Source organism: Mediterraneibacter sp. 210702-DFI.5.30 (assembly GCF_020560115.1).
Taxonomy (GTDB): Bacteria; Bacillota; Clostridia; order Lachnospirales; family Lachnospiraceae; genus Mediterraneibacter; species Mediterraneibacter faecis.
The window spans coordinates 1-57671 of the sequence record NZ_JAJCME010000009.1 but is presented as its reverse complement, the minus strand read 5'-3'; the positions used below and the strand labels follow the sequence as shown (position 1 = coordinate 57671).

Annotated in this window: 51 protein-coding genes (1 of these 51 running past the window's edge); 50 read left to right on the top strand and 1 reads right to left on the bottom strand. The window is 43.0% G+C overall.

The annotated features are described in order from the left end of the window. The 47 genes from gpr to LI126_RS10275 form a co-directional block, all read left to right on the top strand. Positions 1-408, top strand: partial view of a GPR endopeptidase gene (gene gpr, locus LI126_RS10505; protein WP_055145685.1) — the final stretch only. 585 nt of this gene lie to the left of the window's left edge; 408 of the gene's 993 nt are visible here — the last part of the coding sequence; its start codon lies beyond the left edge, outside the window; the stop codon is at positions 406-408. 30 nt (positions 409-438) lie between these two features. Beyond that, positions 439-1641 carry a stage II sporulation protein P gene (locus tag LI126_RS10500; protein ID WP_227165331.1) on the top strand — a complete coding sequence of 401 codons (1203 nt, stop codon included), beginning with the start codon at positions 439-441 and terminating at the stop codon, positions 1639-1641. A gap of 155 nt (positions 1642-1796) precedes the next feature. Beyond that, complete coding sequence (locus LI126_RS10495; RefSeq protein ID WP_117824927.1) at positions 1797-3719, top strand: DNA gyrase/topoisomerase IV subunit B; 1923 nt, start codon at positions 1797-1799, stop codon at positions 3717-3719. 11 nt (positions 3720-3730) lie between these two features. Further along, the gene (locus LI126_RS10490; protein ID WP_227165330.1) at positions 3731-5971 is read left to right on the top strand and encodes a DNA gyrase/topoisomerase IV subunit A; all 2241 of its coding nucleotides are present in this window, start codon (positions 3731-3733) and stop codon (positions 5969-5971) included. A 237-nt stretch (positions 5972-6208) separates the two neighbouring features. Beyond that, positions 6209-6676, top strand: coding sequence for a ribosome maturation factor RimP (gene rimP / locus LI126_RS10485; protein ID WP_020436252.1), 468 nt, complete (start codon positions 6209-6211; stop codon positions 6674-6676). A gap of 17 nt (positions 6677-6693) precedes the next feature. After that, positions 6694-7890 carry a transcription termination factor NusA gene (nusA, locus tag LI126_RS10480; protein ID WP_020436253.1) on the top strand — a complete coding sequence of 399 codons (1197 nt, stop codon included), beginning with the start codon at positions 6694-6696 and terminating at the stop codon, positions 7888-7890. A gap of 20 nt (positions 7891-7910) precedes the next feature. After that, positions 7911-8183, top strand: coding sequence for an RNase P modulator RnpM (gene rnpM / locus LI126_RS10475; RefSeq protein ID WP_020436254.1), 273 nt, complete (start codon positions 7911-7913; stop codon positions 8181-8183). After that, positions 8170-8487, top strand: coding sequence for a L7Ae/L30e/S12e/Gadd45 family ribosomal protein (locus LI126_RS10470; RefSeq protein WP_081016834.1), 318 nt, complete (start codon positions 8170-8172; stop codon positions 8485-8487). The genes rnpM and LI126_RS10470 overlap by 14 nt, the downstream gene beginning before the upstream one ends. Positions 8488-8544: 57 nt before the next feature. Then, positions 8545-11199 (top strand): translation initiation factor IF-2, encoded by a 2655-nt coding sequence (gene infB / locus LI126_RS10465; protein ID WP_227165329.1) that lies wholly within the window; start codon positions 8545-8547, stop codon positions 11197-11199. Between the two features lie 119 nt (positions 11200-11318). Beyond that, a complete protein-coding gene (rbfA, locus tag LI126_RS10460; RefSeq protein WP_015529083.1) occupies positions 11319-11693 on the top strand; it encodes a 30S ribosome-binding factor RbfA in 375 nt (124 codons plus the stop codon). Then, a complete protein-coding gene (locus LI126_RS10455; RefSeq protein WP_226901245.1) occupies positions 11694-12671 on the top strand; it encodes a DHH family phosphoesterase in 978 nt (325 codons plus the stop codon). Continuing rightward, a complete protein-coding gene (gene truB / locus LI126_RS10450; protein WP_227165328.1) occupies positions 12668-13594 on the top strand; it encodes a tRNA pseudouridine(55) synthase TruB in 927 nt (308 codons plus the stop codon). Before LI126_RS10455 ends, truB begins: the two co-directional genes overlap by 4 nt. A gap of 18 nt (positions 13595-13612) precedes the next feature. Further along, positions 13613-14524 carry a bifunctional riboflavin kinase/FAD synthetase gene (locus LI126_RS10445; protein WP_227165327.1) on the top strand — a complete coding sequence of 304 codons (912 nt, stop codon included), beginning with the start codon at positions 13613-13615 and terminating at the stop codon, positions 14522-14524. Positions 14525-14670: 146 nt separating this feature from the next. Beyond that, complete coding sequence (rpsO, locus tag LI126_RS10440; RefSeq protein WP_015529087.1) at positions 14671-14937, top strand: 30S ribosomal protein S15; 267 nt, start codon at positions 14671-14673, stop codon at positions 14935-14937. 311 nt (positions 14938-15248) lie between these two features. Beyond that, the gene (locus LI126_RS10435) at positions 15249-17336 is read left to right on the top strand and encodes a polyribonucleotide nucleotidyltransferase (protein WP_020436259.1); all 2088 of its coding nucleotides are present in this window, start codon (positions 15249-15251) and stop codon (positions 17334-17336) included. Between the two features lie 155 nt (positions 17337-17491). After that, the gene (gene spoIIIAA / locus LI126_RS10430; RefSeq protein ID WP_055145887.1) at positions 17492-18430 is read left to right on the top strand and encodes a stage III sporulation protein AA; all 939 of its coding nucleotides are present in this window, start codon (positions 17492-17494) and stop codon (positions 18428-18430) included. Then, positions 18418-18936 carry a stage III sporulation protein AB gene (locus LI126_RS10425; RefSeq protein WP_226866292.1) on the top strand — a complete coding sequence of 173 codons (519 nt, stop codon included), beginning with the start codon at positions 18418-18420 and terminating at the stop codon, positions 18934-18936. The genes spoIIIAA and LI126_RS10425 overlap by 13 nt, the downstream gene beginning before the upstream one ends. 33 nt (positions 18937-18969) lie before the next feature. Beyond that, positions 18970-19164: a stage III sporulation protein AC gene (spoIIIAC, locus tag LI126_RS10420; RefSeq protein WP_015529090.1), complete on the top strand. Its 195-nt coding sequence runs from the start codon at positions 18970-18972 to the stop codon at positions 19162-19164. 16 nt (positions 19165-19180) lie between these two features. Next, entirely contained in the window at positions 19181-19567 is a 387-nt protein-coding gene (locus tag LI126_RS10415; RefSeq protein WP_155203700.1) for a SpoIIIAC/SpoIIIAD family protein, read from the top strand. Next, entirely contained in the window at positions 19564-20769 is a 1206-nt protein-coding gene (locus LI126_RS10410; RefSeq protein WP_117497609.1) for a stage III sporulation protein AE, read from the top strand. The genes LI126_RS10415 and LI126_RS10410 overlap by 4 nt, the downstream gene beginning before the upstream one ends. Positions 20770-20800: 31 nt before the next feature. Continuing rightward, a complete protein-coding gene (locus tag LI126_RS10405) occupies positions 20801-21067 on the top strand; it encodes a stage III sporulation protein AF (RefSeq protein ID WP_015529092.1) in 267 nt (88 codons plus the stop codon). Beyond that, positions 21057-21686: a stage III sporulation protein AG gene (locus LI126_RS10400; protein WP_227165326.1), complete on the top strand. Its 630-nt coding sequence runs from the start codon at positions 21057-21059 to the stop codon at positions 21684-21686. Before LI126_RS10405 ends, LI126_RS10400 begins: the two co-directional genes overlap by 11 nt. Before the next feature lie 16 nt (positions 21687-21702). Beyond that, complete coding sequence (locus tag LI126_RS10395; RefSeq protein ID WP_015529093.1) at positions 21703-22314, top strand: SpoIIIAH-like family protein; 612 nt, start codon at positions 21703-21705, stop codon at positions 22312-22314. Between the two features lie 144 nt (positions 22315-22458). Continuing rightward, entirely contained in the window at positions 22459-24051 is a 1593-nt protein-coding gene (locus LI126_RS10390) for a peptide chain release factor 3 (RefSeq protein ID WP_020436265.1), read from the top strand. A 69-nt stretch (positions 24052-24120) separates the two neighbouring features. After that, positions 24121-24504 carry an Asp23/Gls24 family envelope stress response protein gene (locus LI126_RS10385; RefSeq protein ID WP_015529095.1) on the top strand — a complete coding sequence of 128 codons (384 nt, stop codon included), beginning with the start codon at positions 24121-24123 and terminating at the stop codon, positions 24502-24504. Between the two features lie 27 nt (positions 24505-24531). Continuing rightward, the gene (gene nusB / locus LI126_RS10380) at positions 24532-24951 is read left to right on the top strand and encodes a transcription antitermination factor NusB (RefSeq protein WP_020436266.1); all 420 of its coding nucleotides are present in this window, start codon (positions 24532-24534) and stop codon (positions 24949-24951) included. Further along, complete coding sequence (gene xseA / locus LI126_RS10375) at positions 24948-26180, top strand: exodeoxyribonuclease VII large subunit (RefSeq protein ID WP_055165687.1); 1233 nt, start codon at positions 24948-24950, stop codon at positions 26178-26180. Before nusB ends, xseA begins: the two co-directional genes overlap by 4 nt. Before the next feature lie 10 nt (positions 26181-26190). Beyond that, positions 26191-26418: an exodeoxyribonuclease VII small subunit gene (gene xseB, locus LI126_RS10370; protein WP_330611672.1), complete on the top strand. Its 228-nt coding sequence runs from the start codon at positions 26191-26193 to the stop codon at positions 26416-26418. Further along, positions 26408-27298 carry a polyprenyl synthetase family protein gene (locus LI126_RS10365; RefSeq protein WP_227165325.1) on the top strand — a complete coding sequence of 297 codons (891 nt, stop codon included), beginning with the start codon at positions 26408-26410 and terminating at the stop codon, positions 27296-27298. The genes xseB and LI126_RS10365 overlap by 11 nt, the downstream gene beginning before the upstream one ends. A 22-nt stretch (positions 27299-27320) precedes the next feature. After that, positions 27321-29198 (top strand): 1-deoxy-D-xylulose-5-phosphate synthase, encoded by a 1878-nt coding sequence (gene dxs, locus LI126_RS10360; protein WP_227165324.1) that lies wholly within the window; start codon positions 27321-27323, stop codon positions 29196-29198. 1 nt (position 29199) lies between these two features. Beyond that, a complete protein-coding gene (locus LI126_RS10355) occupies positions 29200-30006 on the top strand; it encodes a TlyA family RNA methyltransferase (RefSeq protein ID WP_055165675.1) in 807 nt (268 codons plus the stop codon). 12 nt (positions 30007-30018) lie between these two features. Beyond that, positions 30019-30852 (top strand): NAD(+)/NADH kinase, encoded by an 834-nt coding sequence (locus tag LI126_RS10350; protein ID WP_055145645.1) that lies wholly within the window; start codon positions 30019-30021, stop codon positions 30850-30852. Between the two features lie 4 nt (positions 30853-30856). Next, the gene (argR, locus tag LI126_RS10345; protein WP_015529104.1) at positions 30857-31315 is read left to right on the top strand and encodes an arginine repressor; all 459 of its coding nucleotides are present in this window, start codon (positions 30857-30859) and stop codon (positions 31313-31315) included. Positions 31316-31322: 7 nt separating this feature from the next. Continuing rightward, positions 31323-32999 carry a DNA repair protein RecN gene (gene recN, locus LI126_RS10340; RefSeq protein ID WP_227165323.1) on the top strand — a complete coding sequence of 559 codons (1677 nt, stop codon included), beginning with the start codon at positions 31323-31325 and terminating at the stop codon, positions 32997-32999. A gap of 90 nt (positions 33000-33089) precedes the next feature. Next, a complete protein-coding gene (gene spoIVB, locus LI126_RS10335; RefSeq protein ID WP_227165322.1) occupies positions 33090-34178 on the top strand; it encodes a SpoIVB peptidase in 1089 nt (362 codons plus the stop codon). 122 nt (positions 34179-34300) lie between these two features. After that, a complete protein-coding gene (gene spo0A, locus LI126_RS10330; RefSeq protein ID WP_020436272.1) occupies positions 34301-35086 on the top strand; it encodes a sporulation transcription factor Spo0A in 786 nt (261 codons plus the stop codon). A gap of 104 nt (positions 35087-35190) precedes the next feature. Then, positions 35191-36639, top strand: a complete 1449-nt coding sequence (gene glgA, locus LI126_RS10325; protein ID WP_117914469.1) for a glycogen synthase GlgA — start codon at positions 35191-35193, stop codon at positions 36637-36639. Between the two features lie 64 nt (positions 36640-36703). Beyond that, entirely contained in the window at positions 36704-37573 is an 870-nt protein-coding gene (gene metF / locus LI126_RS10320; protein WP_227165321.1) for a methylenetetrahydrofolate reductase [NAD(P)H], read from the top strand. Between the two features lie 16 nt (positions 37574-37589). Then, on the top strand, positions 37590-38240 hold the full coding sequence (locus LI126_RS10315; RefSeq protein WP_227165320.1) for a vitamin B12 dependent-methionine synthase activation domain-containing protein: 651 nt from the start codon (positions 37590-37592) through the stop codon (positions 38238-38240). A 35-nt stretch (positions 38241-38275) separates the two neighbouring features. Next, a complete protein-coding gene (locus tag LI126_RS10310; protein ID WP_015529111.1) occupies positions 38276-40672 on the top strand; it encodes a homocysteine S-methyltransferase family protein in 2397 nt (798 codons plus the stop codon). Between the two features lie 13 nt (positions 40673-40685). Next, a complete protein-coding gene (locus LI126_RS10305) occupies positions 40686-42197 on the top strand; it encodes a 4Fe-4S dicluster domain-containing protein (protein WP_144366691.1) in 1512 nt (503 codons plus the stop codon). A 100-nt stretch (positions 42198-42297) separates the two neighbouring features. After that, complete coding sequence (gene alaS / locus LI126_RS10300) at positions 42298-44937, top strand: alanine--tRNA ligase (RefSeq protein WP_227165319.1); 2640 nt, start codon at positions 42298-42300, stop codon at positions 44935-44937. A 201-nt stretch (positions 44938-45138) separates the two neighbouring features. After that, positions 45139-45315 (top strand): 30S ribosomal protein S21, encoded by a 177-nt coding sequence (gene rpsU / locus LI126_RS10295; RefSeq protein ID WP_004054229.1) that lies wholly within the window; start codon positions 45139-45141, stop codon positions 45313-45315. A gap of 433 nt (positions 45316-45748) precedes the next feature. Beyond that, positions 45749-47083, top strand: coding sequence for an NADP-specific glutamate dehydrogenase (gene gdhA / locus LI126_RS10290; protein WP_055172668.1), 1335 nt, complete (start codon positions 45749-45751; stop codon positions 47081-47083). A 440-nt stretch (positions 47084-47523) separates the two neighbouring features. Beyond that, complete coding sequence (locus LI126_RS10285; protein ID WP_227165318.1) at positions 47524-50136, top strand: cation-translocating P-type ATPase; 2613 nt, start codon at positions 47524-47526, stop codon at positions 50134-50136. 13 nt (positions 50137-50149) lie between these two features. After that, positions 50150-52006 (top strand): ATP-dependent zinc metalloprotease FtsH, encoded by a 1857-nt coding sequence (gene ftsH / locus LI126_RS10280; RefSeq protein WP_227156810.1) that lies wholly within the window; start codon positions 50150-50152, stop codon positions 52004-52006. A 3-nt stretch (positions 52007-52009) separates the two neighbouring features. Continuing rightward, complete coding sequence (locus LI126_RS10275; RefSeq protein ID WP_227165317.1) at positions 52010-54451, top strand: cation-translocating P-type ATPase; 2442 nt, start codon at positions 52010-52012, stop codon at positions 54449-54451. A 112-nt stretch (positions 54452-54563) separates the two neighbouring features. Here LI126_RS10275 and LI126_RS10270 read toward each other — a convergent pair whose 3' ends face one another. Further along, positions 54564-55766, bottom strand: coding sequence for an aspartate kinase (locus LI126_RS10270; protein WP_015529118.1), 1203 nt, complete (start codon positions 55764-55766; stop codon positions 54564-54566). A gap of 244 nt (positions 55767-56010) precedes the next feature. Between LI126_RS10270 and LI126_RS10265 the strand changes: the two genes are divergently transcribed. Genes LI126_RS10265 through LI126_RS10255 form a run of 3 tightly spaced genes read left to right on the top strand, consistent with a single transcriptional unit; the run spans position 56011 to position 57619 of the window. Then, complete coding sequence (locus LI126_RS10265) at positions 56011-56712, top strand: DNA alkylation repair protein (RefSeq protein WP_227165316.1); 702 nt, start codon at positions 56011-56013, stop codon at positions 56710-56712. A 20-nt stretch (positions 56713-56732) separates the two neighbouring features. Then, entirely contained in the window at positions 56733-57362 is a 630-nt protein-coding gene (locus LI126_RS10260) for a flavodoxin family protein (protein ID WP_015529120.1), read from the top strand. A gap of 17 nt (positions 57363-57379) precedes the next feature. Beyond that, the gene (locus tag LI126_RS10255) at positions 57380-57619 is read left to right on the top strand and encodes an RDAC family protein (RefSeq protein WP_015529121.1); all 240 of its coding nucleotides are present in this window, start codon (positions 57380-57382) and stop codon (positions 57617-57619) included. Positions 57620-57671 lie beyond the last annotated feature (52 nt).

The following is a 57671-nucleotide window of genomic DNA, read 5'->3' as shown; positions in this document are numbered from 1 at the left end:
AACAGCAGACGATTGAACCGGACGATCCAGATTGCCGATACAGGAATTCATCCGGGTTCCGGTGTTGGAAATTACAGGAATGCAATGACGGAAGAATCCCTGGGGGTTCCTGTGATTGGAATCGGAGTGCCTACGGTTGTTGATGCGGCAACGATCGTCAATGATACGATGGAAAATTTCATCACTGCACTGGAACAGTCGCAGGCATTAAGGAGTACAGGAGAGATTTTACGCTCTTATAGTGCGGCGGAAAAATATGAGTTTGTAAAAGAATTGATCTCCCCACATTTAAATGGAATGTTTGTGACACCAAAGGATGTGGATGAAATGGTCCATCAGATCAGTCATACGATAGCAGCGTCCTTGAATCTTCTTTTTTCTGATATAAATGCAGGAGAAAGTGAATAGAATGATAGAAATGAGCGGAAGGACTCTGCAATGCGTGTGTATAAGAAAAAAACAATCCGACGTATGAAATGGTATGGGGTGATTCTGGTTCTGTCAGGTATTCCGTTAGGAATTGGGATGGGCCGGTCATTGGAAGAGGGGAGAACATTTTTATTAGAAGAAAGTCAGATTTATGCGCAGAAATTGTACCTTCCGCTTTTTTCTTATCAGAAAGAACAGGGAACAGAAAGGGAAGAGATCTTCTGGCTCCCACTTCATGTGTGGATGCCGTTGGCAGGATATCTGGAAGATCAGACAGAAAAAAGGGGAAAGGAAGAACCGACGGAAGTATTGGAAGATGAGGAAACGATCGCATGGATTCTTCAGTGTCAGGCAAATGATGAACATGCGGTAGATGAAGAGGGGAAACTGGTCGGAGCAGAGCCGGCAACTCAGGAAAGTGCTGTAGAACAGCCGGTTCCTGGAATGGATCTTTCTATTGAGCGGCTGCGTGATTTTGAATATCTGACAAGCAATCTTTATACAATAGACAGTTCTACAATGATCGGACCGGAGCAGCTTAATGTGGATGATCTTTTAAACCGGAGTATGAAGATAGATCAAAGTACAGGAGGTCCGAAAATTTTGATCTTTCATACGCATTCACAGGAAGAATTTGCCGACTCCATACCGGGTGATCCATCTACAAGCATCGTTGGGATTGGGGAATATCTGACGCAGTTATTAAATGCGGATGGGATTGAGACACTTCATGACAGCGGAGTGTATGATATTATTAATGGGAAACTTGACCGCAGCAGGGCATATGAGAATGCAGAAAGTGCAGTACGGCCGGTTCTGGAAGCGAATCCGACGATTGAAGTTGCAATCGATCTTCACAGAGACGGTGTAAATGCGGACACACATCTGGTAACGGAAGTGAATGGAAAACCGACTGCGAAGATCATGTATTTTAATGGATTGAGCAGGACACGGACAAATGGCGATATTGCTTATCTGTATAATCCATATATCCAGGATAATCTGGCGTTCTCCTTGCAGATGCAGATTGCATCGGAACAGTATTACCCGGGATTTGCAAGGCATATTTATCTGAAAGCTTACCGTTATAATCTTCATCTGCTGCCAAAGTCTCTGTTGATCGAAGCAGGGGCGCAGACAAATACGGTGGAAGAGATGAAGAATGCAATGGAGGTGCTGGAACGGACATTAAAGCGGGTAGTTACAGAATAAACGGTTGTCGGACAGTTACAGTCATCTCCTGTCAGAAGAAGGTTGACAGAACATATGAGCGAAAAAGAAGTTGAAAATCAAATGGTTAAATGATATCATATTTGTTGATTGACTGTATAGAACAGTTTGAGTTCGAGAAAGAAGGAGAAAGAGTAATGGCGGGAAATAATACATACGATGCAGGGAGTATCGCGGTATTGGAAGGTCTTGAGGCAGTACGGAAACGCCCGGGAATGTACATAGGAAGTGTTTCTACAAAAGGACTGAATCATCTGATCTATGAGATCGTGGACAATGCAGTAGATGAGCACCTGGCAGGATTCTGCAGTGAGATCCAGGTGACATTGGAAAAAGACGGATCTGCAACCGTTTCAGATAACGGTCGTGGAGTTCCGGTTGATATGCATCAGAAGGGTGTATCTGCGGCTCGTCTGGTTTATACGACACTCCATGCAGGTGGTAAGTTTGATGATTCTGCATATAAGACAAGTGGTGGACTTCACGGAGTAGGTTCCTCTGTTGTAAATGCTCTTTCTACTTATATGGATGTGAAGATCAGCAGGGATGGATTTGTTCATCATGACCGGTACGAGAGAGGAATCCCGGTGATCGAACTGGAAGATGGACTTCTTCCTAAGATCGGAAAGACGAGAAAGACGGGAACAACGGTAAATTTTCTGCCGGATGATACGATCTTTGAGAAGACGAAGTTCAAAGCGGAAGAGGTTAAGAGCCGTCTGCATGAGACTGCGTATCTGAATCCAAATCTGACGATCGTGTTTGATGATAAGAGAGATGGAAGTGTTGAGCACATCGTTTATCACGAACCGGAAGGAATCATTGGATTTATCCAGGATCTGAACCGTAAGAAAGAAGTACTTCATGACCCGGTTTATTTTAAAGGGGAAGCAGACGGGATTGAAGTAGAGGTAACCTTGCAGTATGTGAATGAGTTTCATGAGAATGTACTTGGATTTTGTAATAATATTTATAATGCAGAGGGCGGAACACATCTGACAGGATTTAAGACAACCTTTACAACTGTCATGAACCAGTATGCGAGAGAGATAGGAATCCTGAAAGAAAAGGATGCGAATTTTACCGGTGCAGATATCCGTAACGGAATGACTGCAATTGTATCCATTAAGCACCCGGATCCGAGATTTGAGGGGCAGACGAAGACAAAGTTGGATAACCCGGATGCGGCGAAAGCAGTCAGCAAGGTGACAGGAGAAGAGATTGTTCGTTTCTTCGATCGAAATCTGGATACACTTAAGACAGTTCTTTCCAGTGCGGAGAAAGCTGCGAAGATCCGCAAGACAGAAGAGAAGGCAAAGACCAATCTCCTGACAAAGCAGAAGTATTCTTTTGACAGTAACGGAAAGCTGGCAAACTGTGAGAGCAGAGATCCGAAGAAGTGTGAGATCTTTATCGTCGAGGGAGATTCCGCCGGCGGTTCTGCGAAGACAGCGAGAAACAGAAATTATCAGGCAATTCTTCCGATTCGTGGTAAGATCTTAAATGTTGAGAAAGCAAGTATTGATAAGGTGCTTGCCAATGCAGAGATCAAGACGATGATCAATGCATTTGGCTGCGGATTTTCTGAAGGATACGGAAATGACTTTGATATTACAAAGTTGAGATATGATAAGATCATCATCATGGCCGATGCCGATGTCGATGGTGCACATATTTCTACCTTATTGCTCACCTTGTTCTATCGCTTTATGCCGGAGCTTATTTTTGAAGGACATGTATATATTGCGATGCCGCCACTTTATAAGGCAATGCCAAAGAGTGGAGAAGAAGAGTATCTGTATGATGATAAGGCATTGGAACGTTATAGAAAGACACATACAGGTCCGTTCACACTTCAGCGTTACAAAGGTCTTGGAGAGATGGATGCGGAGCAGCTCTGGGAGACAACACTGGATCCGGAGAGACGTATGTTGAAACGAGTAGAGATTGAGGATGCCCGAATGGCTTCGAGTGTAACGGAGATGCTGATGGGAACTGAAGTACCGCCGCGTCGTAATTTTATCTATGAAAATGCGACAGAGGCAGAACTGGATATCTAAGGAGAAGAAGAATGAGTAATGAATCACAGATCATAAGGACAGAATATTCTGATCTTATGAAGAAATCTTATATTGATTATGCGATGAGTGTTATTATCGCCAGAGCACTTCCGGATGTCCGTGATGGTCTCAAGCCGGTTCAGCGTCGTACACTTTATGATATGTACGAGCTTGGTATCCGTTATGATAAGCCTTATCGTAAGAGTGCACGTATCGTCGGAGATACGATGGGTAAATATCATCCGCATGGAGACAGTTCCATCTACGATTCTCTTGTAGTAATGGCGCAGGACTTCAAGAAGGGACAGGTTCTTGTTGACGGGCACGGTAACTTTGGATCCATTGAGGGAGACGGAGCTGCTGCGATGCGTTATACAGAGGCGCGCCTTACGAAGTTCACGCAGGAAGTATGTCTGGCCGATCTGGATAAGAATGTTATTGATTTTGGTCCGAACTTTGATGAGACGGAGAAGGAACCGCTTGTGCTTCCGATGCGTGTGCCGAACCTTCTGATCAATGGTGCGGAAGGAATTGCAGTCGGTATGGCGACAAGTATCCCGACACATAATCTCTGCGAAGTGGTCGATGCGGTCAAGGCATATATGAAGAATGACAAGATCACTACAAAGCAGCTGATGAAATATATCAAAGGACCGGATTTCCCGACCGGAGGAATTGTGGTCAATAAGGATGATCTTCCGGCAATCTATGAGAGCGGACAGGGGAAGATCAAGCTGCGTGGAAAAGTGGAAGTGGAAGAGCTCAAAGGCGGCAAGAAGCAGCTTGTGATCACAGAGATCCCATACACGATGATCGGAGCCGGAATCGGAAAGTTCTTAAACGATGTCTGCAATCTTGTGGAATCCAAGAAGACGACAGATATCGTTGATATTTCAAACCAGTCTTCAAAAGAAGGAATCCGTATCGTGATCGAATTGAAGCGTGGTGCGGATGTTGAGAACCTGAAGAACATGCTTTATAAGAAGACACGTCTGGAAGATACATTTGGCGTAAATATGCTGGCGGTTGCGAATGGCAGACCGGAGACTTTAAGTCTGAAACAGATCATAGAACATCATGTGGATTTCCAGTTTGAGCTTGCAACGAGGAAATATACAACTTTGCTTAGCAAAGAGCGGGAGAAGAGTGAAGTTCAGGAAGGTCTGATCAAAGCATGTGATGTGATCGACCTGATCATTGAGATTTTACGAGGAAGTAAATCTGTAAAAGATGCGCGTGCCTGTCTGGTAAACGGTGAGACGGAAAACATTAAGTTCAAGTCTGCGATTTCCAAAAAGATGGCGGCAATGCTCCGTTTTACAGAACGTCAGGCAACGGCAATTCTGGAGATGCGTCTTTATCGTCTGATCGGTCTGGAGATTGAAGCACTTCAGAAAGAGCATGAGAAGACATTAGAAAATATTGCCCGTTATGAAGATATTTTAAATAACTATGATTCCATGGCAGGCGTGATCATGGAAGAGCTTGACAGTTATAAAAAAGAATTCGGAAGAAAGCGTCGTACCGTTGTGGAGAATGCAGAAGAAGCTGTTTTTGAAGAGAAGAAGATTGAAGAGCAGCAGGTCGTCTTTCTGATGGATCGCTTTGGTTACGCGAAGACAGTGGATACCGGAGTCTATGAGAGGAATAAAGAAGCTGCAGACAAAGAGAATAAATACATTGTGCATTGTATGAACATTGGAAAACTCTGTCTGTTTACAGATGAAGGCAAGATGCATCAGGTGAAGGTGCTTGATCTTCCACATGGAAAGTTCAGAGACAAAGGGATTCCGATTGATAATGTAAGTAATTATTCAAGCAGTGAAGAACAGATTGTTATGATCTGTGAAGAAGAGCAGATGCGTTATTCAAAATTATTGTTTGCAACAGCACAGGGAATGATCAAGCGTGTGGATGGAAGTGAGTTCCAGGTATCCAAGCGCACGATCGCGGCAACAAAGCTGCAGGAAGAAGACAGGCTTGTCGCAGTGAAGGTTGTGACGGAACAGCAGAATGTTGTTCTTCAGACGAAGAACGGATATTTCCTGAGGTTTTTATCTGCGGATGTTCCGGAGAAGAAAAAAGCAGCTGTCGGTGTCAGAGGAATTAAGCTTCAGAAGAAGGATGAATTAGAAGAAGTTTATCTTTTTGAAGAAGGAACAGAGACGAAGATTACTTATGGAGAAAAGACAGTTTCACTGAACCGACTGAAACTGGCGAAACGGGATGGAACAGGAACCAAAAGCCGCTAGAAGTCTTGCCGGAAGCGGAGACGGTGAAGAAAGAGAAAGTTAAGGGGATTTCTAAGGTATTGTAAGAAAATGTGCAAAAACCCTTGATTTCCTCAAAGAAAAGTGCTAGAGTAAATATAGTTACATAAGGAATTGGCAGAAGAGTGGACGAAAGTTCACTCTTCTTTGGTGATATGGAAAATTCTTTATGAATCAGATCACAAACTATATTATAGAAGAAAAGGAGTTTGACGCAGCGTGTCCAGAAGAGAAGATTATGAACAGCAGACAGAAGCACTTCTCGAGCCCATCGTAGAGGAACTCGGGTTTGAGCTGGTAGATGTAGAATATGTGAAAGAAGGAGGTACCTGGTACCTTCGCGCGTATATTGACAAACCAGGTGGAATTGCCGTGGATGACTGTGAGGCAGTCAGCAGGAGATTCTCCGATATCCTTGATGAGAAGGATTATATTGAAGACTCCTATATCTTTGAAGTAAGTTCTCCGGGACTTGGAAGACCACTTAAGAAAGAGAAGGATTTTAAGAGAAATCTTGGAGAAGAAGTAGAGATCCGCACATACCGTGCAATCGACCGACAGAAAGAGTTCGTCGGAATTTTAAAGAGTTATGATGAGAATACAGTGACCATCACATACGAAGATGAGACAGAGCAGACATTTGACAGAAAAGAAATCGCTTTGATCCGTCAGGCTTTGGATTTTTAATTTAGGAGGAAAGAAAAATGAACACAGAATTACTCGAAGCATTGGATATTCTTGAAAAAGAGAAAAACATCAGCAAGGATGTCATGTTGGAGGCCATTGAAAATTCACTTTTAAGTGCATGTAAGAACCATTTCGGAACATCCGATAATATTAAGATCGTTATGGACCGCAACACATGTGACTACTCTGTATACGCAGAGAGAGAAGTTGTTGAAGAAGTATTTGATCCTGCAATTGAGATCAGTCTTGAGGATGCAGAGAAGATCAATCCGGCACTTCATATCGGAGATATCGCACAGGTTGAGCTTCATTCCAAGGAATTCGGACGTATTGCAACACAGAATGCAAAGAACCTGATTCTTCAGAAGATCAGAGAAGAAGAGCGCAAGGCAGTATTTGATCAGTATTTCGAGAAAGAGAAGGATATCGTAACAGGTATCGTACAGCGTTATATTGGCAAGAATATCAGTGTGAATCTTGGAAAAGCAGATGCAATCCTTACAGAGAACGAACAGGTGAAAGGAGAGCATTTCGAGCCGACAGAGCGTATTAAGCTTTATATCGTAGAAGTTAAGAACACACCAAAGGGACCAAAGATCCTTGTATCCCGTACACATCCGGAACTTGTAAAACGTCTGTTTGAATCAGAGGTTGCAGAGGTAAAGGACGGAACAGTTGAGATCAAGAGCATTGCCCGTGAGGCTGGTTCCCGTACAAAGATGGCTGTATGGTCTAACGATCCGAATGTTGATCCGGTCGGAGCTTGTGTTGGTATGAACGGTGCAAGAGTAAATGCAGTCGTAAAAGAGCTTCGTGGTGAGAAGATTGATATCATTAACTGGGATGAGAATCCGGCACTTCTGATTGAGAATGCACTCAGCCCGGCGAAGGTTATTTCTGTTATGGCTGATCCGGATGAGAAGATTGCAGGAGTTATTGTTCCTGATTATCAGCTTTCACTTGCAATCGGTAAAGAAGGCCAGAATGCAAGACTTGCAGCCCGTCTGACAGGATACAAGATCGATATCAAGAGTGAGACACAGGCAATTGAGTGTGGAGATCTTCCGGAGAACTACATGGAGCAGATGGGTATGGTCGGAGAAGAAGGCTATACAGTCGGAGAAGAGGAAGAAGAGTACGATGATGTTCCGGCAGATGCAGCTGATGAAGACGGAGCAGATGAGATTGAATTCGTTGAGACAGACGAAGAGTAAGATCTGAGGGAGTGAATTGTTTGGCAGTAAAGAAGAAAGTACCTATGCGTAAATGTGTAGGCTGCGGCGAGATGAAACCAAAGAAGGAACTGATTCGGATCCTCAGAACAGAGGAAGAAGAATTTGTCATTGACACAACCGGAAAGAAAAACGGACGTGGAGCGTATCTCTGTCCGCAGAAGGCATGTTTTGAGCAGGCTGTGAAGAACAGAGGACTGGAGCGTTCCTTTAAGCAGGCAATACCGCAGGAAGTATATGAACGGCTGGAAAAGGAGATGGATGAGATTGGCTAGAGATAAAGTACTGTCTCTGATCAGTCTGGCAACGAAAGCGGGGCGCTGCGCAAGCGGTGAATTTATGACAGAAGGACAGACAAAGTCCGGAAGAGCAAGCCTTGTAGTTGTTGCAGAAGACGCTTCAGATAATACAAAGAAAAAATTCCGTGATATGTGTAAATTTTATAAAGTTCCAATGATAGTTTACGGAGATAAAGATACCTTGGGGCATGCGATGGGAAAACAATTCCGTGCATCTCTGGCGATATTAGACGAAGGATTTGCAAAAGGAATATTAAAAGAACTGAAATCCCGTACCTGATGAATGGGAGTAGAAGACAAAGGTTCCCCGTTGATTGCTTGAAGGAGGTAGATTTATATGGCAGATGAGAAGATGCAGAATGAAAATAAAAAGAGTTTAAACACCAGGGAGGATAACGTGGCAGAAGATATTAGAAGAGAAGCAGCTGGCAAAGATGCTGAGATGGCTGCAGATAAAACAACAGAAAAAGAGGGTGCTCCAAAGAAGAAAAATCTTGCATTTGTAGTTCGCCCACAGAATTCAAAGAACAGCAGCAGACTGCAGGGAAAACGTCCGGGACAGGGACGTCAGGGACAGAACCAGGGTCGTCCAAACGGTGATGGAAAACGCCCGGCAGCAGGACAGAGCCGTTCGAATGGTGAAGGAAAACCGGCTCGTACAGAGAAACCGGCAGCAAGAAGCGAAAGACCGGTTCGTGCAGCAGAGGACAGACCGGCACGTCCGGCACAGAACGGAACACGTTCTGAGAGACCGCAGGGACCAAGAACAGAAAGAACAGGCCGTCCGAGTGGTGAGGGAAGACCGGTACGTTCTGACAGACCGGGACAGAAACCATTTGGAGACAGACGTTCTAATGGAGAGAACAGAGGCGAAAACAGAGGACCACGTCAGGACAGAGACGGACGCGGACAGCGTTCTGACAGAGGTGGACGTGACGGATTCCAGGGACGCGACAACCGTGATGGAAGAGACAACCGTGACGGAAGAGACGGACGTGGACAGGGACAGCGCTCTGACAGAAGAAATGACAATCGCAGAAACGACAGAAGTGACGCTGCACCGATCGTAGAACAGCAGAAGACACAGAGAAACAAAGCGAAAGACAAAGAAAGAGACAATAAGAAAAAAGAATACAGAGACGAAGCTTTCGAAGGAAAAGGAAGAAAAGGCAAGAAGCAGAAACCGGCAGTGGAAGTGAAGAAGCCACAGGTGAAGGAAGAGAAGCAGGAAGAGCAGATCAAACAGATCGTGATTCCAGAAGTTCTTACAATTAAAGAGCTTGCTGATAAGATGAAGATCGTTCCTTCTGTTATTGTTAAGAAGCTTTTCATGCAGGGCAAGATCGTAACTGTAAACCAGGAAGTTGATTATGAGACAGCAGAAGAGATCGCGATGGAATTCGATGTTCTCTGTGAGAAAGAAGAAGTTGTAGATGTAATCGAAGAACTTCTGAAAGAGGATGAAGAAGACGAAAGCCTTATGGTAAAACGCCCACCGGTTGTATGTGTTATGGGTCATGTTGACCATGGTAAGACATCTCTTCTGGATGCAATCCGTAACAGTAATGTAACAGGTCGTGAGGCCGGTGGTATCACACAGCACATCGGTGCATCTGTTGTTGAGATTAACGGAGAAAAGATCACATTCCTCGACACACCGGGACATGAGGCATTTACTGCAATGCGTATGCGTGGAGCAAACTCTACAGATATCGCAATCCTTGTAGTTGCTGCGGATGACGGTGTTATGCCACAGACAATTGAGGCGATCAACCATGCGAAAGCAGCAGGAATTGAGATTATTGTTGCGATCAACAAGATCGATAAGCCAAGTGCGAATGTTGAACGTGTAAAACAGGAACTGACAGAATACGAACTGATTCCGGAAGACTGGGGCGGAAGCACAATCTTTGTTCCGGTATCAGCGCATACACATGAAGGAATCCAGGATCTTCTTGAGATGATCCTTCTGACAGCAGAGGTTATGGAACTGAAAGCGAACCCGAACCGTGCCGCACGTGGTCTTGTGATCGAGGCTGAGCTTGATAAAGGTAAGGGATCTGTTGCAACTGTTCTTGTACAGAAAGGTACACTCCACGTAGGAGATGCGATCGCAGCAGGAAGCGCTCATGGTCGTGTAAGAGCGATGATGGATGACAAGGGAAGACGTGTGAAAGAAGCAGGTCCGTCCCAGCCGGTTGAGATCCTTGGTCTGAATGATGTTCCGAATGCGGGAGAAGTATTCGTAGGATGTGAGTCTGATAAAGAAGCAAGAGCGTTTGCAGAGACATTTATTTCCCAGAACAAGGTAAAACTTCTGGAAGAGACGAAGTCCAAGATGTCTCTGGATGATTTGTTCAACCAGATCCAGGAAGGTAACCTGAAAGAACTTGACATTGTTGTTAAGGCTGATGTTCAGGGGTCTGTAGAGGCAATTAAGCAGAGTCTTCTGAAGCTGAGTAACGATGAAGTTGTTGTTAAGATCATCCATGGCGGTGTTGGTGCGATCAATGAATCTGACGTTATCCTTGCATCTGCATCAAATGCGATCATCATTGGATTTAACGTTCGTCCGGATGCAACAGCGAAAGATATCGCTGAGCGCGAGGGTGTTGACTTAAGACTTTACAGAGTTATCTACAATGCCATCGAAGATGTAGAGGCAGCCATGAAGGGTATGCTTGATCCTGTCTTTGAGGAGAAGGTTCTCGGTCATGCGGAAGTACGTCAGACATTCAAGGCATCAGGAGTTGGAACAATTGCCGGTGCATATGTGCTTGACGGTATCTTCGAGAGAAACTGTTCTGTTCGTCTGATCCGTGACGGAATCGTTGTATTCGACGGACCGCTGGCATCTCTGAAGCGTTTCAAAGATGACGTGAAGGAAGTCAGAACAGGATATGAGTGTGGTCTCGTATTCGAGAACTACAATGACATTAAAGAAGGCGATCAGGTTGAAGCCTACAAGATGGTAGAGACAGAACGCAAGTAAGAATAAAAGATGCCGACATTTGCAGAGTGTTGTAATTGTCAGCAGGTGACAGAATTGTTACTCGTGCAGGGGTCATACATTGCAGGAGTAACTTTTCTGTATAAAAAAGGAGTTATAACATGAGAAAGAACAGTATTAAGAATACAAGAGTCAATGCAGAAGTACAGCGTGAGCTGAGTAATATCCTGCGTGGCGGGATCAAAGATCCACGTGTTGCACCGCTGACATCTGTTGTTGCTGTTGAAGTAGCACCGGATCTTAAGACATGCAAGGCATATATCAGTGTTCTCGGAGACAAGAAAGCACAGGAAGATACGATCAAAGGTCTTCAGAGTGCAGAGGGATATATCCGCAGAGAACTTGCACGTACAGTGAATATGCGCAACACACCACAGATTACATTTATCGTAGACCAGTCCATTGAATATGGAGTAAATATCAGCAAGAAAATTGACGAAGTGACAAGAGATTTGAAGGATGGAGCTGAGGAATAGATGATCGTATTAAACGATGTATTAAAAGGGAAACACAGTGTAGCCATTGGCGGACACATTCGTCCGGATGGGGACTGCGTTGGTTCTACAATTGGATTATATCTTTATCTGACCACTTATTATCCGGAGATTGAGACAGATCTGTATCTGGAGGAGATTCCGGAAGCATTTCAGATGATGGGACACCGGGATGTGCCGAAGCATGAGATTGTAGAAGGCAAAGTTTATGACCTTTTCATCAGTCTGGATTGCGGGGACGAAAGACGTCTTGGTTTTTCCGAGCCGGTGTTCCAAAAGGCAAAGGAAACTTTATGTGTGGATCACCACATCAGTAACGAGTCTTTTGCAGACACGAATTATATCGTGCCGGATGCAAGTTCTACTTCGGAACTTGTTTTCCGTCTGCTGGATGAGGAGAAGATTACGGAAGAAATCGCATCTTTCCTTTATATGGGGATTGTGCATGATACCGGAGTGTTCCAGTATTCCTGTACTTCACCGGAGACAATGGAAGTCGGTGCTGCACTTTTAAGAAAAGGGATCAATGGAAGCGCGATCATTGACGGAACATATTTTGAAAAATCCTATGTTCAGAATCAGATGCTTGGGAAGGCACTTCTTGAGAGTATGATGATCCTGAATAAGAAAGCGGTTGTCTCAGTGATACGTTTGAAAGAAATGGAGTTCTTCCAGGCAAAACCGTCTGATCTGGATGGAATTGTCAGCGTATTGCGTCAGACAAGAGGTGTGGAGGTTGCAATCCTTCTTTACGAGCTCGAACCGCAGACATTTAAAGTAAGTCTTAGATCAAAAGAAATCGTTGATGTAAGTGCAGTTGCGAAATATTATGGTGGTGGCGGTCATGTGAGAGCAGCCGGTGTTACAATGAAAGGTTCCCCGTATGATGTGATCAACAATCTGACACTTTTAATTGAAAGACAGCTTAGAGCGGCAGAAGAGAAAAACGAGGAAAAATGATAAACGGAATAGTTAATATTTACAAAGAAAAAGGATACACTTCCCATGATGTGGTTGCGGTTCTTCGAAAAGTTGTCGGACAGAAGAAGATCGGCCATACAGGTACGCTTGATCCGGATGCAACGGGAGTCCTTCCGGTGTGTCTTGGAAGAGCAACAAAGGTTTGTGAGCTTCTGACAGATCATGATAAGACATATGAGGCTCTGCTGCTTTTAGGAAAGACGACAGATACGCAGGACATTTCCGGAGAGGTTCTGGAGGAGAGGGATCCGGGCAATCTGACGGAAGAGGAAGTACGTTCCTGTATCGAATCATTTATCGGAGAATATGATCAGATTCCGCCGATGTATTCTGCGTTGAAAGTGAATGGAAAGAAGCTTTATGAGCTTGCCCGTGAAGGAAAGACCGTGGAGCGTAAGAGCAGAAAAGTCCAGATCCATGGAATTCGCATTCTGGAGATGAATCTTCCGCATGTGTGTATGGAGGTGGACTGTTCTAAAGGAACATATATCCGTACTTTGTGCCATGACATTGGAGAGAAGCTTCAGGTGGGCGGCTGTATGGAAGAACTTGAGCGTACGAAAGTCGGCCGTTTCCTGAAAGAAGATGCGGTAACACTGGATGAAGTGCGACAGAAGATGGAACAGGGAGAAGGTGCAGAACTTTTCACTCCTCTGGATCAGATCTTCGCGGAACTGCCGGCCGTTACTGTGACGGATGCGAAGGCGTGGATGTCTTATAACGGAAATGATCTTCCGGAACGTTTTCTGTTAGAAAAAGAAGCGTGGACAGATGGACAGGAAGTCAGAGTATATGATTCCAGAAAGAATTTTATCGGCCTTTATCAGTATCGTGCACCGAAGAAGCTGTTCCATATTAAGAAAATGTTTCTGGATCCTGAAGCAGAGAAAATTGAGAAATAAAGGACGAATAAGACAGACATGCAATATATAAAAGGATTAGATGCCTTTGACGGAAGAAATCAGACAGCGGTAACGCTTGGAAAGTTTGATGGATTGCACAGAGGACATCAGAAGCTGCTCGACAGAATAATAAAATATGCGCAGAAGGAAGACTGCGACAGTGTCGTTTGTGCCTTTGATATGGACAGAGATTGTCTGATGACAAATGAAGAGCGAAGGGCATTTCTTGAGGACAAGGTAGATTATCTGATCGAGATTCCATTTACGAGAGAAATGATGGAGATGGAAGCAGAGAAATTTATCGATGAAATCCTGCATAAGAAACTGCACGCATCATACATTGTTGTAGGAACGGATTTTAATTTTGGTCATGAAAAAAGAGGCAATCATCAGATGCTGGAGAAATATGCAGCGAAATATGGCTATACAGTTGATGTGGTCGAGAAAGCATATTACAAAGACCGGGAGATCAGCAGCACTTATATCAGGGAACTTCTCCTCGATGGAAATGTTCCTCTTGCAAATAAGCTTCTGGGGTATCCGTATGAGATCACCAGTGTTGTGGAACATGGACAGCAGCTTGGAAGAACACTTGGATTTCCGACAATGAATCTTGCACCGCAGGAAAAGAAAATCCTGCCAAAGTACGGTGTCTATGCCTGTCGCGTCCTTGTGGATGGTGTATGGTATGGCGGTGTGGGAAATGCCGGGGTGAAACCGACCGTTGCGCAAGAGAAAAGACGGTTGTTCGAAGTTTATGTTTACGGATATGAAGGCGATGCTTACGGGAAGACTGCCACAGTGCAGATCCTGGAGTTCGAACGTCCGGAAACGAAATTTCATTCGGTTGAAGAACTCAAAGACCGCGTGATGAAAGATATGCGGTACGGAGAGGAATATCTGAAAAATCATCCATTCGATGAAAGATAAAAGATTTTAAATTTGTGCTTTACAAGCAGATATCTCTGTGCTATACTATCCGAGGTATCAAATCAGCCGGTGTTCGGTAATCGGATCACTCCGACCATTGCTTAATGCCAGGCGGTTTAACTAAGAATTTTAAGGAGGATATTACAATGATCGCAAAAGAGAAGAAACAGGCTATCATCAAAGAATTTGGAAGAACAGAGGGAGATACAGGATCACCGGAAGTACAGGTTGCTATCCTTACAGCAAGAATCAACGAGCTGACAGATCACTTCAAAGCTAACCCGAAGGATCACCACTCAAGAAGAGGACTTCTTAAGATGGTTGGACAGAGAAGAGGACTTCTTGCATACCTCAAGAAAGTAGATATCGAGAGATACCGTGCTCTGATCGAGAAACTTGGTCTGAGAAAATAATAAGATTTTCCAAAGAAGAAGATCGATTGACAGATCAGAAGCTGCATCTGATGATGTGGTTTCTGGTCTGTTTCTTTTTGTCTGAATTTTTGGTACTTTTTGTTCTTTTTTTGGAAAACTATTTACTTCTTATTATGGAATATGATATAATTTAAAAGCTTGTGGGCAGAGAAGAACCGAGACCACTGAAAAGTGTATTATCAATCGATTACAGTGGGCTTCAATTGCTATGGAATAGTACATTTTTCAGTAGTTTCGGAGCGAATTGTTCTGCTCATATAAAACGAAGATAAGATAAAAAGGAGAAAACCATGTATAAAAAGTTTGAAATGGAACTGGCCGGCAGAACACTGCGCGTGGATGTTGACCGTGTGGCAAAACAGGCGAATGGTGCAGTGCTGATGCATTATGGTGACACAACTGTACTGTGTACAGCAACAGCATCTGACAAGCCGAGAGAAGGAATTGATTTCTTTCCACTCAGCGTAGAGTATAATGAGAGAATGTACGCTGTAGGAAAGATCCCGGGAGGATTTAATAAGAGAGAGGGTAAAGCATCTGAGAATGCAATCCTGACAGACCGTGTCATCGACCGTCCGATGCGTCCTCTGTTCCCGAAAGATTATAGAAATGACGTAACACTTGAGAATCTTGTTCTTTCTGTAGATCAGGACTGCAGCCCGGAACTTACAGCTATGCTTGGTGCTGCACTTGCGACAAGTATTTCTGATATTCCGTTTGACGGACCAATCTCTACAACACAGGTTGGACTTGTTGACGGAGAATTCGTATTCAACCCGACAGCAGCACAGAAGGAAGTATCTGATCTTGCATTGACAGTTGCTTCTACAAAGGAAAAGGTTATCATGATCGAGGCCGGTGCGAAGGAAGTTCCGGAAGCGAAGATGATTGAAGCAATCTTTGCGGCACATGATCTGAACCAGAAAGTGATCGCTTTCTTTGACACGATCGTTGCAGAGTGTGGAAAGCCAAAACATGAGTATCAGAGCTTTGCTGTTCCGCAGGAACTCTTTGATGCGATCCAGGAGATCGTTCCGGCTGCTGAGATGGAAGAGGCTGTATTTACAGATGACAAGCAGACAAGAGAAGAGAATATCCGTGTGATCACAGAGAGACTCGAGGAAGCATTTGCAGACAACGAAGAGTATCTTGCGAAGCTTGGTGAGGCTGTTTACCAGTATCAGAAGAAGACAGTAAGAAAGATGATCCTCAAAGATCATAAGCGTCCGGATGGTCGTGCAATCGATCAGATCAGACCGCTTGCAGCAGAAGTAGACCTGATCCCGAGAGTTCATGGTTCTGCTATGTTCACAAGAGGACAGACACAGATCTGCACAATGACAACACTTGCTCCACTTTCTGAAGCACAGAAGCTCGACGGTCTTGATGAAGCAGAGAAGACAAAGAGATATATGCATCATTACAACTTCCCGTCCTACTCTGTAGGAGAGACAAGACCTTCCAGAGGACCGGGACGTCGTGAGATTGGACATGGAGCACTGGCTGAGAGAGCACTTCTTCCGGTACTTCCAAGCGAGTCTGAGTTCCCATATGCGATCCGTACAGTATCTGAGACATTTGAGTCTAATGGATCTACATCACAGGCAAGTGTCTGCGCATCCAGTATGTCACTGATGGCAGCAGGTGTGCCGATCAAGTCTGCTGTAGCAGGTATCTCTGCAGGACTTGTAACAGGTGAGACAGATGATGATTACCTTGTATTGACAGATATCCAGGGACTCGAGGACTTCTTCGGAGACATGGACTTCAAGGTAGCAGGTACTCACGAAGGTATCACAGCAATCCAGATGGATATCAAGATCCACGGATTGACAAGACCGATCATCGAAGAAGCAATCGCTGCTACAAAGAAAGCAAGAACTTACATCATGGATGAAGTTATGAGTAAAGCAATCGCTGAGCCTAGAAAAGAAGTTGGAGAGTTTGCACCGAAGATTATTCAGATGCAGATCGATCCACAGAAGATCGGTGATGTTGTCGGACAGCGTGGTAAGACAATCAATGCAATCATCGACGAGACAGGTGTTAAGATCGACATCGATGATGAAGGAAATGTATCTATCTGCGGTACAGAGAAAGAGAACATGGAGAAAGCTGCGAAGTACATCCAGACAATCGTTACAGATTACGAAGCAGGACAGCTTTTTGAAGGAAAGGTTATCAGCATCAAAGAATTCGGAGCATTCGTTGAGTTTGCACCGGGTAAAGAAGGAATGGTACACATTTCCAAGCTTTCCAAGCAGAGAGTTGACAAGGTAGAAGACGTTGTAAGCATCGGTGATGTTGTGAAGGTTGTATGCCTTGGTAAAGATAAGATGGGAAGATTCAGCTTCAGCATGAAAGATGTTGCAGAATAAGAATCAGAAAGAATAAAAAAAGAGGAACAGAATTCAGGAAACTGGGTTTTGTTCCTCTTTTCTTGTATGTGCAAGGAATACTTTAAGAATCTTATCCATATATTGTGTAGAGAGGAGGGGTACGGACAACAACTGGAGAGGTGGACAAGATGGAAATGGAAAGACAGAACAAGAAGATGCAGGTCTGGAATCTGCTGGCAGAAAAAATCCGTAAGCTTGTAGAAGAATCCGTCAGTAATCCGGAGGAACTGCAGGAGATCAGGATACGTACAGGTCAGCCGCTGCTGATTCAGATGAAAGGGCAGGAACGGGTTCTTCCGGACCCGGCACACCCGTATCTGGTTACGAAAGAAGATATTGGTGAGACAATGGGATATATTTGTCATTATTCGCTCTATGCATATGAAAATGAGTTGAAACAGGGATTTATTACAGTGGAAGGAGGTCACAGGGTCGGGGTGGCAGGAAAAGTAATTATAGAAAATGAAAAAGTAAAAAATATACAGTATATTTCTTCGCTAAATGTAAGAATTTCTCACGAAGTACTTGGGTGTGCTGACGCATTGATTCCATATATTACGGAAAATAAACAGATTTGCCATACATTGATCATTTCTCCGCCGTGTTGCGGAAAGACTACTTTGATCCGTGATCTGATCCGTCAGATATCGGATGGAAATGAATACATAAAAGGGTGTTCTGTCGGTGTGGTAGATGAAAGATCGGAGCTTGGTGGGTGTTATCTTGGAATCGCGCAGAATCATCTGGGTACAAGGACTGATATTTTAGACTGTTGTCCGAAAGCGGAGGGGATGATCATGTTGATCCGTTCTATGGCGCCGCGTGTGATCGCAGTGGATGAGATCGGCACAAGTGAGGATATCCATGCCATTGAATATGCCATGCAGTGCGGCTGCCGGCTGATTGCGAGTGTACACAGCCTTGATATGGATGAGGCTTCTAAAAAGCCGATCCTGGGTGACCTGATCCGCAGAAGAATGTTTCAGCGTTATGTTGTGCTTGGACAGGATCACGGTCCTGGCAAGATCCGGGAAATCTATGATGAGCGGGGGCGTGTGCTGTGCAGAAATTAGTCGGATGTTTTCTGATCCTGTTGGCGACGACTGGAGCAGGATGGATGTATGGAAAAGAACTTCGGAATTATCTGGAAGAATTGAGTCATTTTCGCAGAATTATAGAACAAATAAAAGGCGAATTACTGTATGCAGGACTTCCGCTTTCGGAAATTTTTTATAATATTGCATCAAGAGAGAAGGAACCTTATGAAAACTGGCTGATGGATCTGGCATTTCAATGTCAGGGCGCACAGGAAAAGCGGTTTGCTGACTTGTGGACAGATACGATAGGAAAAGATCTTCCGGAACTGAAATGGAGAGGGAAAATGAATCCTCTGATCTGCGAACCTGGGGAACTGCTTGAAATAGGAGACAGAGAAGGTGTAGTTCGTCTGCTGGAGTATCATTTAAAAAGGCTGGATATGGAAATTGAAAAGAGAACTGCGGAAACGTCTGAGAAGAAAAAGCTCGGTAGCTGGCTGGGGGCAGCAGGAGGGATTTTTCTTGTGATCCTTCTGCTTTAAAAGGGCGGGAACAAAAGGGAGAGGAGGGAGAATGTGAGCATCAATCTGATATTTAAAATTGCGGCGGTGGGAATTCTTGTATCTATTCTGAGTCAGGTTTTGAAGCATAGCGGCAGAGAAGAACAGGCATTCCTGACAAGTCTTGCAGGGCTGATTCTTGTATTATCCTGGGTTCTCCCGGCGATTTATGACTTATTTTCTTCGATCCGGCAATTGTTTTCTCTTTAAGGAGGGCGGAACAGAATTGAACAGTATACAAATCGCACTTTTGGGTGTCGTGGGAACATTACTTGCTTTGCAGTTTAAAAGTGGGAAAAGTGAATATGGCATTTATGTAAGTCTTGCAGTCAGCCTGTTTTTATTTCTTTGTATGCTTTCACGACTTGAAATCTTTGTGCAGACAGTAAAGAAAATTGCAGATTATATAAAACTGGATGCCGGACAGATGAGTATTTTGTTGAAAATGGCCGGTGTGACTTATGTGGCTGAATTTGCATCCGGAATTTGTAAAGATGCAGGGTATCAGAATATTGCTGTACAGATTGAGATTTTTACAAAGTTGACGATCCTTGCGATAGGAATGCCGGTACTTCTTGCGCTGCTGGAACTAATCGGAGATTTTCTGATATGAAAAGGGAAAAACATTTTTGGAAAAAGCTCTTCTGTTTTGTGTTTTTATTTACGGTTGTGACAGGATGTGGCAGCGTGTATGCAGCAGAGCATGGTACAGCGGAGGAAAAGGAAACAGAAGATCGTTCCGGGATGTTGGAGGATGAGCTGGAACAAATGGAAGAAAGTCTGCTGGATGAATTTGATTTCAGACAGATCGATCAGTTATCAGGAGAGACAGAACTGGGAGAAAAAGTACGGTTTCGTGATCTTACAGAGATGCTGATCAGCGGAAATACGAAGGAATTGGGAGAAAGATTTCTTGAGTTTTTTTCAGGACAGGTGTTCTCTGTTTTTCAGAAAGGAAGGAAGAATCTGGCGCGCTTGCTACTGATTACAGTAGCGGCTGCATTTTTCTCGAATTTTACAAGTATCTTTCAAAACAGACAGACAGCGGAAGCGGGTTTTTATATTTTGTATCTTGTTGTGATCGCAATCTGTCTGGAAGCATATCAATCGATGAATTTATATGCCGAAGAAAAAACAGGAGAGCTTGTCCAATTGATGCAGGTGTTTTGCCCAAGTTTCTTTCTGGCGGTTGCATTTACCGGAAAGAGCAGTTCGGCGTTGATGTTTTATAATACAATATTGTTCTTAATCTATCTGGTGGAACTGCTTGTACTTCATTTTCTTTTACCGGCGGTGAAGATCTACGGGATGGTGAGGGTCTTATCCTGCCTGACCGGAGAAGATCTTTTCTCAGAATTTGCAGAACTTCTGGAAAAATGTATCCAATGGAGTCTGAAAAGTATGATTGCCGCTGTGAGTGGGATCAGTCTGATCCGGGGATTTTTGAATCCGGCAATTGATTCTTTGAAAATGACTGCTGCGGGACGAACACTGGAGGCGGTTCCGTGGATCGGAGATGTTGCCGGAGGTACAATGGATGTTGCATTAGGAGTTGCAGTACTGCTTAAGAATGGAATCGGTGTAGCAGGAATGATTTTTATAGCTGTCCTGGCACTTATTCCACTGGTGGAATTTCTGATATTGGCATTTTTGTACCAACTTGTGGCGGCATTAGTTCAACCGGTTTCTGACCGGAGAATTACAACATGCATATCTGGAGTTAGTTCCGGTTATCAGCTTATGGTGAAGGTAATAGCATCCACAACGCTGTTATTTGTCTTAAGCATTGCACTTGTGGTGGCTGTAACATCTTAAGGTTTCAGAGGAGAGAGGAGGAATCTGCCGGATGCTTACACAATGGATACAAAAAATCATTTCAATGCTTCTCGTTATGAGTGCAGTTCTGCAGGTGATTCCGGGAAAGGATTATGAAAAATATATTCGTTTTTTCTGTGGACTTGTCCTGATCCTGCTTGCACTATCCCCTGTTGCGGCGTTGAAAGGACTGAAAGCAGAGCAATTTTATCAGAAAGAAGTGTATCAGCAATATGAGAAAGAAATAGAGCGGATGTCGGATTCTATAAAACGGGAGGAAATCGGAATTGGACAATAATTGGCAGGAGTGGAAGGAAAGGATCGTGGGATACACAAGGAAGATAAAACAGGCGGATCGTGGTCAGAAAAGAACAAGATTAGCCATTTTATTCCTGTGTGGACTGCTGCTTCTTGTAGTTGCGGTTCCGGTTCCGAAGACAGGGGAGGTGGATGAGGATACAAAGATTGACGGGGAATCCGGGAAAGGAGAGACGTATGAGACAGATTCCATGGCAGACTATGAAAAATATCTGGAACAGAAGACAGCGCAGACACTTGGTGTCGTAGATGGGGCGGGAAAGGTGACGGTGATGATCACATTAAAGTCTACAGGACAGAAAGTGGTTGAAAAAGATCAGCAAAGCACACATCAGACGACGAAGGAAGCAGACAGCCAGGGAGAGACAAGAGAAAGTGAAGAAAAATCTCTGGATAAAACGACCGTGTACAGTCAGGGGACAGACGGAACGCAGACCCCATATGTAAGTAAAGAAAATGCACCGGAAGTGGAGGGCATTCTTGTAATAGCAGATGGAGGTGGGAATGCAGTTGTCGCGAAGAATCTGACAGAAGCGGTGCAGGCATTATTTGGTGTAGAAGCGCATAAGATAAAAATAATGAAACGTGCGCCTACATAAAAGGAGGTTTGTCTTAATGAAAGGAAAAGTGAAGAAAAACCAGTTGATCATTGTGGCACTTGCGGTTATGATCGCGGCAGCAGGATATCTGAACTACACGGGACGTCTGTTTGGCGAGAATGCGAAAGGAACAAAAGAAGCTAATGCAGATCTTACAAACCAGGAACTTTTAGATATTTCACAGGAAGATACAGAAGCAGGAAGCGAAGAAATTGAAAGTAATGATTCTGAAACAGAAGGAACACCTGGAGAGGCGGTTCTAACAAATGGTTCAGCCCAGACTACGGTAGCCCAGGCAAAAGTTACAAGAGAACAGGTGCGTGCTCAGAATAAAGAAACATTGCAGTCGATCATAGACAATACAGAGCTCAGTGAAGAGGAAAAGTCAGATGCAGTTGCACAGATGGTGGAGCTTACAAAACAATCAGAGACGGAGATGGAAATTGAGACATTGATGGCAACAAAAGGATTTTCAGAGGCAGTGGTAAGTCTGGGGGAAGATAGTGCAGATGTTGTTGTAAATGCAGAGGAGCTTACGGATGCAAACCGTGCCCAGATTGAGGATATTGTGACAAGAAAGTCGGATGTAAAGCCGGAGAAGATTGTAATTACACCAATTCATGAATAGAAAGTATATTTTTGGAAAAACTTTTTATAAAAGATTTGCTGTCAGAGAGGACTTGTGATACACTATTTACTGGTTTATTATGTAACTGTCTACGGGATGCCTGCGGACAGTTATCTATTGCGTGAAAATGATAGGAGATTAGAAATGTCAGAAATTACGAATGAGATAAAGAAAAGAAGAACATTTGCCATTATATCCCATCCGGATGCCGGTAAGACAACATTGACAGAGAAATTCCTTCTGTACGGAGGAGCCATCAACCAGGCAGGATCTGTTAAGGGAAAAGCAACTGCGAAGCATGCGGTTTCCGACTGGATGGAGATTGAGAAGGAGAGAGGTATTTCTGTAACTTCTTCTGTACTTCAGTTCAATTATGGTGGATACTGTATTAATATTCTGGATACACCGGGACATCAGGACTTCTCAGAGGATACATACCGTACTTTGATGGCAGCGGATTCCGCAGTTATGGTTATCGATGCATCCAAGGGTGTTGAGGCGCAGACAAGAAAGCTGTTTAAAGTCTGTGTGATGCGTCACATCCCAATTTTTACATTTATCAATAAGCTCGACCGTGAGGCGAAAGATACATTTGAATTGTTAGATGATATAGAGAAAGAGCTTGGAATCGCAACTTGTCCGATTAACTGGCCAATCGGTTCCGGTAAGGAATTCAAGGGAGTTTACGACAGAGCGAAACGTGAAGTTGAGCTGTTCTCAGACACGAAAAAAGGTACTGCGATGGGTGAAGTGAAGATGATACCGATCGACGCACCGGAGACAGAAGAACTGATCGGAGCAGATGCAAAAGACATTCTTGCAGATGAGATTGAACTTCTGGACGGAGCAGCAGCTGAGTTTGATCAGGAACTAGTTGATAAGGGACAGCTTTCACCGGTATTTTTCGGATCCGCTCTTACCAACTTTGGTGTAGAGACTTTCCTGAAGCATTTCCTGAAGATGACAACCTCTCCGCTTCCAAGAAAATCAGATCATGGCGAGATCGATCCAATGACAGAGAAAGATTTCTCAGCATTTGTATTTAAGATCCAGGCGAATATGAACAAAGCCCACAGAGACAGAATTGCATTCATGAGAATCTGTTCCGGAGAATTCGAGGCTGGTATGAGTGTTTATCATGTGCAGGGAGGAAAGGATGTGCGTCTTTCCCAGCCGCAGCAGATGATGGCAAGTGAAAGAAAGATGATCGATAAGGCTTACGGCGGAGATATCATCGGGGTATTTGACCCAGGTATCTTCTCGATCGGAGATACATTGACAACATCAAAAGAGAAATTTGCTTACGAAGGAATCCCGACCTTTGCACCGGAACACTTTGCGCGTGTCCGTCAGGTTGATACGATGAAGAGAAAGCAGTTTGTAAAGGGAATCAATCAGATTGCACAGGAAGGTGCGATCCAGATCTTCCAGGAATTCAACACGGGTATGGAAGAGATTATCGTAGGCGTTGTAGGTGTACTTCAGTTTGATGTGTTGAAGTATCGTCTTCAGAATGAATATAATGTAGAGATCCGTCTGGAGAATCTGCCATATGAGTACATCCGTTGGATTGAGAATGAAGAGATCGATATGGATCGCTTGAGCGGAACATCTGATATGAAGAAGATCATGGATCTGAAGGGACGTCCGCTTCTTCTCTTTGCGCATGAGTGGAGTATCCGTATGACAGAAGAGAGAAATGAAGGACTTATTTTGTCAGAATTCGGACGTTCATAAAAATCTTTTCAAATAGAAAGATTTTTGATATAATGTAGAAAGAATCAGACAAAACAGGAGGTTTTGATTATGGCAAAGGACGAAAGAAATATTTATACAATACAGAACGACGCAAGCAAAGGTGAGATTAAGATTGCGGATGAAGTTGTAGCGATCATTGCAGCGCTTGCTGCCACAGAAGTGGAAGGTGTTGCTTCTATGGCCGGAAACATCACGAATGAACTGATCGGAAAGCTCGGAATGAAGAATCTTTCCAAAGGTGTGAAGGTTGATGTACTGGAAGGTATTGTGACTGTATCCTTGGCATTGAACCTGAAGTACAATTACAGCATCGTTGAGGTGTCTGCAAGAGTGCAGGAGAAAGTTAAGAATGCAATTGAGAATATGACAGGACTTGAAGTGGCTGATGTGAACATTAAGGTTGCAGGAGTCGAGATGGAGAGTCAGGAATAAAAGCGAACAGGAAAGGAATCAGCCAACATGGTTAGAAAAGAACTTCGCGAGCACATTTTCAAGATGTTGTTTCAGATAGAATTTAATGATCCGCAGGAGATGCCGGAGCAGATTGAATACTATTTTTCTACACTGGAAGATGCAGCGGATAAGGATAAAGAATATATTAAGAGAAAATATGCGGCAGTACTTGAGAAGACAGAAGAGATTGATGAACTGATCAATGCCAATGCAAAGGGATGGAAGACGACAAGAATGAACAAAGTAGATCTGTCCATTCTGAGACTTGCGGTATATGAGATGAAGTGGGATGACGAGGTACCGGTAGGAGTTGCGATTAACGAGGCAGTAGAACTGGCAAAGATGTTCAGTTCAGATGAGGCTCCGTCATTTATTAACGGAGTACTTGGCAAGATTGCGCGTTCACTGGAAGAGACGAAAGAATGAAAAATGTCTATACGGTGAAGCAGGTTAATTCTTATATTAAGAATATGTTCACCCAGGACTTCATGCTGAACCGAATCTATGTAAAGGGTGAGGTGTCTAATTTAAAGTACCACACATCAGGGCATATATATTTTTCATTGAAAGACGAGTCCGGCACGATAGCCTGCGTGATGTTCGCAGGCTCAAGGTCTGGGCTTTCTTTTCATATGGAGGAAGGACAGCAGGTAGTAGTGCTGGGGGCGGTCAGTGTCTATGAGCGGGATGGAAAGTATCAGCTGTACGCAAGAGAGATCATTCTGGACGGTGCGGGACTTTTGTATGAAAGATTCGAGGCACTGAAGAAAGAACTCGAAGAGATGGGAATGTTTGCAGCAGAGTACAAACAGCCGGTTCCACGCTATGCACGTACGATCGGGGTTGTGACCGCACCGACAGGAGCAGCGATCAGAGATATCATCAATGTGGCAAAGAGAAGGAATCCATTTGTCCAGATCCTGCTTTATCCTGCACTGGTACAGGGTGATGGTGCCGTGAGCAGCATCGTGAAAGGAATCCATATGCTGGAAGAGAAGCAGGTGGATGTCATGATCGTCGGAAGAGGCGGAGGAAGCATTGAAGATCTGTGGGCATTCAATGAGGAGGCTGTTGCGCGTGCGATTTTTGACTGTCGCGTTCCGGTGATCTCTGCAGTCGGACATGAGACAGATACAACGATTGCCGATTATGTGGCAGATCTGAGAGCACCGACACCATCTGCAGCGGCAGAGCTTGCAGTGTATGAATATTCTGAAGTGAAAGAACAGATTCTTAATTGTGAGAGTTTACTTCGAAGAGCAATAAATCAGAAGCTGCTAAACGAGCGTATGCATCTGGAACACAGCAGATTGAAACTTCAGACGCTCCATCCAAGACAGAAACTCAATGAGAAGAGACAAAGAACGGTTGACGCTGAGAATACACTGCGCTCGCTTATGGAGCGGCATCTGACAAAAGAAAAGCACAGACTCGCACTTTGTGCAGAACGGATGAAGGGATTGTCTCCCCTTGAGAAATTAAGTCAGGGATATTCTTATGTCTGCAATGCACAAGGACAGAATATAAAGAAAACAGATCAGGTAAGAGAAGGAGATTTGTTGCAGATTTATGTAACGGATGGACAGATTGAGACTTACGTTACAGACACTGTAAAACTAGAAGGGGAAAGAGGACAAAGTTCCCATAAACAGTAACCGGGAGGAAATGATGAAAGACACGAAGAAGATAGAACAGGCTGCAAGTCTTGAGGAGTTATTTGAGAGACTGGATCGCGTCATTGGCGGACTGGAAGGAGAGGAGCTTTCTCTTGAAGATTCTTTTAATTTATATCAGGAAGGCATGGAACTTGTGAAGTGTTGTAATCGTACAATTAACGATGTGGAAAAGAAAGTTCTTGCCTTGGATGAGAATGGAGAGAGTCATGAATTTTAAAGAAGAACAGAAAGAAAAAGTAGAAAAAATTGAAGCAATACTCAGAGAATATCTTCCGGAAGCAAACGGATATCAGAGTGTGATCATGGAAGCAATGGAATACAGTCTGATGGCAGGAGGTAAGCGCCTTCGCCCAATGCTGATGATGGAAACATACCGTCTGTTTGGTGGAGAGACAGAAGTGATTTATCCGTTTATGGCAGCAATGGAGATGATCCATACCTATTCACTGGTTCATGATGATCTCCCGGCAATGGATAATGATGAGTACCGTAGAGGAAGAAAGACGACACATATTGTTTATGGAGAGGATATGGGAATCCTTGCGGGTGATGCACTTTTAAACTATGCATTTGAGACAGCATGCAAGGCATTTGAGCAATTTCCGGAGGAAAGCCTTAGAATCGGACAAGCGATGAGAGTTCTGGCAAGAAAGGCCGGAATCTATGGTATGATCGGTGGACAGGTTGTAGATGTGAAAGAATCCGGACATCAGATTGATGAGGAAGTTCTTGATTTTATTTTCAGACTGAAGACAGGTGCACTGATCGAGTCTGCTATGATGATTGGAGCAATCCTTGCGGGAGCATCAAAAGAAGATGTAAAGAGTATGCAGAAAGTCGCAGGAAAGATCGGAATGGCATTCCAGATCCAGGACGATATTCTGGATGTGACAAGCACGACAGAGCAGCTGGGCAAGTCGGTACATAGTGATGAGAAGAATGAAAAGACAACATATGTAACACTTAAAGGAATCGAACAGGCTCATAAAGATGTGGAACGTATGACAGAAGAAGCAATCGATGAACTGAAAAAGTTCCCTGCCGGGGATAATTTCCTTGAGCAGCTTTTGAAATCTCTTGTATATAGAGAAAAATAAGATTGTCGGTGAGGAGGAACTTATGGCACTTGAAAAGATTCAAAAGGCCAACGATATAAAAGAACTGACAGAGGAAGAGCTGAAAGAATTATCGGATGAGATCCGGCGGTTTCTGATCGAAAAGATCAGTGTGACCGGAGGACATCTGGCATCCAATCTCGGAGTTGTTGAGCTTACGATGGCATTGCATAAAGTACTTCATTTCCCAGAGGATAAACTGATCTGGGATGTGGGACATCAGTCTTATACACACAAGCTTCTGACAGGAAGAAAAGAAGGATTTGATGATCTTAGAAAATACGGAGGAATGAGTGGATTCCCTAAGAGAAAAGAAAGCAAATGTGATGCGTTTGATACAGGACACAGTTCAACTTCAATCTCAGCAGGGCTTGGTTATGTGGCCGCAAGAGAGCTTCAACAGGAGCATTATAACGTTGTATCTGTGATCGGAGATGGTTCTATGACCGGCGGTATGGCATATGAAGCATTGAATAACGCTTCCAGATTGAAAAGTAATTTTATCATTGTACTCAATGATAATACGATGTCCATTTCCAAGAATGTTGGTGGTATGTCAAATTACCTGAATGGGCTTCGGACGACACAGGTATACTCAGACCTGAAGAGAGGTGTCGAAGATACGATCAAGAGGATTCCCGGCAGGGGAGAACGGATCGTCCATCAGGTGAAGAAGACGAAGAGCGGGATCAAACAATTATTTGTTCCGGGAATGTTTTTTGAGGATATGGGAATCACATATCTGGGTCCTGTAGACGGACATGATCTGAAGACATTAACAAAGACATTGAATGAAGCAAAACGGGTAAATCATGCAGTTCTTGTACATGTTGTGACGAAGAAGGGAAAAGGTTATCTTCCGGCAGAGACGAATCCGTCAAAATTCCATGGAACAGGACCTTTTGATGTGACAACAGGAGAAACGATCGGAGGGTCGGGGAAGGATTCTTATACAGATATTTTTTCCAAAGTGCTTGCAGATATCGGAAAGAAGGACAAGAAGGTTGTAGCTATTACTGCAGCGATGGCAGACGGAACCGGACTTTCCAGATTCGCAAAGCTATTTCCGGAAAGATTCTTTGATGTAGGAATTGCAGAAGAGCATGCGATGACATTTGCAGCAGGACTTGCTGCCGGGGGAATGAAGCCTGTTTTTGCGGTGTATTCATCTTTCTTACAGAGAGCGTTTGACCAGACAATTCATGATGTCTGTCTTCAGAATCTGCCGGTTGTGATCGCAGTAGACCGCGCAGGTCTTGTTGGAAGTGACGGAGAGACACATCAGGGAGTCTTTGATTTATCATTTTTATCATTGATCCCGAATCTTTCAATCCTGTCACCAAAGAACCGTTGGGAGATGGCGGATATGGTGCGCTTTGCAGTAGGTTTCCAGTATCCGATTGCACTTCGTTATCCAAGAGGAGAAGCATATGAAGGACTGAAGGAATTCCGTGCTCCGATCGAATATGGAAAGAGCGAACTTCTATATGAAGAGAGTGAGATCGCGGTAATGTTTGTCGGACATATGTCTTTCCTTGCAGAACAGGTGCGTGAGGATCTTAAGGCAGCAGGGTATCAGTGTAGTCTGATCAATGCAAGATTTGTGAAACCTCTGGATACAGAGAGGATCCGGAAGATTTCAGAAAATCACAGGATCCTTGTGACAATTGAGGAAAATGTGCTTACAGGTGGATTTGGTGAGCAGGTAGAAGATTTTGTGATGCGTGAGGGTATCCCATTGAAAGTTTGCACAATCGGTATTTCAGATGATTATGTTGAACATGGAAATGTAGATGTCTTAAGAAAAGAAGTTGGTCTCGACAGAGAGAGTATTGTAAAAAAGGTCATTGCAGATGATCGGAGAATAGAGGAAGAAAAGTAACATGAAAGAACGTTTGGATGTATTGCTCGTAAAGAGAAATCTGGCGGATTCCAGAGAAAAAGCAAAAGCAATTATTATGTCAGGAAATGTATTTGTAGAAGGTCAGAGAGAAGATAAGGCTGGAACAACATTTCCAGAGGAGGTAAATATTGAGGTACGCGGACATGTTCTCCCCTATGTGAGCCGTGGAGGTCTTAAGCTTGAGAAAGCAATGAAAGAATTCCATGTGACAGTAGATGGAAAGGTCTGTACAGATGTTGGATCTTCCACTGGAGGATTCACAGACTGTATGCTTCAGAATGGAGCAAAGAAAGTATTTGCCATCGATGTGGGAAGAGGACAGCTGGATTGGAAGCTGCGTCAGGATCCGAGAGTGGTATGTATGGAGAAGACGAATATCCGTTATGTGACTCCGGAAGATCTTGGAGAACCTGTTGATTTTTCGTCGATTGATGTTTCGTTTATCTCTCTCACAAAAGTGCTTGGTGCAATCAGAGCGTATCTGACAGATGATGGAGAGATTGTAGCATTGATCAAACCACAGTTTGAAGCAGGACGTGAGAAGGTTGGAAAGAAAGGTGTTGTGCGAGAAAAGAGTACGCATCATGAAGTAATCGAGAAAGTGACAGAATTTGCGGTATCAATCGGATTTTCTGTACTTGAGATCACATTCTCTCCAATCAAGGGACCAGAAGGAAATATCGAATACCTTGTACATTTGAAGAAATGTCCGGAAGAGGAAGCAAAGATTGAGACAAAGGAACTGGATCAGGTAGTGGATGAAGCATTCGCTACTCTGGCAAAGTAAAAAGGTGATGGTATGGAATCTTTTTATATCATAACAAATCAATTAAAAGACAGAGATTATTCTGTTACGATTGAGATAAAAGATTATATTGAGAGAAAAGGCAAATATGTTATTCTTGCGCAAAAGGACGAGGAAGGATTTATTGTTCCGGGAACGATTCCGGAGAACGTTGATTGCGGACTGGTTTTAGGTGGGGATGGAACTCTGATCCGTGCAATACGTGACCTTGAAGGAAATAAACTTCCGCTTCTTGGAATCAATATCGGAACGTTGGGGTATCTGGCAGATGTAGAATTGAAAGATTATAAATCTGCGATTGACAGACTTTGCGAGGAAGAGCCTAAAGTTGAGAAACGTATGATGTTGGAGGGGACAATGTCATCCGGTGAAAAAGATCTGGCGGTAAATGATATCGTCCTGACAAGAGAAGGGAATCTTCGTATTGTTCAGTTTAATGTATATGTGAATGGGACATTGTTGAACACATATCAGGCAGACGGTGTGATCATCTGTACACCGACGGGAAGTACAGGATATAATCTTTCCGCAGGTGGGCCGGTGGTAGAGCCAACAGCAAGTCTGATCGTTATCACTCCAATCTGTTCCCATGCACTTAACACGAGCAGTGTGGTGCTTTCAGCAGAGGATGATGTTGAAGTTGAGATTTGCGAGGGCCGTTATGGAAGGCAGGAGAAAGTAGCTTTATGTTATGACGGTGCTGTACAGAGACAATTGGTTAGCGGAGACAGAGTGAAGATCAGAAAATCAGATGCCAAAGCGCATCTTGTAAAATTAAGTGAAGAAAGTTTTATGATAACAATGCGCGAGAAGATGAAAGGAAATTGATACTATGAAAGTGAGCCGACATGCAAAGATAATTGAATTGATCAGTCAGTATGACATAGAGACGCAGGAGGAACTGGCAGAATATCTGAATAATGCCGGCTTCAAGGTCACACAGGCAACTGTCTCCAGAGATATCAGAGATCTGAAGCTGACAAAGTTGTCTGTAAACGGTGGGCGTCAGAAGTATATTGTCCATAGACAGGAAGATGACGGAATGAACGAAAAATATATCCGTGTGCTTCGTGACGGGTTTGTTTCCATGGATATGGCACAGAATATCCTTGTGATCAAAACAGTTGCCGGAATGGCAATGGCGGTTGCTGCTGCAGTAGATGCAATGAAATGGAATGAAGTGGTCGGATGTATTGCGGGAGATGACACGATCATGTGCGCAATTCGTACAGTTGAAGATACAGCTGTAGTAATGGAGAATATAAGAAAATTGGTTTCAAGGAAAGCATAGGTGATATATGTTACAGAATCTGTATGTGAAAAATCTTGCTTTGATTGATGAAACAGAAGTAGAGTTTGTGGAAGGATTGAATATTCTGACCGGTGAAACCGGAGCAGGAAAGTCAATCCTTCTTGGCTCTGTTACGCTTGCACTGGGTGGAAAATACAATGCACAGATGCTTCGAAACGGGGCAAAAAGCGGATTGGTAGAACTTACTTTTCACATCAAAGAAGAAAAGATTTTAAAGAAGCTGGAGGCCTTGGACATTTATCCGGAAGACGGATATCTGACATTGAGCCGCCGCCTTTTAGAAGGCCGAAGTGTCAGTAAGATTAACGGTGAGACAGTGAATATGAGCGTCCTTAAAGATGTAGCCAGTCTTTTGATCGATATTCATGGACAGCATGATAATCAGACATTGCTTCATCGAAAGAATCATTTAACACTGCTTGATCTTTATGGGAAAGAACAGACGGATCCGTTAAAAGAAAAAATGGCTTCCTGCTATCAGGAATGGAAGACAGTATGTAAGAAGGTGGAACAATCTTCGCTGGATGAAGAGAGCCGAAGAAGAGAACTTTCTCTTGCTGAATTTGAAGTGAATGAGATTGAAGAAGCAGCTCTTAAAGAAAGTGAAGATGAACTTTTAGAAGAACAGTATCGCAAGATGACAGATAGCAGAAAACTCACAGAAGGAGTTGCAGAAGCGTATCAGTATACTGCAGAGGACGAACGTGGAAATGCAAGTGATTACTTAAGCCGTGCAATCCGAAGCCTTCAGGAAGCAGCATCTTTTGATGAAAAGGGAAGCCAGCTTTATGATCAGATCGTGGAGATCGATAGTCTGCTGAATGATTTCAACCGGGATCTGGCAGAATATGCAAAGAGTTTTGAATATTCGGAAGAAGAGTTTTCAGAAGTTGAGTCCCGCCTGAATGAAGTGAATCATTTAAAGGCAAAATATGGAAACACTGTCAGTGATATCCTTGCATATTGTGAGGAAAAAAGACAGAGACTATCGGAACTGGAAGATTACGATTCTTTTATGCAGGAACTTTTGGAGAAACAGAAAAAAGCAGAAAAGCAGATGGAAAAGGCTGCGATGGAACTGCATGAAGTGCGTGAACAAAACGCAGTTAAATTTGCCGAGGAAATTGTTCATCAGATGTCAGAACTGAATTTCCTGGATGCACGTTTTGAAATTCGTTTGACAGAAGCAAAAAGTTATTCTGCACAAGGAAAAGATGATGCAGAGTTTTATCTGTCGGTTAATCCGGGAGAACCTGTGCGTCCACTGGGGGATGTCGCATCCGGAGGAGAACTATCCCGTATTATGCTTGCAATCAAGACCGTACTTGCAGATGAAGAAGATACACCGACTTTGATATTTGATGAGATTGATAGTGGAATATCAGGAATCACAGCAGGTCGTGTCGGAGAGAGACTGCAGTTGATCGGAAAGAGCCGTCAGGTAATTTGTATTACACATCTTTCACAGATCGCAGCGGCAGCAGATGTTCATTTTTGTATTCATAAAGAGGCAGAAGATAATTCTGTGAGAACACAGATCGAGAGACTTGATCAGGAAGACTCTGTTGCAGAGCTTGCAAGACTTCTTGGGGGAGCAAATGTGACAGATGGAATCATAGACAGTGCCAGAGAAATGAAGGAACTGGCAAAAAGAGAAAAATAATACCAGTGTGAAAAGAAGAAGATCCACACATACTAAGAGCAGATGCAAACAGCATCTGCTCTTAATATTTGCAAGAGAGGAGTGTGGATCATGAAAGAACGCAGGAAAAGGAATATGAGCAGGACAGGTCTGTTGTTTATGTTCTGCTTATTGATGTTATGTGGCTGTGCACAGATTACAGGATTTATGGAAAATACGGAAGTCAGTGGCCGGGAAGTGGAAAGTCTGGCTGCGGAAAAGGAAGACGATACGGTTCTACTTGGAGGAATGCCGGTTGGAATTTATATGGAAACGGATGGTGTACTGGTTTTAGACACGGAGAAAATGACGGGGATGGATGGAAAGGAATATACACCTGCACAGGGTGTAGTGAGTTCCGGTGATTATATTACAGAAGTAAATCACCAGAAGATTGAGGGGAAAAAACAGTTGATGGATCTGGTGGAACATCTGGATGGAGAGAAGGTCCTTCTGACAGTCAGACGCGAAAATACGATATTAGAAAAGAAATTGACTCCTGTGCAGATTTCAAAAGGAAATTATCGACTTGGAATCTGGGTAAGAGATAATGTACAGGGACTTGGGACGATCACATTTTTGACAAAAAATAACACGTTCGCAGCACTGGGACATGGTATTCATGATATTGATACAAGTACACTTCTTATGATCAAAAGAGGAACGCTTTATAGAACCAGTATTCAGAAAGTGCAAAAGGGAAGCAAAGGGAATCCCGGAACAATGGAAGGGATTATTGTTTATAATCGGTTTCATCGGCTTGGAGTGATCGAGAAAAATACGGATGCAGGTATTTATGGAGAATTAAATTCAGACAGAAGCTGGATAGGAGAGGAAGTTCCGATACAGGTAGCAAAAAAAGAGGAAATAAAGACGGGGGAGGCAAGGATTCGCTGCTACATTGATGGTGAGGTGAAAGAATATACAATCTGTATAACACAAATTGACAAAGAATCCGACCAGGTGAACAAAGGAATGATAATCCAGGTGACAGATACAGAATTATTGAAAAAGACAGGAGGCATCATTCAGGGGATGAGCGGGAGTCCCATCATTCAGAATGGAAAACTGATCGGAGCTGTGACGCATGTGTTTGTACAGGATTCGACAAAAGGATACGGTATTTTTATTGAAAATATGTTGAAAGAGGAAGAATCGTGAAAAGGGTCGAAAAGGATGTCGAAATACTACTGCAAGATTTTCTTGAATACGACAAAAAAGCTGGAATATAATACACGAGTGGTGTAACAAGACAAACGTTCTCAGAAAAAGGAGAGAAGAAGATGGAACATTTGAAAATAGCCATTGCTGATGATAACCAGAAAATTTTGGATCTTTTGGATCGTGTGATCGGGATGGAAAAAGACATGAATCTGGTCGGAAAGGCGAAAAATGGTGAAGAGATGTGTCAGATCATCAAAGATAAACAGCCGGATGTTGTTCTTCTCGACCTGATTATGCCGAAAATGGATGGATTGACGGTCATGGATCGGATCAATCATGACAAAACTGTCAGCAAGCATCCGTATTTTATCGTAATCACAGCAGTTGGGCAAGAAAAGATTACAGAAGATGCTTTTAATAAAGGTGCAAATTACTATATGATGAAACCGTTTCAAAATGAGATGTTGTTAGAACGAATCCGAAGTGCGGGGCGGATGTCACACGGTATGGAAACAAGAAGCTCTGAGGCGGCATCTGATAATAGAGGAGAAAGTCTGGAGACACGAGTGACAAATATGCTGCATGAAATCGGAATACCGGCTCATATTAAGGGGTATCATTATCTAAGAGATGCGATTATGATGGCGGTAGATGATATGGATGTGCTCAATGCAATCACAAAGATCCTGTATCCAACCGTTGCAAAGAAGTATCAGACAACATCAAGCAGAGTAGAACGTGCGATCCGACATGCGATTGAAGTGGCATGGAGCAGAGGAAAGCTGGACACTCTGGATGAACTTTTTGGGTATACAGTAAGCAATGGAAAAGGGAAACCGACAAATTCTGAATTTATTGCTCTGATCGCAGATACAATACAATTGGAATACAGGCATGGGAAATAAGAAGTAAAATACAATGAGAAATCCTTTGCATTATGATAAAAATGCGGTATAATATTTTATAAGTAATTGCCGAAAGAGGGCAAGTGAAAGTGGAGGATCTAAGTATGAAAAACATTTTGTTCGCTTCATCAGAATGTGTACCATTTATAAAGACCGGGGGTCTTGCTGACGTTGTAGGTTCACTTCCAAAAGATTTTGATAAAGAGAAATATGACTGCCGTGTAGTTTTACCTAAGTACATGTGTATGAAACAGGAGTGGGTAGAGCGCCTGGAGTATATCACAAACTTCTACATGGATTTTGCAGGAGAGGATCGCTATGTCGGAATCTTTAAGACAGAATTAAACGGAGTTACATTTTATTTTATTGATAATGAATTTTATTTTTCGGGATTTGCTCCATATGATGGAGATCCGAAGTGGAATATTGAAAAATTCTCTTTCTTCTGTAAGGCAGTTTTAAGTATTCTTCCGGTTATTGGGTTCCGTCCGGATCTGATTCACTGTCATGACTGGCAGACAGGTCTGATTCCGGTATATCTGGATAATTTCCGTTTCTTTGGAGAATATTACAGAGGAATCAAGACAGTTATGACAATACATAACCTGAAGTTCCAGGGGGTATGGGATACAAAGACTGTACAGGGAATCACAGGACTTCCGGATTATTATTTCGTTCCGGATAAGCTTGAGGCATATAAAGATGCTAATATGCTCAAAGGCGGTATTGTTTATGCAGATAAGGTGACAACAGTAAGTCATAGCTATGCAGAAGAGATCAAGACACCGTTCTATGGAGAAGGTCTTGACGGACTGATGGCAGCAAGATCAAATGATCTTTGCGGTATTGTGAATGGTCTGGATTACAATGACTGGAATCCGGATACAGATTATAGAATCGCAAAGACATTTAACGTTGAGAATTTCCGGAAAAACAAACCGGTGAATAAGGCTGCTCTTCAGGAAGAACTTGGACTGGATAAAGACAATCATGTAATGTTGATCGGAATCGTTTCCCGTCTGACAGACCAGAAAGGATTTGATCTGATCGATTATATGATGGATGAGATGTGTCAGGATGCAGTACAGATTGCAGTACTTGGAACAGGAGATCCGAAATATGAGAATATGTTCCGTCACTTTGCATGGAAGTATGCAGGAAAGGTTTCAGCGAATATTTTCTATTCCGATGATCTTTCTCACAGACTTTATGCCGGATGTGATGCATTTCTTATGCCATCCTTATTCGAACCATGCGGACTCAGCCAGCTGATGAGTCTGAGATACGGAACACTTCCGATTGTTCGTGAGACAGGAGGATTGAAAGATACTGTAGAACCGTATAATGAGTTTGAGAAGACAGGTACAGGATTCAGTTTCTCCAATTATAATGCACATGAGATGCTGAACACCGTACGTTATGCAGAAAGAATCTATTATGACAAGAAACGTGACTGGAACAAGATGATCGAGCGCGCGATGGCTCAGGATTTCTCATGGATGAATTCTGCAAGACAGTATGAAGATCTGTACAGAAGTCTGATCGGAGAATAAGAATTATAAGAAGTAACAAAGAAGTAATACAAGAGTAACACAAGAGCAAGGAGTAACAGACCCGATGAAAATTATTGACAAACTGAACCAGAAAGGCATCCACATTTCTTTTGAGGTGTTTCCGCCGAAGACAGATGCAGGATTTGACAAAGTATTATCAGCAACAGATGAGATTGCCAAACTGAACCCATCTTATATCAGCGTAACCTATGGAGCCGGTGGCGGAACAAGCAAGAACACAGCGAAGATCGCATCCCATATTAAGGATGATCTCGGAGTGATAAGTCTTGCACATCTGACATGTGCTTCATCCACAAAAGAAGAAGTTGGAGAGGTAATTGAAAACCTGAAGGCTCATGGAATTGAGAATATTCTCGCTTTACGAGGAGATATTCCGGAAGGCATGACATTCCCTGATGGTGATCGATTCCATTATGCTTATGAACTGGTACAGGAGATCAAGAAACATGGGGATTTCTGTATTGGTGCAGCATGTTATCCGGAAGGACATGTGGAGCAGGAACATAAAGAGGATGATATCCGTTATCTGAAACAGAAGGTAGAAAGTGGAGTTGATTTCCTTACAACACAGATGTTCTTTGATAATGATATCCATTATAATTTCCTGTACAGAATCAGAGAAGCAGGGATCACAGTTCCGGTTCTGCCGGGAATCATGCCGATTACCAGTGCTGCTCAGATGAAGCGAAGCCAGGAACTTTCCGGAACAGTATTTCCGAGAAGATTTCTTGCAATATTAGATCGCTTCGGAAGTTCTCCGGAGGCGATGAAGCAGGCAGGAATTGCTTATGCGACAGATCAGATTATTGACCTTCTTGCGAACGGTGTGAATAATATTCATATTTATTCTATGAATAAGCCAGAGATTGCAATTGCGATTATGAATAATCTTTCCGAGATTATCAAGTGTTAAGAAAGTGAATGACCAGATGATAGAGACAGAGAAGAGAGTACGTGAAGCAGTTCGTTATCTGGGATTTGGAAAAAATGAGGCAGATGAACGAACCTTGGAACTGATCCAACAGTCTTTCAAAGACCTGGAACAGGAAGCAGGGCCTAAGTCCATCTGCCAAATTTTTGATCTGAATCATACAGATGACGGAAGACTGGTTATTGGACAGATGAAGATTCGAAGTAAGAGCCTGAGTAGAAATCTGAAAGGATGCCGTCAGGTTGTTCTTTTCGGAGCAACACTTGGCGCCGGAGTTGACCGGCTGATGCGCAGAATTTCTTTGACAGATATGGCAAGAGCAGTTATTTTGCAGTCTTGTGCAGCAGCAATGTTAGAAGAATATTGTGATGAGTGTCAGAAGAAGATTGCGGCAGAACTTGAAGAAGAACATTTGTATTTAAGACCGAGATTCAGTCCCGGATATGGAGATTTTGATATCTGTTATCAGGAACCAGTCGTGCGAATGTTGAATTGTGCAAAGACAATCGGGTTGACTTTGACAGACAGCTTTATGATGACACCAACAAAGTCGGTAACAGCAGTAATTGGAATCAGTACACAGAAGGACAGATGTCCAATCTCAGGATGTGAGGTCTGTACAAAAAAAGATTGTGAATACCGACGGTAAGCAAGAGATAAGAGAGGAAGGATTGATACAAAAAGATGATACGAGAACGCCTGGGAAAAGAGTTATTATATTTTGACGGCGGAATGGGAACCTTGCTTCAGGCAAAGGGACTTCAGCCGGGAGAGTTACCGGAGACATGGAATGTTACACATGCGGATGAGATCAAAAACATTCACAAACAATATATTTCAGCAGGAAGTGATATTGTACTTGCGAATACATTTGGAGCGAATGCATTGAAATTCCATTGCGATGATTTTCCATTGGAAGAAATTATCCGTCTTGCGATCAGGCATGTGAAGGATGCGGCTGAAGAGGCAAGTGGTGGAAGAAGAATCTACACAGCACTGGATGTCGGACCGACAGGAAAGCTTTTAAAACCGATGGGGGATCTGGATTTCGAGACAGCATATGAGACATTCAAAGAAGTTATGATCCTCGGAGAGAAAGCCGGTGCGGATCTGATCCATATTGAGACCATGAGTGACACTTATGAACTGAAGGCAGCAGTGCTTGCAGCGAAAGAGAATACATCCCTTCCGGTTTTCGCTACGACGATTTTTGATGAACGGGGAAAGCTTCTGACCGGAGCAGATGTTCCGTCTGTTGTGGCAATGCTTGAAGGATTAAGGATCGATGCCCTTGGAATCAACTGTGGAATGGGACCGGAGCAGATGCTGCCGATCCTGGAGCAGATCATGAAGTACTCCTCTGTGCCTGTGATCGTTAAACCGAATGCAGGTCTTCCTAAGCAGAAAGACGGAGAAACTTATTACGATGTTTCTCCGGAAGAATTTGCTTCTGTTATGCGTCATGTTGTTGATCTTGGGGCAGTTGTGATCGGGGGATGCTGCGGAACAACTCCTGCACATATTGCAGAGATGGTGAAGCAGTGTAAAGACATTCCGGTGAAGCCGATTGAGAAGAAAAGTTATACTGTAGTATCTTCTTATGGACAGAGTGTGTTCCTTGGAACCGGATCAAAGATTATTGGCGAGCGTATTAATCCAACCGGAAAGAAACGCTTTAAACAGGCGCTTAAGGAACATGATCTTGATTATATTTTAAAAGAAGGAATTGCACAGCAGGATAACGGTGCACATATTCTGGATGTTAACGTAGGACTTCCGGATATTGATGAGCCGACATTGATGAAGGAAGTTGTTCAGGAACTTCAGAGTGTGACGAATCTTCCGCTTCAGATTGATACGGTTGATACGGTTGCGATGGAGAATGCACTTCGCATTTACAATGGTAAGGCGATGGTCAATTCAGTCAGTGGAAAGCAGGAGTCAATGGATGCAGTATTCCCACTGATCCGGAAGTATGGCGGTGTTGTGATCGGCCTGGCACTTGATGAAGACGGAATCCCGGCAACAGCCGAGGGACGTGTACAGATTGCGAAGAAGATTATCGCAGAGGCAGCAAAATACGGTATCGAGAAGAAAGATATTGTAATTGATGCCCTGGCAATGACGATCAGTTCAGAACCGGAAGGAGCAAAGGTGACACTTGAGACACTTCGCAGACTTCGTGACGAAGTTGGTGTGTGTACTGTGCTTGGTGTATCAAATATTTCTTTCGGTCTCCCAAGCAGACCGATTGTAAACTCCATCTTTTATACGATGGCAATGCAGAATGGTCTGAGCGTTGGAATTATCAATCCGAACTCGGAGGATATGATGAAGGCATGGTATGCATACCATGCGTTAATGAATCTGGACAGCAACTGTGAGAATTATATTAATAAATATGCACAGCAGCCGGGAACAGCTCCGGTTTCCGCAACAGGTTCAGCTCACAAGATGACACTGAAAAGTGCAATTGAGAGAGGGCTTCGTGAAGAGGCGAACAGCATTACATCTGAGATGATTCAGGAGAAAGATGGTCTGGAGATCATTAACGAAGAGCTGATCCCGGCACTGAATACGGTAGGTGAAGGATTTGAGAAGGGAACAGTCTTTTTGCCTCAGCTACTGATGAGTGCTGAAGCGGCCAAGACAGCATTTGCGGTGCTTAAAGAGAAAATGGATAGCAGCGGAGAAGTTCAGGAGAAGAAAGGAAAGATCATTCTTGCTACAGTAAAAGGGGATATCCATGATATCGGTAAAAATATCGTGAAGGTTCTGCTTGAAAACTATAGCTTTGATGTGATCGATCTTGGAAAGGATGTTCCGCCGGAGACAATTGTTGATACAGTACTTGAACAAGATATTCATCTGGTAGGATTAAGTGCTTTGATGACAACAACTGTCGTAAGTATGGAAGAGACGATCAGACAGCTTAGAGAGAAAGCTCCGCATTGTCTTGTGATGGTAGGAGGCGCTGTACTGAATCAGGACTACGCAGATATGATAGGAGCTGATTTCTATGGTAAAGATGCCATGCAGTCGGTTCATTATGCACAGAGAGTTTTTGGAACTGAAGAATAGGAGGAGATCAAAAATGAGAGGATTACAAACACCGGTTCGTGCAATCCGAAGACAGGTATTTACAGAAGTTGCCAAGCTTGGATTTAAAGCAAATGCAGAGACATTGGTAGCAGATATGGAAGCAATTCCATATGAAATTGTAGGAGAAGATTCAGAAGTAAAATACCGTGAGAGTATTTATCGTGCAAGAGCAGTCGTAAGAGAAAGACTTCGTCTTGCGATGGGACTTTCCCTTCGTCCGGAGAATAAGCCGGTCCATTTGACAGCGGGAGTTGAGGCCAGTAATATTTCTGAGAAATATTATGAGCCGCCGCTGATGCAGGTGATTCCGTCCGGATGCGAGAGCTGTGAGGAGAATAAATACGAGGTAAGTAATATGTGCAAGGGATGTCTTGCACATCCGTGTCAGGAAGTCTGTCCGAGAGGTGCTATTTCCATGGTGAATGGAAAGTCATTTATCGATCAGGATAAATGCATCAAGTGTGGAAAATGTAAATCTGTCTGTCCATACGATGCGATTGCCAAGAAAGAACGTCCTTGCAAGAAAGCATGTGGAGTGAATGCAATCACATCGGATAAATTAGGACGTGCTTATATTGATGCTGACAAATGTGTTTCCTGCGGAATGTGTATGGTAAGCTGCCCGTTTGGTGCGATCTCTGACAAGTCTCAGATCTTCCAGCTGGCTCGTGCACTTTCAGAAGGAGAAGAGATTGTGGCTGAGGTAGCACCGGCATTTGTTGGTCAGTTTGGACCGAATATTAATGTGAGAAATTTCAAAGCAGCTCTTGAAGAACTCGGATTTTCAGAGACATATGAGGTTGCTCTTGGAGCGGATATCGGAGCAATTGCGGAAGCACATCATTATGTGAATAAAGTGACAACCGGAGAACTTCCATTTCTTCTGACATCCTGTTGTCCATCCTGGGCAATGCTTGCGAAGAAGTTCTTCCCGGATCTGATCGATCAGATCTCACAGGAACTGACTCCGATGGTTGCAACAGCACGAACAATCAAACAGGAACATCCGAATGCGAAGGTTGTATTTATCGGACCTTGTGCAGCGAAGAAGCTGGAAGCTTCCAGACGTACTGTGAGAAGTGATGTGGATTTCGTTGTTACATTTGAAGAATTGCAGGCAATGTTTGATGCGAAGGGAATTGATCTGACAGCTTATGAGGCAGAGTCTTCCTTCCATGATGCGACAGGAGCCGGACGTGGATACGCCTGTGCAGGAGGAGTTGCAAAGGCAATCGAAGAATGTATTAACGAGTATTACCCTGGAACGCAGGTTAATATCGAGCATGCGGAAGGTCTGGCAGAATGTAAGAAGATCCTGACACTTGCCAAAGCCGGAAGAATGAACGGATGCCTGATCGAGGGTATGGGATGTCCTGGCGGATGTATTGCAGGAGCTGGAACGAATATTCCAATCCCGACTGCGAAGAAGGATGTCGCAGCTTATGTCAAAAACTCAAGCAGAGCACTTCCACCGAAAGAACTGGAAGAAATTGAACTGAAATAAGTAAATATAAGGATAATAACCGGCCTCCGCTTTACAAACGGAGGCTGTTGTGGTATATTACAAAATGGGCTTTTTATGAGCGAAAGAGGAGGATGGATGTATGCAGCCATACGGAGTAAACCAATTAAGAAAAATGTTTTTGGAGTTCTTTGAGAGCAAGGGACATCTTGCAATGAAGAGCTTTTCTTTAGTACCACATAATGATAAGAGTCTTCTCCTGATCAATTCAGGAATGGCTCCGCTGAAACCATATTTCACAGGACAGGAGATCCCGCCGAGAAGAAGAGTGACAACATGTCAGAAATGTATTCGTACAGGAGATATCGAGAATGTCGGTAAGACAGCACGTCACGGTACATTCTTTGAGATGCTTGGAAACTTCTCTTTTGGAGATTATTTCAAGAATGAAGCAATCGAGTGGTCCTGGGAGTTCCTTACAGAAGTTGTGGGACTTGATCCGAACAGATTATATCCTTCAGTATACGAAGATGATGATGAAGCGTTCGAAATCTGGAATAAGAAGATGGGAATTCCGGCAGAACGTATCTTCCGTTTTGGTAAGGAAGATAACTTCTGGGAGCACGGTTCAGGTCCATGTGGTCCGTGTTCTGAGATTTACTATGACCGTGGAGAAAAATACGGATGTGGAAAACCGGGATGTACAGTAGGATGTGAGTGTGACCGTTACATGGAGATCTGGAATAACGTATTCAGCCAGTTCAACAATGACGGACACGGCAACTATACAGACCTGATCCAGAAGAACATTGATACAGGTATGGGACTTGAGCGTCTTGCCTGCATCGTACAGGATGTAGATTCCATGTTTGATATCGATACAATGAAAGCACTGAGAGACCATGTATGTAATCTCTCCGGCAAGCAGTACGGAATAGATCATGAGACAGATGTTTCTCTGCGTGTTGTTACAGACCATATTCGTTCCGTAACATTTATGGTTTCTGATGGTATCTTACCTTCTAACAGCGGTCGTGGATATGTTCTCCGCCGTCTGTTAAGACGTGCATGCCGTCACGGAAAGCTGCTCGGAATTGACGGAGCATTCCTTGTAGAGCTTGCAACAACTGTAATTGAAGGTTCCAAGGATGGATATCCGGAGCTGGAAGAGAAGAAAGAGTTTATCTTTAATGTAATTGCGAAAGAAGAAGCGAACTTCAATAAGACAATCGATCAGGGACTTGCAATCCTTGCAGATATGGAAGCTGAGATGGAGAAGAATGGAGAGAAAGTTCTTTCCGGAGAGAATGCATTTAAGCTTTATGATACTTATGGATTCCCAATCGATCTGACAAGTGAGATCCTGGAAGAAAAGGGGCTGACTTATGACGAGGAAGGATTCAAGAAAGCACAGGAAGAACAGCGTGCGAAATCAGAAGGAACATTCGGAACTCATTCTTATACAGGAAAAGAAGTTTCTGTATACGATCAGCTGGATGCAGCACTTGAGACAGAATTTGTCGGATATGATAATCTGACATTTGATTCTAAGGTTACAGCTCTTACAACAGAGACGGAGGTTGTTGATGCACTTTCTGACGGAGAAAAGGGAACAATCATCGTTGAGCAGACGCCATTCTATGCAACAATGGGTGGACAGGAAGCTGATAAAGGTGTGATTCGTACAGCCGATGGAGAGTTTGTTGTAGAAGATTGTATTCACCTTGCAGGAACAAAGGTTGGACATGTAGGACATGTTGTAAAAGGAATGATCAAGATTGGTGATGCGGTAACTCTTGAAGTTGACGCAAAGAACCGTGCACTTACAGAAAGAAACCACAGTGCAACACATCTGCTTCAGAAAGCACTTCGTACAGTACTTGGAAGCCATGTAGAGCAGGCAGGATCTTTTGTAAATGCAGACAGACTTCGTTTCGACTTTACACATTTCTCAGCAGTAACACCTGAGGAACTGAAGAAGGTTGAAAAAATTGTGAATGAGCAGATCACAAATGCCCTCGCAGTTGTGACAAAGAACCTTCCAATCGAGGAAGCAAGAAAGACAGGAGCACAGGCTCTGTTTGGTGAGAAATACGGTGATGTTGTACGTGTCGTAGATATGAGCGGATTCTCCGTTGAATTCTGTGGTGGTACACATGTTAAGAATACATCAGAGATCACAGCACTGAAGATTATTTCTGAGAGTGGTGTAGCAGCAGGTGTTCGTCGTATTGAAGCCCTGACATCTGAAGGACTTATGAACTACTATGCTGAGATGGAGCGTCTTCTCAAAGAAGCAGCACAGCTTGTAAAAGCAACTCCGGAGAATCTTGCAGAGAAGATCACACATCTTCAGGCAGAGAACAAGTCTCTGAAGGGAGAAGTTGAGAGTCTTAAGAGCAAGATGGCTCAGAGCGCAGCAGGAGACATCCTTGACCAGGTGAAAGAAGTAAAAGGTGTGAAGCTTCTTGCAGCACAGCTTGACGGTGTTGATATGAATGGACTTCGTGACCTTGGAGACCAGCTCAAAGAGAAGCTTGGCGAAGGTGTGGTTGTACTTGCATCAGGAAATGACGGAAAAGTAAGCCTGATGGCTACAGCAACAGACGGAGCAATGAAGCAGGGAGCACATGCCGGAAATCTTGTGAAAGCAATCGCAGGTCTTGTTGGCGGAGGCGGCGGTGGTCGTCCGAACATGGCTCAGGCAGGTGGAAAGAACCCAGCAGGAATCCCGGATGCACTTGCAAAAGCAGAAGAAGCACTGGCTGATCAGATTAAATAAAGTCATTGTAAAGAGAATCTGTCTGTGGCAGATTCTCTTTTGGGTAGAAGCAAGAAAAAAGTATAAAAAAATCGGTAAAAATCATAAAAAGCAGTTGACGTTTTGAAAAAATATGTTATAATAATATCCAGTGCAATAAATATACCCGAACAGTCGTATGATGCACAATACAAGGCTGGAGGGGAGGTTAGGTGTGAGACTATGTCAAATGTAATCGTTAAAGAAAACGAAACGTTAGATAGCGCCTTACGCAGATTCAAGAGAAACTGTGCAAAGGCTGGTATTCAGCAGGAGATTCGTAAGAGAGAGCACTACGAGAAACCAAGCGTTAGACGTAAAAAGAAATCTGAAGCTGCTAGAAAACGTAAATATAACTAATATGTGCAAATGGACAGAGTACTGGAAACAGTACTCTGTTTTTTATATGTTAGGAAAGTTCTTTCCTCACATATAAAAAACGCTCCGCTTAGGATGCGCACTGCGGCTAAAAATGCAGGTTATCTTATGAATAACCACCATTTCCCTATCTGTTTACTCGACATATAACCTTAAATATGCTGAAAATTGCAATTTGATACATTAGTTCATGCAGTTTTATCAACTTAAAGTGATAAAACTTTAAAATAATGCAATTAATGATTGACAATCTTTCATTTAGCTTATAAAATAAACGAGTAGACAACGGTGTCTGGGGTAACAGATTGCTTGTCAGTCTGTTTTTCTTGTTTTAGAAAAGACATTAGTTGACGAAAGATACAATAGTATCAGGGAGATAGAAATCCCAATCTATTTATTCTAGGAGGTAATTAAGATGTCATACGTTGATGAAGTGATTGATTTAGTTGTAAAGAAGAATCCTGCTGAGCCGGAATTCCATCAGGCAGTAAAAGAGGTACTGGAGTCTCTTCGTGTTGTGATTGAAGCAAATGAAGAAAAATTCCGTAAAGAAGCTCTTCTTGAGAGACTGGTAGAGCCTGAGAGACAGATTAAGTTCCGTGTACCGTGGGTAGATGACAAGGGTCAGGTACAGGTTAACACAGGATACCGTGTACAGTTCAGCAGTGCGATCGGACCATACAAGGGAGGTCTTCGTCTTCATCCATCTGTAAACCTTGGTATTATCAAATTCCTCGGTTTTGAGCAGATTTTCAAAAACTCCCTTACAGGACTTCCAATCGGTGGAGGTAAAGGTGGATCTGATTTCGATCCTAAGGGAAAATCTGACAGAGAAGTTATGGCATTCTGCCAGAGCTTTATGACAGAACTTTGCAAATATATTGGTGCTGATACTGATGTTCCAGCAGGAGATATTGGTACAGGCGCAAGAGAGATCGGATATATGTTCGGACAGTACAAGAGAATCCGTGGAGTATATGAAGGAGTTCTTACAGGAAAAGGACTTTCCTATGGTGGATCTCTTGCTCGTACAGAGGCTACAGGATATGGTCTTCTGTATCTGACAGACGAACTTCTGAAACTCAATGGTATTGAGCTTGCAGGTAAGACAGTTGCAGTTTCTGGTTCAGGTAACGTTGCAATTTACGCAACTGAGAAAGCACAGGAACTCGGTGCTAAAGTTGTTACAGTAAGCGATTCTACAGGATGGGTATACGATCCAGAAGGAATCGATGTTGCAGCTCTTAAAGAAATCAAAGAAGTTAACCGAGCAAGACTTACAGAGTACAAGAAGTACCGTCCGAATTCAGAGTACCATGAAGGAAGAGGAGTATGGAATGTTAAAGTTGACATCGCTCTTCCATGTGCTACACAGAATGAGCTTCACCTTGAAGATGCAAAAGCACTTGTTGCAAACGGATGTATTGCAGTATGTGAAGGTGCTAACATGCCTACAACTCTCGAAGCTACAGAGTATCTGCAGGAGAATGGTGTTATCTTTGCACCTGGTAAAGCAGCTAACGCCGGTGGTGTTGCTACATCTGCACTTGAGATGTCTCAGAACAGCGAGCGTCTGAGCTGGACATTCGAAGAAGTAGATGCTAAACTTAAAAACATCATGGTTAACATCTGCCACAACATGGTTGATGCAGCTGAGAGATACGGATTCAAGGGCAACTACGTTGTAGGTGCTAACATTGCCGGATTTGAGAAGGTTGTAGATGCTATGACAGCTCAGGGAATCGTTTAGGATTTAAGAAAATAGATTGAGATTTTCATTTGATCGATTGATAGAATAGAAAGGATACCTTATGGATAGAATGTCTGTAAGGTATTCTTTTTATATATTAGGAAAGTGCTTTCCTAATTGCAAAAAACGCTCCGCGATCTTTTAATGTTAAAATCCTGAAAATATTTCCTAAAAAGAAAATAAAGTTTATTGACATTATCAGGAAAAATGAGTATAGTTTATTTTAATAAAAGGGAGTAACTGGCGCTTTGAGTAGCGTTTGCGAGCCGTCAATACGATGGAAGAAGTCCATCCGGATCGTGATGAAATGGTGAGACTTTTATTGCATGCAAGAAGCGGTGCAATAATTGTCTCTTTTTTTATTAGCACTGCAGATTAATCAGGATTATGGGTCGCACATCGTGTGAACAGTAACCAATAATCAGTTAGGAGGAATGGCAGTGAAAGCATATTATCAATTATCGGGAGAAGAAGTTTTAAGAGAAGTGAATGGCTCGGAAGAACCATTAACAAAAGAACAGGTCAGTGAAAATCAAAAGAAATACGGCCCGAATGAACTGACTGAAGGAAAAAAGAAGACAACATTTCAGATTTTTTTGGAGCAATATAAGGATTTTCTGGTGATCATCCTTATTATAGCAGCGATCGCATCAGGATTTATGGGAGATATTGAGAGCGCAGCTGTTATTGTTATCGTGATCACAATGAATGCAATTCTGGGAACTGTGCAGACAGTAAAGGCAGAGTCATCTCTGGCAAGTCTGAAGAAATTATCCGGTCCGGAAGCAAAAGTTCTTCGTGATGGAGTGGTTGTCCCGATTCCGTCTTCAGAAGTTACTGTTGGAGACATTATTATGTTAGAGGCGGGAGACTATATTCCTGCAGATGGACGTATTCTGGAATGTGCAAGCATGAAGGTTGACGAAAGTGCATTGACGGGAGAGAGCCTTGGTGTCGAGAAGACGACAGATGTGATTGAACAGGACGAAGTTCCTCTTGGAGACCGTATTAATATGGTATATTCCGGAAGCTTTCTCACGTATGGAAGAGGTTCTTTTGTAGTTACAGAGATTGGAATGAATACAGAAGTTGGTAAAATTGCAAGTCTTCTGAAGACGACATCTGAGAAGAAGACTCCATTGCAGGTGAACCTGGATCAGTTTGGACAGAAATTATCCATTTTAATTCTTGTATTCTGTGCGATTTTGTTTGGAATCAGTGTTTTCCGTGGTGAGAATATTGGAAATGCATTTCTTTTTGCAGTTGCTCTTGCCGTTGCAGCAATTCCGGAGGCGTTAAGTTCAATCGTTACGATTGTTCTTTCTTTTGGAACGCAGAAAATGGCGAAAGAACATGCAATTGTTCGAAAACTACAGGCAGTAGAAGGACTGGGAAGTGTATCCATTATCTGTTCAGATAAAACTGGAACCCTGACACAGAATAAGATGACAGTAGAGCATTATTATGTAGATGGCCAGAGCATTTCCGCAGACAAGATCGATCTCCGGGATCCGTCTCAGAGCAGACTCCTTATCAGCAGTATTCTTTGTAATGACTCTACGAATATTGATGGTGTAGAGATCGGAGATCCGACAGAGACAGCACTGATTAATTTAGGAAGCAGTCTTGGTCTTGACCCGGAAGAAGTCAGAGTAAAGTATCCAAGAGAAAGTGAGAATCCATTCGATAGCGACCGTAAGATGATGGCAACAAAGCATTCATTAAACGGAGTGCCAACGATGATTGTCAAAGGAGCAGTTGATGTTCTTTTGAACCGGACAGACTGGGTTGAGATGAAAGGGGAGACTCATGAGATCACAGAAGAGACAAGAAGAGTAATCGAAGAGCAGAATCAGAAATACTCAAGAGAGGGATTACGAGTTCTTGCATTTGCTTATAAAGAAGTATCAGATGAGACGGAACTTACGCTGGAGGATGAAGATCATCTGATATTCCTGGGGCTGATCGCAATGATGGATCCGCCGAGAGAAGAGTCAAAAGCTGCTGTAGAAGAGTGTAAATGTGCAGGAATCCGTCCGATTATGATTACAGGAGATCATAAGGTGACAGCTGCTGCCATTGCAAAGAGAATTGGAATTCTTGAAAATGAATCCGAAGCCTGTGAGGGTGCAGAGATTGACAAAATGTCCGATGAAGAACTGAAAGACTTTGTGGAAGGGATTTCTGTTTACGCCAGAGTTTCTCCTGAACACAAGATCCGTATTGTGCGTGCATGGCAGGAAAAAGGAAACATTGTATCCATGACAGGAGATGGTGTGAATGACGCTCCGGCACTGAAACAGGCAGACATAGGAGTGGCGATGGGAATTACCGGAAGCGAAGTGTCAAAAGACGCTGCAGCAATGGTTTTGACAGATGACAATTTTGCGACTATTATTAAAGCAGTAGAGAATGGAAGAAATATATATCGCAATATTAAAGCATCCATTCAGTTTCTGCTTTCGGGAAATTTTGGAGCAATCCTGGCAGTGCTTTATGCTTCACTGATGGCACTTCCGGTACCGTTCGCACCGGTTCATCTGTTGTTCATTAATCTGCTGACAGACAGTCTTCCGGCAATTGCTCTTGGATTGGAACCACATTCGAAAAATGTGATGAAAGAAAAGCCACGACCGATAAATGAATCCATTTTAACGAAAGACTTTTTGATCAATATCGGACTGGAAGGATTATCAATCTGTACCATGGTCATGATTGCATTTACAATTGTATACAAAGACGGTAATGCACTACTTGCAAGTACAATGGCATTTGCAACACTTTGCTGTTCAAGATTGTTCCATGGGTTTAACTGTAAATCAAATCGTCCGGTTGTATTTACAAAAAGAGTCTTTAATAACATTTACCTGATCGGTGCTTTTGTAATTGGAATGATTCTGATCACGCTTGTCGTGACTGTCCCTGGACTGCATAACATCTTTAAAGTGCAGACACTGACATTGTCGCAGTTACTTACTGTGTATGGTCTTGCAGCATTGAATCTTCCGATTATACAGATGATAAAGGCAGTTCATGCAAAATTTAGAAAATAGGAGGAACAACAGTATGAAGAAAGTCGAGAAACCAAAGAAGCCATTAATCTTTTACTATTTGATTGCTTTGATTATTCTCGTGCTTCTTAACACATTTCTTTTTCCGAATATTCTAGGAAAGAATAAGGTGAAAGAAGTCGATTATGGAACCTTTCTTACTATGGTCGAGGGAAAAGAAGTATCAAAAGTAGAGTTGAATGGAGACACTATTTATTTTACAGATAATAGCGAGGAACCGAAATATTATGAGACAACAACGTTTGATGATCCAAATCTGGTAAATCGTCTGGAAGATGCGGGATGTGAATTCGGAAGAGTCGCACAGCAGGAGATGAATCCGCTTCTTAGCTTTTTCCTTGTATGGATTTTACCACTTTTGATCTTCTGGGCATTAGGACAGTGGCTTGCAAAGAAGATGATGGCCAAGATGGGTGGAGGTGCAGCAGGAAATCCGTTCATGCAGTTCGGAAAGAGCAATGCGAAGGTTTATGTGGAATCTACAACAGGAATCACTTTCCAGGATGTAGCCGGAGAAGATGAAGCGAAGGAACTGCTGACAGAGATTGTGGATTTTCTTCATAACCCGCAGAAATATACGGAGATCGGTGCAGTATGTCCGAAAGGAGCACTTCTTGTAGGACCTCCGGGAACCGGTAAAACTTTGCTTGCAAAAGCAGTTGCAGGAGAGGCAAATGTACCATTTTTCTCAATCTCCGGTTCAGAATTTGTAGAGATGTTTGTTGGCATGGGAGCTTCTAAAGTACGTGATCTTTTCAAACAGGCGAATGAAAAAGCACCTTGTATTGTATTTATTGATGAGATTGATACAATCGGTAAAAAGAGAGATAACGCAGGATATGGTGGAAATGATGAGCGTGAGCAGACATTGAACCAGTTGCTGACAGAGATGGATGGGTTCGATGCATCTAAGGGTGTTGTGATCCTTGCCGCAACGAACCGACCGGACAGTCTTGATCCGGCACTTCTCCGTCCGGGAAGATTTGACCGCCGTATTCCGGTGGAACTTCCGGATCTTAAAGGGCGTGAAGAGATTCTGAAAGTTCACGCGAAGAAAGTAAGACTTGGAGATGACATTGACTTTAATGCAATCGCAAGAGCTGCATCAGGAGCATCAGGAGCAGAGCTTGCAAATATGGTAAATGAAGCGGCACTGCGCGCAGTCAGAGAGAATCGTAAATATGTAACGCAGGCAGATCTTGAAGAAAGTATTGAAACTGTTATCGCCGGATATCAGAAGAAGAATCAGGTACTTTCTTCCAAGGAAAAATTAATTGTTTCTTATCATGAAATCGGTCATGCGTTGGTAGCAGCATTACAGACGAATTCAGCACCGGTTACAAAGATCACGATCATTCCGCGTACATCAGGTGCCTTGGGATATACAATGCAGGTTGAATCAGAAGAACGGAATCTGATGACACAGGAAGAGCTGATCAACAAGATCGCGACACTGACCGGAGGAAGATGCGCAGAAAAACTGATTTTTAATTCTATCACAACAGGCGCATCGAATGATATCGAGCAGGCAACAAAGCTTGCAAGAGCAATGATCACGCGTTATGGAATGAGTGACCGGTTTGGTATGGTTGCTCTTGAGACGCAGAACAATCCATATTTGGGAGGAGACAGCAGTTTAAGTTGTTCCTCGCAGACAGCAGCAGATATTGATCAGATGGTTGTAGATACCGTAAAACACGGATATGATACAGCGATGGATCTTTTGGAGAAAAACCAGAAGAAACTTCATGAGCTTGCAAAATACCTGTATGAGAAAGAAACAATTACAGGAGAAGAATTTATGCAGATTTTGACGAGAACGGAGACGTTGGAAGAAGCAGAAGGGAAGTAACAGATGGCAAGAAGCAGAAACAAGAAAACAGAGATTGAAGAAGAAATAGAGAAGCGGATACCGACAACCCGTTACAATCCGGATTATAAAGTCGGATTGACAGCACAGCAGGTGCAGGAGCACAGACTTCATGGCTGGGTAAACAGGGCAGTCGATCCTCCGTCGAAGACAACGAAAGAGATTGTACATGAGAATGTATTTACTTACTTTAACTTAATCTTTCTTGTTCTGGCTATTTTGTTATGTCTGGTTGGATCCTTCCGGGATCTGACCTTTCTTCCGGTTATTATTGCAAATACGTTGATTGGTATTATACAGGAAGTGCGTGCCAAAAAAGTGCTGGATAATCTGACCATGCTAAATGCACCGAAAGCGACTGTAGTGCGAGATGGTAAAAGATCGTTGATTGATGCAGAAGAGTTGGTAGTTGATGATATTGTCATATTTAAAGCCGGCGCGCAGGTATGTGCGGATGCACAGGTTTGTGCAGGTGAAGTACAGGTAAATGAATCCCTGCTGACAGGTGAGTCTGATGAGATTACAAAACATGCCGGAGATCAGCTGATGTCAGGAAGTTTTATTATTTCCGGTCAATGTCATGCAAGACTTGATAAAGTCGGTGAAGATTCTTATATTTCAAAGCTTACACTGGAAGCAAAAGAAATGCAGAATGGTGAGCAGTCAGAGATGATCCGCTCGCTGGATAAATTGGTTAAATGCGTCGGTGTGGCAATCATTCCGATTGGAATCATACTCGTTGCACAGTCTCTGGTATTCCAGAATGCATCATTCCATTCAAGTATTACGTCAATGGTAGCGGCTGTGATCGGAATGATTCCGGAGGGACTTTACCTTCTTGCAAGCGTTGCACTTGCTGTCAGTTCAATTCGGCTTGCACAGCAGAAAGTATTGCTTCATGATATGAAATGTATTGAGACACTTGCGCGTGTTGATGTACTTTGTGTAGATAAAACTGGTACGATCACAGAAAATACGATGAAAGTACAGGAACTTATTCCAACGGAGCAGTACGATACGGAAAAGATGGGATCTCTTCGTCTTATGGTCGGAGATTTTGTTTCAGCTATGACAAACGATAATATCACAATGGCTGCAATGAAAGAATATTTTACACATTCTTCAGGCGCAAAAGCAATTTCCAAGACAGGATTTTCATCTGCGACAAAGTACAGCAGTGCTACATTTGAAGATAAGACATATGTTCTTGGAGCGCCGGAATTTGTACTTCTGGATGATTACGAGCAACATAAGGAAAAAATCACAGAGCTTGCATCTACAGGTGCCCGTGTTCTTGTATTTGGTACTTATGCAGCGGAGATTGATGGAAAAGCACTGACAGAGCCGGTAACACCGTTGGGCTATATCTTACTTGCGAATCCAATCCGTGAGGCGGCAAAAGAAACATTCCAGTACTTTGCAGAGCAGGGAGTTGAAGTGAAAGTTATTTCTGGAGATAATCCGGTTACAGTTTCCAAGGTTGCAAAAACAGCAGGAATTAAAAATGCTGAGAATTATGTGGATGCATCAAGTCTTGAGACAGAAGAAGATATTAAGAAAGCAATTCTTGAGAAGACAGTGTTTGGACGTGTAACTCCAAACCAGAAACGACAGTTTGTTCAGGCACTTAAAGAGGCTGGGAAAACAGTTGCTATGACAGGAGATGGAGTAAATGATGTCCTTGCTTTGAAGGATGCAGACTGCAGTATTGCAATGGCATCAGGAAGCGAGGCAGCGGCACAGGCTTCTCAAATCGTACTTCTGGAGTCAGATTTCTCTTGTATGCCGCAGGTTGTATTAGAAGGAAGAAGAGTAGTCAATAATATCCAGCGTTCGGCGAGTCTGTTCTTGGTTAAGAATATATTCTCTTTCCTGCTGAGTCTTTTCTCGGTAGTATTTATGTTTACTTATCCACTGGAACCATCACAGGTATCACTGATCAGTATGTTTACAATCGGCATTCCGGCGTTCTTCCTTGCACTTGAGCCGAACAAGAATATCATCAAAGGACATTTCCTGACGAATGTATTCCTGAAAGCACTCCCGGCAGCACTTACAGATGCATTGGCGGTTGGGGCACTGGTTGTCTTTGGAAAGACATTTGGAGTAGGAGAGCAGGATATCTCAACAGCAGCAACGATGCTTCTGGCAATTGTAGGATTTATGATCCTCTATAAGATCAGTGCACCGATGAATAAGCTTCGTGCAGGGATTCTTGGCGGATGTATCGCAGGATTATTATTCTGTAGTATTTATTTGAATCAGCTGTTTGCGATTAGCGGAATGACAACAAAGTGTATCATGCTTTTTGTTGTATTTGCGATCGCAACAGAGCCGGTACTTCGTTATCTTACAATTCTTCTTGGAAAAGGAAGATTCTATTACAGACGTTTGCGCGGAAAAACGTCGTTAGAGGAAGAAGCATAATGTGCAGTGAAAAATAAAAAACAAATGTAATTATTCAGAACAAAAATAAGATAAAAATCAAGCGGCAGCAGGGAATTATTAATCCTTACTGTCGCTTGATTCTGCTTTACTTTTAATCAAAGAAAGTTTCATGCAGTTTACGTACTGCAAGATCTGCATAGGCTTCATCGATCAGAGCAGTGATGCGAATCTCAGATGTAGTAACCATCTCTGTGTTGACATCAATACTTGCGAGTGCACCGAACATCTTTGCAGCAACACCTGAATGAGAACGAATACCGGCACCAATGACAGAAACTTTGGCAACATTTTCATCAGAATCCAGTTTCTTAATGCCAAGATAGTCTTTGCTTTCATTTAACAGATCCAAAGCACGGAGCATGTCCGATTTTGCAACAGTGAAGGATACAGATTTTGTACCGTCTTTACCAAGAGACTGGATCATGACGTCAATGTTCAGTTTATTCTTATCTAAAAGATTTAAAAGACGGAATGTGCTACTAGGCTCGTTCCCGAGACCGGCAACACGGATTTTGGCTACATTTTTATCGGCTGCCACACCACTGATTAACATTTTTTCCATTTTCGTTTTCTCCCTTACAATTGTTCCTGAATTGTGGTTTAAGCTAGAACATACCAGAAGTTCTACACCGTATTTTTTCGCAATTTCTACACATCTGCTGTGAAGGACTTTCGCACCAAGAGAGGCCATCTCAAGCATCTCATCATAAGTGATCTCCGTCATTTTATGAGCGTTTGGAACAACGCGTGGATCGGCGGTATATACTCCGTCTACATCTGTGTAAATTTCACAGACATCGGCATGGAGTTCAGCAGCAAGAGCAACCGCTGTTGTGTCAGAGCCGCCGCGGCCAAGAGTTGTGATATCTTCATACTTATTGATTCCCTGGAATCCGGTTACGATGACGATCTTGTTCGCATCAAGCTCTTTACGGATACGCTCGGAATCAATTCTCTTGAATCGCGCATTTTGATAATTTGAAGTTGTATGCATTGGAACCTGCCATGCATTCAGTGACACTGCACTGACGCCCATGGAAATCAGAGTCATTGCCATTAAGGATACAGAAACCTGTTCACCGGTTGTGAGAAGCATATCTAATTCCCTGCGGGAAGGCTGCTCTGTGATCTGTTTTGCTGTTGCGATCAGATTATCTGTAGTCTTTCCCATAGCAGACAGGACAACAACAACCTGGCTGCCTTCGCGCTGCTTTGCGATACAGCGGTTTGCTACGTTGCGGATGTGCTCCAAATCGGCCACGGAGCTTCCGCCAAATTTCATTACTGTCAGCATATTTTTATCTCCCTTATATTCTCTGACGAATCTGTGTTGCTGGTAATATATAGTGTGAGCAGTAACAGCAAAAAAGTCAGAGAATTTTTAGTTACTGTTCATAGTGGGTGTGAGCAGCAACTTTATACGTAGATAAGTATAGCAAAAAAAAGAAATAAAATACAGAAGAACATTTGTTCTATATACTTGCAGTGGCATAAAGTGTGTGTTATACTGCAAATTAGCAGAAAGCAGGTGAATAAAGATGACTCCAAAAGAAGTAATACCAAAAGTGCAGCAGGACCTTTTTACAATGCAGGATCTAAAATATCGGGATTTTCACGCAAAACTGATGCCAACAGTAGAGAAAGAATCAGTGATAGGAGTGAGAGTCCCTGTACTTCGAACTTATGCAAAGAAATTCGGGAAGACAGAAGAGGCGAAGCAGTTTCTTAAGATCCTGCCACATCAATATTATGAAGAGAATAATCTGCATGGGCTTCTGATCGAGCAGATTAAAGATTATGAACTCTGTATAGAAGAACTGGAGCGCTTTCTGCCCCATATAGATAACTGGGCAACCTGTGATCTTTTGGCAGTCAGAACAGTGAAGAATCATCTGAATTCTTATATCAAAAAGATAGATCGATGGCTGGAATCAGAGCATATATATACGATCCGATTTGGAATCAATATGCTGATGCGCTATTATCTGGAAGAAGAATTTAAGTTAGAATATCCGAGGAAGGTTGCCGCAATTCGTTCAGAAGAGTATTATGTAAATATGGCCAGGGCATGGTATTTCGCAACAGCACTTGCCAAAAAGTATGATCAGGTTCTTCCATTTCTAGAAGAACAGAAGATGGATGTATGGACACATAATAAGACAATCCAGAAGACAATCGAAAGCTATCGGATCACGCCGGAACAAAAAGAGTATCTGAGAACTTTGAAGATAAGGCAATAATGTTCGTAGGAGGAGAAATAATGGCAGAAAAATTAAGAGTACTTATGATTAATGGAAGTCCAAGAGCAAACGGAAATACTAGTGTAGGACTAAAAGAAATGGAAAAGATTTTTCAGGAAAATGGAGTAGAAGTAGAGACAGTAGTTGTTGGAAATAAACCTGTCCGTGGATGTGTTGCCTGTGGAGGATGTGCTTCCAAGCAAAAATGTGTTTATGATGATGTAGTTAACGAACTGGCTTTGAAATTCGAGAAAGCAGATGGACTGGTTATCGCAAGTCCAGTCTATTATGCATCCGCAAATGCAACATTGATCGCCTGTCTTGACCGCCTGTTCTACAGCACACCATTTGATAAGACTATGAAAGTAGGAGCAAGTGTTGTCTGTGCAAGGCGCGGTGGATGTTCAGCAACATTTGACGAGTTAAATAAATACTTTACAATTTCTGGAATGCCAGTTGCTTCCAGTCAGTATTGGAATAGTATTCATGGAAGAATACCAGGAGAAGCAGAGCAGGATGGAGAAGGAAAGCAGACTATGAGAGTCCTCGCCAGAAACATGACATTTCTTATGAAGAGTATTGCCTTGGGTAAAGAACAGTTTGGACTTCCGGAGAAAGAAGAACGAATTGCAACACATTTTATTAGGTAAAGAAGAGGAGAATTAAAATGAGTTATGTATCTTTTAATGATGTGATAGAATTAAATGGAATTCTTAAAGATAAAGGTCTGAATTTCCGAATTCATCTCAGGGACACTTGTGGAAGACAATCCTTCTGGATCGAACCACTCGGTAATTGCGCCTGTGAAGGACGATATGATGAGATGTATCAGGTGGTAGAAGAGTACCTCGAAGGAAAAGGATTTTCCGTGCAGTACGACGATCAGAAGATGAATTTTGTGGTATAAATTTGTATTTAGATGTTTGAATTCTGAGTGATGAAGCAAAAACTTTTGTTGG

Bases quoted from the DNA above. Each gene is read 5' to 3' on its own strand.
- LI126_RS10500 (WP_227165331.1), top strand. From the start codon at position 439: ATGCGTGTGTATAAGAAAAAAACAATCCGACGTATGAAATGGTATGGG.
- LI126_RS10495 (WP_117824927.1), top strand. From the start codon at position 1,797: ATGGCGGGAAATAATACATACGATGCAGGGAGTATCGCGGTATTGGAA.
- LI126_RS10490 (WP_227165330.1), top strand. From the start codon at position 3,731: ATGAGTAATGAATCACAGATCATAAGGACAGAATATTCTGATCTTATG.
- nusA (WP_020436253.1), top strand. From the start codon at position 6,694: ATGAACACAGAATTACTCGAAGCATTGGATATTCTTGAAAAAGAGAAA.
- LI126_RS10470 (WP_081016834.1), top strand. From the start codon at position 8,170: ATGAGATTGGCTAGAGATAAAGTACTGTCTCTGATCAGTCTGGCAACG.
- infB (WP_227165329.1), top strand. From the start codon at position 8,545: ATGGCAGATGAGAAGATGCAGAATGAAAATAAAAAGAGTTTAAACACC.
- rbfA (WP_015529083.1), top strand. From the start codon at position 11,319: ATGAGAAAGAACAGTATTAAGAATACAAGAGTCAATGCAGAAGTACAG.
- LI126_RS10455 (WP_226901245.1), top strand. From the start codon at position 11,694: ATGATCGTATTAAACGATGTATTAAAAGGGAAACACAGTGTAGCCATT.
- truB (WP_227165328.1), top strand. From the start codon at position 12,668: ATGATAAACGGAATAGTTAATATTTACAAAGAAAAAGGATACACTTCC.
- LI126_RS10445 (WP_227165327.1), top strand. From the start codon at position 13,613: ATGCAATATATAAAAGGATTAGATGCCTTTGACGGAAGAAATCAGACA.
- rpsO (WP_015529087.1), top strand. From the start codon at position 14,671: ATGATCGCAAAAGAGAAGAAACAGGCTATCATCAAAGAATTTGGAAGA.
- LI126_RS10435 (WP_020436259.1), top strand. From the start codon at position 15,249: ATGTATAAAAAGTTTGAAATGGAACTGGCCGGCAGAACACTGCGCGTG.
- spoIIIAA (WP_055145887.1), top strand. From the start codon at position 17,492: ATGGAAAGACAGAACAAGAAGATGCAGGTCTGGAATCTGCTGGCAGAA.
- LI126_RS10410 (WP_117497609.1), top strand. From the start codon at position 19,564: ATGAAAAGGGAAAAACATTTTTGGAAAAAGCTCTTCTGTTTTGTGTTT.
- LI126_RS10405 (WP_015529092.1), top strand. From the start codon at position 20,801: ATGCTTACACAATGGATACAAAAAATCATTTCAATGCTTCTCGTTATG.
- LI126_RS10395 (WP_015529093.1), top strand. From the start codon at position 21,703: ATGAAAGGAAAAGTGAAGAAAAACCAGTTGATCATTGTGGCACTTGCG.
- LI126_RS10390 (WP_020436265.1), top strand. From the start codon at position 22,459: ATGTCAGAAATTACGAATGAGATAAAGAAAAGAAGAACATTTGCCATT.
- LI126_RS10385 (WP_015529095.1), top strand. From the start codon at position 24,121: ATGGCAAAGGACGAAAGAAATATTTATACAATACAGAACGACGCAAGC.
- nusB (WP_020436266.1), top strand. From the start codon at position 24,532: ATGGTTAGAAAAGAACTTCGCGAGCACATTTTCAAGATGTTGTTTCAG.
- xseA (WP_055165687.1), top strand. From the start codon at position 24,948: ATGAAAAATGTCTATACGGTGAAGCAGGTTAATTCTTATATTAAGAAT.
- xseB (WP_330611672.1), top strand. From the start codon at position 26,191: ATGATGAAAGACACGAAGAAGATAGAACAGGCTGCAAGTCTTGAGGAG.
- LI126_RS10365 (WP_227165325.1), top strand. From the start codon at position 26,408: ATGAATTTTAAAGAAGAACAGAAAGAAAAAGTAGAAAAAATTGAAGCA.
- dxs (WP_227165324.1), top strand. From the start codon at position 27,321: ATGGCACTTGAAAAGATTCAAAAGGCCAACGATATAAAAGAACTGACA.
- LI126_RS10355 (WP_055165675.1), top strand. From the start codon at position 29,200: ATGAAAGAACGTTTGGATGTATTGCTCGTAAAGAGAAATCTGGCGGAT.
- LI126_RS10350 (WP_055145645.1), top strand. From the start codon at position 30,019: ATGGAATCTTTTTATATCATAACAAATCAATTAAAAGACAGAGATTAT.
- argR (WP_015529104.1), top strand. From the start codon at position 30,857: ATGAAAGTGAGCCGACATGCAAAGATAATTGAATTGATCAGTCAGTAT.
- recN (WP_227165323.1), top strand. From the start codon at position 31,323: ATGTTACAGAATCTGTATGTGAAAAATCTTGCTTTGATTGATGAAACA.
- spoIVB (WP_227165322.1), top strand. From the start codon at position 33,090: ATGAAAGAACGCAGGAAAAGGAATATGAGCAGGACAGGTCTGTTGTTT.
- spo0A (WP_020436272.1), top strand. From the start codon at position 34,301: ATGGAACATTTGAAAATAGCCATTGCTGATGATAACCAGAAAATTTTG.
- glgA (WP_117914469.1), top strand. From the start codon at position 35,191: ATGAAAAACATTTTGTTCGCTTCATCAGAATGTGTACCATTTATAAAG.
- metF (WP_227165321.1), top strand. From the start codon at position 36,704: ATGAAAATTATTGACAAACTGAACCAGAAAGGCATCCACATTTCTTTT.
- LI126_RS10315 (WP_227165320.1), top strand. From the start codon at position 37,590: ATGATAGAGACAGAGAAGAGAGTACGTGAAGCAGTTCGTTATCTGGGA.
- LI126_RS10310 (WP_015529111.1), top strand. From the start codon at position 38,276: ATGATACGAGAACGCCTGGGAAAAGAGTTATTATATTTTGACGGCGGA.
- LI126_RS10305 (WP_144366691.1), top strand. From the start codon at position 40,686: ATGAGAGGATTACAAACACCGGTTCGTGCAATCCGAAGACAGGTATTT.
- alaS (WP_227165319.1), top strand. From the start codon at position 42,298: ATGCAGCCATACGGAGTAAACCAATTAAGAAAAATGTTTTTGGAGTTC.
- rpsU (WP_004054229.1), top strand. From the start codon at position 45,139: ATGTCAAATGTAATCGTTAAAGAAAACGAAACGTTAGATAGCGCCTTA.
- gdhA (WP_055172668.1), top strand. From the start codon at position 45,749: ATGTCATACGTTGATGAAGTGATTGATTTAGTTGTAAAGAAGAATCCT.
- ftsH (WP_227156810.1), top strand. From the start codon at position 50,150: ATGAAGAAAGTCGAGAAACCAAAGAAGCCATTAATCTTTTACTATTTG.
- LI126_RS10275 (WP_227165317.1), top strand. From the start codon at position 52,010: ATGGCAAGAAGCAGAAACAAGAAAACAGAGATTGAAGAAGAAATAGAG.
- LI126_RS10270 (WP_015529118.1), bottom strand. From the start codon at position 55,766: ATGCTGACAGTAATGAAATTTGGCGGAAGCTCCGTGGCCGATTTGGAG.
- LI126_RS10265 (WP_227165316.1), top strand. From the start codon at position 56,011: ATGACTCCAAAAGAAGTAATACCAAAAGTGCAGCAGGACCTTTTTACA.
- LI126_RS10260 (WP_015529120.1), top strand. From the start codon at position 56,733: ATGGCAGAAAAATTAAGAGTACTTATGATTAATGGAAGTCCAAGAGCA.
- LI126_RS10255 (WP_015529121.1), top strand. From the start codon at position 57,380: ATGAGTTATGTATCTTTTAATGATGTGATAGAATTAAATGGAATTCTT.